Origin of the sequence: Actomonas spartinae (assembly GCF_051209155.1) — a bacterium.
Lineage (GTDB): Bacteria > Verrucomicrobiota > Verrucomicrobiia > Opitutales > Opitutaceae > Actomonas.
The window spans coordinates 1-57671 of sequence record NZ_JBPJGB010000004.1 but is presented as its reverse complement, the minus strand read 5'-3'; the positions used below and the strand labels follow the sequence as shown (position 1 = coordinate 57671).

General features: G+C 65.6%; 42 protein-coding genes (1 of these 42 running past the window's edge). 36 read left to right on the top strand and 6 right to left on the bottom strand.

The features are described from left to right. Both AC0MRV_RS17160 and AC0MRV_RS17155 read left to right on the top strand, forming a co-directional pair. Nucleotides 1–287, top strand: the final stretch of a protein-coding gene (locus AC0MRV_RS17160) for a tetratricopeptide repeat protein (RefSeq protein WP_472765732.1). The gene continues 1477 nt to the left of window position 1, outside the view; only the last 287 of its 1764 coding nucleotides appear in the window; its start codon lies beyond the left edge, outside the window; its stop codon occupies nt 285–287. Between the two features lie 72 nt (nt 288–359). Beyond that, a complete protein-coding gene (locus AC0MRV_RS17155) occupies nt 360–1484 on the top strand; it encodes a collagen-binding domain-containing protein (protein ID WP_472765731.1) in 1125 nt (374 codons plus the stop codon). Nucleotides 1485–1501: 17 nt separating this feature from the next. On the opposite strand, the gene AC0MRV_RS17150 is transcribed toward AC0MRV_RS17155, so the two are convergent. After that, nucleotides 1502–2431, bottom strand: a complete 930-nt coding sequence (locus AC0MRV_RS17150) for a LysR family transcriptional regulator (protein WP_472765730.1) — start codon at nt 2429–2431, stop codon at nt 1502–1504. Between the two features lie 82 nt (nt 2432–2513). Between AC0MRV_RS17150 and AC0MRV_RS17145 the strand changes: the two genes are divergently transcribed. Next, nucleotides 2514–3473 (top strand): ABC transporter substrate-binding protein, encoded by a 960-nt coding sequence (locus AC0MRV_RS17145; protein ID WP_472765729.1) that lies wholly within the window; start codon nt 2514–2516, stop codon nt 3471–3473. Here AC0MRV_RS17145 and AC0MRV_RS17140 read toward each other — a convergent pair. Continuing rightward, entirely contained in the window at nt 3408–4868 is a 1461-nt protein-coding gene (locus AC0MRV_RS17140) for a TolC family protein (protein ID WP_472765728.1), read from the bottom strand. The two genes, AC0MRV_RS17145 and AC0MRV_RS17140, sit on opposite strands and share 66 nt — an antisense overlap. A 237-nt stretch (nt 4869–5105) precedes the next feature. Here AC0MRV_RS17140 and AC0MRV_RS17135 point away from each other — a divergent pair, with 237 nt between their 5' ends. The 29 genes from AC0MRV_RS17135 to AC0MRV_RS16995 all read left to right on the top strand — a co-directional run bounded on the left by AC0MRV_RS17135 (nt 5106) and on the right by AC0MRV_RS16995 (nt 45280). Next, nucleotides 5106–5897, top strand: coding sequence for a DUF3450 family protein (locus AC0MRV_RS17135; RefSeq protein WP_472765727.1), 792 nt, complete (start codon nt 5106–5108; stop codon nt 5895–5897). Between the two features lie 11 nt (nt 5898–5908). Next, nucleotides 5909–7321 carry a MotA/TolQ/ExbB proton channel family protein gene (locus AC0MRV_RS17130; RefSeq protein ID WP_472765726.1) on the top strand — a complete coding sequence of 471 codons (1413 nt, stop codon included), beginning with the start codon at nt 5909–5911 and terminating at the stop codon, nt 7319–7321. Between the two features lie 28 nt (nt 7322–7349). Continuing rightward, a complete protein-coding gene (locus AC0MRV_RS17125) occupies nt 7350–7961 on the top strand; it encodes a MotA/TolQ/ExbB proton channel family protein (protein ID WP_472765725.1) in 612 nt (203 codons plus the stop codon). A gap of 36 nt (nt 7962–7997) precedes the next feature. After that, nucleotides 7998–8402, top strand: a complete 405-nt coding sequence (locus tag AC0MRV_RS17120) for an ExbD/TolR family protein (RefSeq protein WP_472765724.1) — start codon at nt 7998–8000, stop codon at nt 8400–8402. Between the two features lie 30 nt (nt 8403–8432). Beyond that, nucleotides 8433–9125 carry an energy transducer TonB gene (locus tag AC0MRV_RS17115; protein WP_472765723.1) on the top strand — a complete coding sequence of 231 codons (693 nt, stop codon included), beginning with the start codon at nt 8433–8435 and terminating at the stop codon, nt 9123–9125. A 28-nt stretch (nt 9126–9153) separates the two neighbouring features. Continuing rightward, complete coding sequence (locus AC0MRV_RS17110) at nt 9154–10515, top strand: tetratricopeptide repeat protein (protein ID WP_472765722.1); 1362 nt, start codon at nt 9154–9156, stop codon at nt 10513–10515. Nucleotides 10516–10751: 236 nt separating this feature from the next. Continuing rightward, nucleotides 10752–13445 carry a TonB-dependent siderophore receptor gene (locus tag AC0MRV_RS17105; protein WP_472765721.1) on the top strand — a complete coding sequence of 898 codons (2694 nt, stop codon included), beginning with the start codon at nt 10752–10754 and terminating at the stop codon, nt 13443–13445. A gap of 151 nt (nt 13446–13596) precedes the next feature. Next, entirely contained in the window at nt 13597–15162 is a 1566-nt protein-coding gene (locus AC0MRV_RS17100; RefSeq protein WP_472765720.1) for an amidase, read from the top strand. Nucleotides 15163–15216: 54 nt separating this feature from the next. Beyond that, entirely contained in the window at nt 15217–16722 is a 1506-nt protein-coding gene (locus tag AC0MRV_RS17095; RefSeq protein WP_472765719.1) for an amidase, read from the top strand. Nucleotides 16723–16902: 180 nt separating this feature from the next. Then, nucleotides 16903–17970, top strand: a complete 1068-nt coding sequence (locus AC0MRV_RS17090; RefSeq protein WP_472765718.1) for an asparaginase — start codon at nt 16903–16905, stop codon at nt 17968–17970. Between the two features lie 19 nt (nt 17971–17989). Further along, nucleotides 17990–19582, top strand: coding sequence for an amidase (locus tag AC0MRV_RS17085; RefSeq protein WP_472765717.1), 1593 nt, complete (start codon nt 17990–17992; stop codon nt 19580–19582). A 7-nt stretch (nt 19583–19589) separates the two neighbouring features. Then, on the top strand, nt 19590–21320 hold the full coding sequence (locus AC0MRV_RS17080; RefSeq protein ID WP_472765716.1) for an asparaginase domain-containing protein: 1731 nt from the start codon (nt 19590–19592) through the stop codon (nt 21318–21320). Between the two features lie 53 nt (nt 21321–21373). Further along, entirely contained in the window at nt 21374–22885 is a 1512-nt protein-coding gene (locus AC0MRV_RS17075; RefSeq protein WP_472765715.1) for an amidase, read from the top strand. Nucleotides 22886–22921: 36 nt separating this feature from the next. Further along, the gene (locus AC0MRV_RS17070; protein WP_472765714.1) at nt 22922–24442 is read left to right on the top strand and encodes an amidase; all 1521 of its coding nucleotides are present in this window, start codon (nt 22922–22924) and stop codon (nt 24440–24442) included. 51 nt (nt 24443–24493) lie between these two features. Then, nucleotides 24494–25990 carry an amidase gene (locus tag AC0MRV_RS17065; protein WP_472765713.1) on the top strand — a complete coding sequence of 499 codons (1497 nt, stop codon included), beginning with the start codon at nt 24494–24496 and terminating at the stop codon, nt 25988–25990. A 56-nt stretch (nt 25991–26046) separates the two neighbouring features. Then, on the top strand, nt 26047–27552 hold the full coding sequence (locus tag AC0MRV_RS17060) for an amidase (protein WP_472765712.1): 1506 nt from the start codon (nt 26047–26049) through the stop codon (nt 27550–27552). Nucleotides 27553–27608: 56 nt separating this feature from the next. Beyond that, nucleotides 27609–29114, top strand: a complete 1506-nt coding sequence (locus AC0MRV_RS17055; RefSeq protein WP_472765711.1) for an amidase — start codon at nt 27609–27611, stop codon at nt 29112–29114. A gap of 18 nt (nt 29115–29132) precedes the next feature. Further along, nucleotides 29133–30758, top strand: coding sequence for an amidase family protein (locus tag AC0MRV_RS17050; RefSeq protein WP_472765710.1), 1626 nt, complete (start codon nt 29133–29135; stop codon nt 30756–30758). A 39-nt stretch (nt 30759–30797) separates the two neighbouring features. Next, complete coding sequence (locus AC0MRV_RS17045) at nt 30798–32828, top strand: amidase family protein (RefSeq protein ID WP_472765709.1); 2031 nt, start codon at nt 30798–30800, stop codon at nt 32826–32828. Nucleotides 32829–32839: 11 nt separating this feature from the next. Further along, complete coding sequence (locus AC0MRV_RS17040; RefSeq protein ID WP_472765708.1) at nt 32840–33937, top strand: acetamidase/formamidase family protein; 1098 nt, start codon at nt 32840–32842, stop codon at nt 33935–33937. A gap of 15 nt (nt 33938–33952) precedes the next feature. Next, nucleotides 33953–34741 (top strand): TonB family protein, encoded by a 789-nt coding sequence (locus tag AC0MRV_RS17035; RefSeq protein ID WP_472765707.1) that lies wholly within the window; start codon nt 33953–33955, stop codon nt 34739–34741. Between the two features lie 152 nt (nt 34742–34893). Continuing rightward, on the top strand, nt 34894–36003 hold the full coding sequence (locus AC0MRV_RS17030; protein ID WP_472765706.1) for a sensor histidine kinase: 1110 nt from the start codon (nt 34894–34896) through the stop codon (nt 36001–36003). A gap of 11 nt (nt 36004–36014) precedes the next feature. Beyond that, the gene (locus tag AC0MRV_RS17025) at nt 36015–36677 is read left to right on the top strand and encodes a response regulator transcription factor (protein ID WP_472765705.1); all 663 of its coding nucleotides are present in this window, start codon (nt 36015–36017) and stop codon (nt 36675–36677) included. 109 nt (nt 36678–36786) lie between these two features. Continuing rightward, the gene (locus AC0MRV_RS17020; protein ID WP_472765704.1) at nt 36787–37272 is read left to right on the top strand and encodes a hypothetical protein; all 486 of its coding nucleotides are present in this window, start codon (nt 36787–36789) and stop codon (nt 37270–37272) included. 121 nt (nt 37273–37393) lie between these two features. Beyond that, complete coding sequence (locus tag AC0MRV_RS17015; RefSeq protein ID WP_472765703.1) at nt 37394–39361, top strand: amidase; 1968 nt, start codon at nt 37394–37396, stop codon at nt 39359–39361. 39 nt (nt 39362–39400) lie between these two features. Continuing rightward, nucleotides 39401–41188, top strand: a complete 1788-nt coding sequence (locus tag AC0MRV_RS17010; RefSeq protein WP_472765702.1) for an amidase — start codon at nt 39401–39403, stop codon at nt 41186–41188. Nucleotides 41189–41198: 10 nt separating this feature from the next. After that, entirely contained in the window at nt 41199–42836 is a 1638-nt protein-coding gene (locus AC0MRV_RS17005; protein ID WP_472765701.1) for an amidase family protein, read from the top strand. A gap of 168 nt (nt 42837–43004) precedes the next feature. Continuing rightward, nucleotides 43005–44150, top strand: coding sequence for a hypothetical protein (locus AC0MRV_RS17000; protein ID WP_472765700.1), 1146 nt, complete (start codon nt 43005–43007; stop codon nt 44148–44150). After that, the gene (locus AC0MRV_RS16995) at nt 44147–45280 is read left to right on the top strand and encodes a hypothetical protein (protein ID WP_472765699.1); all 1134 of its coding nucleotides are present in this window, start codon (nt 44147–44149) and stop codon (nt 45278–45280) included. The genes AC0MRV_RS17000 and AC0MRV_RS16995 overlap by 4 nt, the downstream gene beginning before the upstream one ends. On the opposite strand, the gene AC0MRV_RS16990 is transcribed toward AC0MRV_RS16995, so the two are convergent. After that, on the bottom strand, nt 45259–45729 hold the full coding sequence (locus AC0MRV_RS16990) for a hypothetical protein (RefSeq protein WP_472765698.1): 471 nt from the start codon (nt 45727–45729) through the stop codon (nt 45259–45261). The two genes, AC0MRV_RS16995 and AC0MRV_RS16990, sit on opposite strands and share 22 nt — an antisense overlap. Beyond that, nucleotides 45726–47375, bottom strand: coding sequence for a cytochrome c3 family protein (locus tag AC0MRV_RS16985; protein ID WP_472765697.1), 1650 nt, complete (start codon nt 47373–47375; stop codon nt 45726–45728). The genes AC0MRV_RS16990 and AC0MRV_RS16985 overlap by 4 nt, the downstream gene beginning before the upstream one ends. A gap of 481 nt (nt 47376–47856) precedes the next feature. On the opposite strand from AC0MRV_RS16985, the gene AC0MRV_RS16980 reads away from it, so the two are divergent. Beyond that, nucleotides 47857–48945, top strand: a complete 1089-nt coding sequence (locus tag AC0MRV_RS16980; protein WP_472765696.1) for an efflux RND transporter periplasmic adaptor subunit — start codon at nt 47857–47859, stop codon at nt 48943–48945. A 10-nt stretch (nt 48946–48955) separates the two neighbouring features. After that, entirely contained in the window at nt 48956–52084 is a 3129-nt protein-coding gene (locus tag AC0MRV_RS16975) for an efflux RND transporter permease subunit (RefSeq protein WP_472765695.1), read from the top strand. A 5-nt stretch (nt 52085–52089) separates the two neighbouring features. Here AC0MRV_RS16975 and AC0MRV_RS16970 read toward each other — a convergent pair whose 3' ends face one another. Both AC0MRV_RS16970 and AC0MRV_RS16965 read right to left on the bottom strand, forming a co-directional pair. Further along, nucleotides 52090–53283, bottom strand: coding sequence for a class I SAM-dependent rRNA methyltransferase (locus tag AC0MRV_RS16970; protein WP_472765694.1), 1194 nt, complete (start codon nt 53281–53283; stop codon nt 52090–52092). 74 nt (nt 53284–53357) lie between these two features. Further along, entirely contained in the window at nt 53358–53525 is a 168-nt protein-coding gene (locus tag AC0MRV_RS16965) for a hypothetical protein (protein ID WP_472765693.1), read from the bottom strand. Between the two features lie 193 nt (nt 53526–53718). On the opposite strand from AC0MRV_RS16965, the gene AC0MRV_RS16960 reads away from it, so the two are divergent. Together AC0MRV_RS16960 and AC0MRV_RS16955 are read left to right on the top strand one after the other, a co-directional pair. Further along, nucleotides 53719–55353 (top strand): peptide chain release factor 3, encoded by a 1635-nt coding sequence (locus AC0MRV_RS16960; protein WP_472765692.1) that lies wholly within the window; start codon nt 53719–53721, stop codon nt 55351–55353. 258 nt (nt 55354–55611) lie between these two features. Next, a partial coding sequence (locus AC0MRV_RS16955; RefSeq protein ID WP_472765691.1) for a hypothetical protein occupies nt 55612–57671 on the top strand: 2060 nt, incomplete at its 3' end.

Below are 57671 nucleotides of genomic sequence, written 5' to 3'. Positions count from 1 at the left end.
CCCGGACCGACGCTGCCCGCGCCGCCTGGGCGTGGGAAACCGGTGACCTCGACACCGCCCGCGAATTTCTCCGGCGCGTGGGGGAATCCGTCGATCACGCGCCCGACGCCGCTTACTGGGCTGCCGTCATCGAACAGCCCGCCGCGCCCAACCAGCGCTTCCCCGCCCTCGCGCGCCTCCAGCTGCTCAGTATCGAGCGCGCCCGCCTCACCGCGGACCCCAACATCGCCGCCGGAATGCCACGCAACGAGGTCCTTCGGGAGATTCCCTCACTTCGAGTGAGGTAAGTCCCCTGCGTAATGATGCTCAGGTTCCACCCATTGACCTCTACCTTCACCTCCCGGACAAATAACCTCGCTGTGAATCCATTTCGGCCACGTCTCCTCGCTCTCCTCCTCGGCCTTGCCACCGGGAGCACCTTGTGCGCGCAGGTGTCGGTCAACAACGCGGTCTACACGATCGACCAAACGATCCGCCAATACGGCCTCATCTCTTTCGGCGACGCCTCCTTTACCAACTACAGCAGCACGTGGGGCCCGCTCGCCGTAGGCGGTGATCTCACCCTGTCCGGTAGCGGCTCCATCGCACAGCAGGGATACATGTTCAACAGCAGTGACCCCACCCTTTATGTCGCCGGAGACCTCAACCTCAGCGGCTGGGATTGGACGCACCTTCAAAACGGATACGCCTCGCTGCCCAACCTGACGGGCTCGTGGACATGGGACCAAAACCAAAAAAGGCTGACCAGCGGCAACGCCTCCTTAAGCACGAGCAACACCCCGGATCCGCTCGGCTCGGTCGATCCGCGCAACAACTCCGGTCCCGCCGACTGGGATTTCGCCACCATTCAGTCCGAGCTCGCCGCCGCGTCGACCGAACTCGCCAACGCGACCGCAACCGGTCTCATCACGCTCAACAGCCAGACCCTCAGTTTCAACGCCAACGGCGCCACCGACGGCGTGGTCGTGTTCAACTTGGACATGAACCTCTTCAACGGCTCGCTCTACGACGCCAACGGCAACGGCTCCTGGAATCAAAATCAGGAACGGGTCAGCCAGGTCGTCATCAACGTGCCCGCCGAGGTGACCTTTGTCATCAACGTGCAAAACGCCGACGGCAGAACCATCTTCGACGGCATCAACTTCAATGCCGGCACCAACAACGACCAGATTCTCTGGAACATCACGCCCGAGCTCAACGGGGGGCTGGGCGCCTCGGTCAGCCTCGGCGGCCAGTCTCGTTTCTACGGCACGGTGCTCGCGCCGATGGTTGACCTAACCAACAGTGGTTGGGTTTCCCCCGAGGGTCAGGTGATCGCCGCGACCTACAGCCACAGCAACGCCAGTCTGAACTACGCGCAGTTTGAGACCTTCGTGTCCTTCACGCCCGTGCCCGAGCCCCGCACCTGGGCCGGCGCCGGTGTAGCCGCCGCTTTGGTCTCCGTTTTTCTGCAACGCCGGCGGCGGCAAAATCGCGCGGTCTGACGCGAACGGGGTCGAGCTCAGCTCAGCACCAGCTCGGCGCGCTGCTGCAAAATCTCAGCGTGCGCCTCACACAGGCGCCGGAAACTGCGGTTGGACAAACTGTCCCCGTGAGAGCGCGGATAATAATAGCTCCACACCCGCGAAAATTCGAAACCATCCACCGGTCGAAGTTCGATCGAGGCATCATCGAGTTGGTGGGCCAACCACGTCGGCAGCAAAGCCACCGCGCCGCCCAGCCGCACCATGGCCAGCACTGCCGTGAGGCTGCCCAATTCCATTGATTCACGAAAACGAACTCCGCGCCGCGACAACGCGTTCTGCAGCCGGTTGGCGGTGTGACTCGACATCTGGGCCATCGCCAAGCTCTGTTCGTTCAACTTCCGGACCGGCACGCGTTCGTATTCACTTAGTGGATGCCGTCGGCTCACGCCCAGGACAAAGCGGTCCTCGAACAGGCGGGTGCTGGCGCACTCGCTGTCGTCCGGCGGCGGATCCACCAGGATAGCTGCATCCACTTCGTGCGTGCGGGCCAGCTCGATCGCCTCCTCCCGGTCCGCCGCCCGCACGTGCAGTGACACCCGGCGGAAACATTCCGAAAACTCCCGCGCCACATCCGGCAGCAGGTAGTTGAGGTAACTGTGCCCCACCGCGATGCGCAGGGTGCTGCGATCACTGATGGACTCATCCGCCAACTGCCGGCGCAGGCTCGTCAGTTGCGCGAGAACGATGCCGCCTTGCTTGGCCAGAAACTCACCGCGCGAAGTCAGCACCAATCCGCGCCCGGAACGATGAAACAATTTCACCCCCAGATCGCTTTCGAGATTGGAGATGGAGTGACTGATTGCGGAGGTGGTGAGAAAAAGCCCCTCTGCCGCCTTCTTCAGACTGCCTTCACTCGCCAAGCGGAGGAATATTTGGAGCTGCCGACTGTCGATTGGATCATTCAAGGCCATCAGCGTTTTGGGTTGGTGCGACGTTTGCTAGCAGCCGCGGTGCCACTCGACTCTCGCTCCAACCTTCCCATTCAAAATGCCTCGATCATTTCGTATTGGACATCTCGGTTCGCTCAGCTCTCTCCCGCTCGTGCATGCCTTCAGCGCGGGCTATTTCTCCGATTCCGGCCTGCAACTGAAACTCGTGCGCGGCATAGGATTAAGAAGCCTCATCGAAGACTGCATGAACGGTCGGCTCGACGCGGCCTGTCTGCCTGCCGTCACCCCCGTCCTCAACTCGCAACAAAGTCATGAGACCGCAGACCCCTGGGGCATCCTCGCCGTGCTCACGCGCGGCGGCTTTGATTTCGTATTAAATCCGCGCATCGCCGAGCGCCTGAAAACGCCACGCTACGCGACCGCGGAAGTGCTGCGCATCGGCGTTCCCCCGACGCCAAGCTCCGCCGCCCGGCTGGTTAAACAATGGCATGCTGCACTCGGATCTTCCAATCAGCCCGAGCCCCGCTGTGTGCCGGTTCCACCCGGTCAGATGAACAGTTTCCTCGCCGAGGATGTGGTGGACGGGCTGTGCGCTCCCGTGCCGTTTGCCGATGAGGCCTTGCGCCAGGGCATCGGAAAACGCGTAGCCACCAGCGCCGAGCTCTCCCCGCACCATATCAACGCGGTTCTTGCGTGCCCCCCCAGCTCCGCGCTGCGTCCCCTCACCGTCCGCCGCGTTCTGCAACGTGCGTTGGCGCGCGCGGTCGAAGACTGTTTGCGCGAGTTGCCCGCCTGGACCCGTGATCCCGCCGCCGCCCACGCCCACCTCGACCCGATTCTAGTGACCAGCTTGGCCGATGCGAAGCGGGCCGAAAGCCTGCGCCAGCTGATCGAACCCGCCGGCACCTCGCCCGATTGTATCACCGCCGAAGATCGACGCTTCATCGAGGAGTCCTGCTTTGCCTGCCCCGACGCGGTGCTGCACCCCCGCCTACTGCGCAAGTTGGTCGAGCGCATCTGCGACTTCGCGGGCATCGACGTCGCCTCCACCAACTGAGTCACCGGCCAGCTTTTCGTCCAGCGCGGGCATGGGTCCACCGATCCCGACGAACTGGTCCACGCGCAACGACATCAGGGTGCGGTTCTCCCGCACCATGCGCTGCTCCAAGGCATGCAACTGCTGCGTGACGGAAAGCACCGGCAGGTAGTCGGTCAGTCCTGACTCATAACGCCGGTTCGCCTGCCGCAAGGTCTCGCGCAATAAATTGCCGCGATCCTCCAGCAGCGCCATCAGCTCGCGTTGCCGCTCCTCAGATTTGACCGCCGACTCCAAATCGGCCACGGCCCGCAGAAAAGCCTGGCTCAACGCCAGGAGGCGTTCCTCGCGCAGCGCCTGCACCCGCGCGACCTCCATCCGTCGCCCACCCCAATCGAGCAGCGGTTGCACCAAGTCGGCCGCCAGCGCCGCCACCGGTGAACCATTGACCGCCCGGCCATTCAACCACGCCACCGAACCGCTGAACGAGAGCCGCGGCCAACGTTCCGCGACCGCGCGCGACAAGTCCGCGTCCACCGCCTGCAGATCGGCCTGCGCCGCCCGCAGATCAGGCCGGGCCTGCAACAAATCAAACGGCTCTCCGGCGGGAAACAACGGCTCCAACGTCGCAAACCCCACCCCGGTGGCGAGGGTGTCAAACGAGCCCGACGGCAGCCCGGCCAAGACCGTGAGCTCCGTCAGCAACAGCTGCAGGGCATCCTCGGCCGCCGGCACGAGCGTCGCGATCTCCGCGACCTGGCCACGCTGCTGCAACACATCCAGTCGCGAAATGAGTCCTTGTTCGTAGCGGCGTTCAATCAACCCCAGGACCTCCCGTGCGGTGGACGCCTGGTCCTGCAGGAGCGCCAGGAGCTGCCGTTGCGCGACCACCCCATAATACAGCTCCACCGTCGTCGCCGCCACCGCGAGCTGGGTGGCGTGCAAGCGTTCGCCCTGGGCCACCCACTCCCAGTCGCGTTGCGCCGCCAACGCGCCCAGCCGGTCAAAAATGTCCACCGCGCTGGTCACACTGAGATCAACCTGCCAGCCGTCCGATCGCTCCGGGGTGCGCTCGAGGTCGTGGTCCCACCCCGCCCCCACGCTCGCCTGCGGCCAGCGCGTCGTGCGCGCACGGGCCCGCACCGCGTCCAACTGCGCGAGACGCGCGCGCGCGGCCGCCAGACTGAGGTTGCCCGCCAGCACCCGCTGCACCGTCGTATCCAACTCTTCGTTACCGAAGCTCCGCCACCACCATCCGGTGACCGGGGTCGCCGGCGCCGACTGATCAAAATTGAACTGCGCGGGCCGCACCGCCAGCGCCACCGGCCCGCGAGCCGGACCCTGCGCGCAGCCAGCCAAACCGCCGAGCAGCAGCATCACCGCCCCGGCACGAAACCGGGCGAAATCAATACCCATGAACGAAAGTTGCACAGCCGATCCGCGCAGCAACCGCCAAGCCCGCCACCCGTCCACCGCCCAAGGTGAATAAACCGCAAACGAATTCCCGCTTGTTTGAATTTTGATCCACCCACGGCGGTTTCGCCCCCCTGGCATGATTGCGGAACATGCTTTGCTAAAAACAGCGCAACCGCGTGCCAACTCCGGCCGCCCCCACTTTGGGGATCATCCTTCACACCAACTGACCACGCCGCCATGCGCCTCCTCGCCCGCCCGCCGTCACCGCCTCGCCTCGTCCTGCTTGCGCTGTCCCTCACCGGAACGCTCGCGGTCGCCCAGGCCGACGAAACCGCCAATCCCGTCGCCGCCGCCCGCGACACTTACAAGGAATACATTGAGATCCGAAAAGTGATCGGCGAGGAATCCGCCGCCTGGAGCACGCAGAAACAAACCTTGGCCGACATGGTCGAGGTGCTGAAGGCGGAGATCGGGGAGCTCGAGGAAAAGATGGTCACCCTGCAGGCCAGCGCCACCTCGGCCGACCAAAAGCGCGCCGAACTCAACGCCGACCTCGAAGCCGGCCGCGCCACCAGCAAGGCCTTCGACGCCACCATCGCCGGACTCGAACAGCGTGTCACCACCCTGACCGCGACGCTCCCGGACCCGCTCGCCATTGAATTGAAGCCGCTGATCGCCCGGCTCCCCGACGATCCCGCCAAGACCCGCCTGAGCTACTCGCAACGCCTGCAGAACGTCATCGGCGTGCTCGCCCAGACCGACAAGTTCAACTCCGACGTGAAATACGTCAGCGAGGTCAAGGACGTCGGCGGCGAAACCCGCGAAGTGCAGACCCTTTACCTCGGACTCGCCGCCGCCCTCTTCACCGACGCGGGCGGCGACTACGCCGGATACGGTTTTCCCACCGCGACCGGCTGGAAATGGGAAACCGTCGCCGGCGAACAAGCGCTCGAAGTCGCGCGTGCCCTCGACGTCTACCTCGCTCGCCAATCCCCCGAGTTCGTCTCCGTTCCTCTCCAAGCTGACTGACCTCTCTCACCATGATCGCTCGCTCTACCTTCAACACTTGCCTCCTGACCTGCGGACTGCTCGGCGCCTCGCTCGCGCTTGGCCAGTCGCCCGGTTTCGAAACCGCCGCTCGCACCAAACTCGACGCTGCTGTCGCCGAGCTCAACACGCTGCGCAGCGAGATCGCCGCCGAACGTCTCCCGCTGGCCACCGAACTCAGGGAACTCGAGTCCAAAGTGCTCGGGCTGCGCCGCGAACACGAACGCATGCAGCGCATCGTCGACAATCAAAGTGTCGACCTCGCCAGCCTCGAAGCGCAGGTCAAAGCCTACGACGATGAGGCCGGCTACGTCGCAAACCTCCTCAACGACTACCTCAATCGGGTCAACGCCTCCCTCGCCGTCGGCGAGACCGCCAAATATGGCCCCGAGGTCGTCGCCGTGCTCAACCAGGCCGATAGCGAAGGTCTCTCCACCCGGGAGAAAATCGCCGCGCAACTCGGCGGCGTGGATCTCGCGCTCTCCCGCATCGAAGCCAACGTCGGCGGCGCGAAGTTCCCCGGCGAAGCTGTGCTCCCCGGTGGCAAGGTCGTCTCCGGCACCGTGCTCGAGCTCGGTCCCATCGGCTACTTCGCCGCCGACAGCACCAACGCCGGCCTGCTCACCCGTGGCTCCAGCGATACGCCGAGCCTGATCGTGTTCGATCCCGCCGCCGCCGAGGCCATCAACGCGTTCGTCAGCAGCGGATCCGGCAGCGTGCCCCTCGATCCCACGCTCGGCCGCGCCCTCGCCATCGCCACCACGAAGGAAACCTTCCTCGAACACTTCCTCAAGGGCGGCATCTGGATGTGGCCGATCGCCTTCTTCGGCCTCGTCGCCGTCGGCATCACCGCCTTCAAGTTGCTCGACATTCTCAGCCTCAAGCTGATGCCCCCGGAGAAGGTCACCGAGATCAATACCCTTGTCCGCGAGGACAAGGTGCCCGAGGCGCTGCGGATCGCCAACCAGCACGAAGGACCCGCCGCCGCGATGATCCAAACCGGGCTTAAAAACGTCCACCTCCCGCGCGAATTGCTGGACGAATTTTTGTTCGAAACCCTGCTGACCGTGAAGCCGAAGCTCGAGCGCGGCATCACCTTCATCACCCTCGCCGCCTCGGTCGCGCCTCTGCTCGGACTGCTCGGCACCGTGACCGGCATGATCGAGACCTTCAAACTGCTCACCCTCTTCGGCACGGGTGACGCCAAGAGTCTTTCCTCCGGTATTTCCCAGGCGCTCATCACCACCGAGTTTGGCCTCATCGCCGCCATCCCGGCCTGCATCCTCGGCGCGATCGTTTCCCGCCTGGTGGCGTCCAAGATGGGCAAGCTCGAGACCCTGATGATCACCTTCGGCAACGGTCTCGCCGAAGCCAAAGAGGCCGGTCTCAAGCAGGTCGCCGCCTGATCGCTTCAACCTCATCCCCTGACGCACCATGCCTGAAGAAGGTCTCATCGCTCAGACCATACAGATCTTCCAGGACGGCGGGCCCCTCATGCTCCCGCTCGCCGTCCTCACGATGATCATCTACTACTCCGTGGTCGGTCTCTACCTGGAACTCTTCGTGCGGCGCTTCAGCCGGACCGATGAGAATGTCTGGCGCCACTGGATCGACGCACCGGACGAAGCCCAGGGCGAACTCGGCGAAGTCATTCGCTTCGCCGCCGCGAACTTCCAGTCCATCGACCGCCTTCGCGCCTGCTTCGACGAGATCCGCACCGACTACATTCCGCGCATCAACAGCCGCGTGCGCTTCGCCATGGTCCTCGTGTCCACCGCGCCGTTGGCCGGCCTGCTCGGCACCGTGACCGGCATGCTCACGACCTTCAACGGCCTGTCCGCGAGCGCGGGCACCAGCACCGCCGGCTTGGTCGCCGGCGGTATCGCCGAGGCGCTCATCACGACCATGACCGGCCTCGTCATCGCCATCCCCGGTTTTGTGCTCATCTCCCGCATCAAGGCCATGCGCGACAGCCTCGAGCTGTTCCTGCTCCGCCTCGAAAACGCCTTCATCCGCAAATCCCTGCCGCGCCGCATCGCCGCCTGATTCCAGCTTCCGCAAACCACCTTCCCACTTCCTCCCATGGCTCGCCGCTCCCTCACTCAAGGTCTGCAACCACCCGAAGAGATCAACATCTCCCCGTTGATCGACATGGTGTTCATCCTCCTCATCTTCTTCATCGTCACCACGACCTTCGTCGAGGAGACCGGCGTCGAGGTCGACAAGCCCGAGGCCTCCGCCTCGCTCTCCCTGGAGAAGCAAAGTATCATGATTGCCATTACGGCGGACAACAAAGTGATCTACGGTGGTCAGGAGATCGGGCTCAGCGGCGTGCGCTCCACCGTGCGCCGCCTGACCAAGGCCGAGGATTCTCCGGTGATCATCCAAGTCGATAAGGCGGTCTCCTCCGACATGCTCGTGCGCGTCATCGACGAGGCCAAACTGGGCGGCGCCCAGAAGGTCAGCCTCTCCACCGACGCCCCCTAATCATTGCCCACCGGTCATCCCCGCGACGCCATGCCCGCTGCCTCCACCACCGCCAAGCCCATCCTGATCGGACAGAAGTCCTACCTGCGCCACCGTCGGGTGCCGCGCGTGGCCCTGTGGCTCGGCACCCTCGCCTGCACCGCCGGCATCTTCCTGCTGCTGCCCTTCACCCAGATGATCGCCGCGTTGGGCAAAAAACCCAACGAGCTGTTCACGGTGGAGGTGGCCGCCCCACCCCCGCCGCCCCCCATGGAAATGGAGCCGCCGGAACCGCCGCCCCCGGAGCCACCACCACCCGATGTCGCACCGCCCCCGCAGCAGCTCTCACTCAGCCAGCTGGATGTCGCCCTCAACCTCGGCGTCGGCGACGCCATGGCCGGTGCCTTTTCCTTCGAAGGTTTCGGCGTCAACGCCGACGACACCGCCGACGATCTGGCTATTTTTGACATCAAGGACCTCGACTCCGCCCCGCGGCGCACGCGCACTCCGGTGCTGCCCTTCCCCCCCGAGCTCAAACGCGCCCGTATCCGCGGTTATGTTACCGTGATGATCATCATCAACGAGCGCGGCGAAGTGAGGGTCGAGAAGGTGGTCGATTCCAGCCACCGCGAATTTGAGGCCGCCGCCATCCGCTTCGCCGAAGCCTGCCTCTACGAGTCGCCCAAGAAAAACGGCCGCGCCGTCCGCGCTCGCTACAACTGGAACATCCGCTTCGAACCCTGATCATTTTTTTCTCCTCTTTTTCCCGCTCATGAAATTCACCCGCTCTCTCCGCTCTCTGCTGCTGGCCTCCACTCCGCTCCTGGGCCTCGCCCAATCCTATCCCTTGTCGGAAAACACTTGGTCCAACCCGGACTTCGTGTCGCGCTTCATGGGCACCTACGGCTTCGACACCGAGCGCACCCCGACCATCACCTCTGAGGAAAAGGTCATCTTCGAGACCATCGCGCCACTCATCAGCTCGGATCCCGCGCAGGCCATCGCCACCCTCGAAGCCTCGCTCACCCCCGAATCCAGTGCCGCGCTCATCTACACGCTGGCCAACCTCCAGTTCCAATCCGGCAAGCTCGAAGCCGCCACCTCCTCCTACACCAAGGCGATCAAAGCCTTCCCCAACTTCCTCCGCGCCTACCGCAACCTCGGCATCGTCTACGTGCAGATGGCCAAGTTTGACCAGGCCGTGCCGATGTTGCTCAAGGCGCTCGAACTCGGCGGCCAGGGCGCCGACCTCTACGGCATGTTGGCCTACTCCTACCTGAGCCTCGGCAACACCGAAGCCGCCCTCCGCTCCTACGAGCAGGCGCTGTTCTTCCAACCGGAAAGCCGCGACTGGCGCATGGGCAAGGTGCAGTGCCTGGTCAATCTCGGCCGCCAAGCCGAAGCCATCGCCATGATCGACGACCTGCTGAAGGTCTATCCCGAGCAGACCGAGCTGCTGCTGCTGCAATCCAACGCCTACATTGCGCAAAATGATCCAGCCAGCGCCGCCGCCACGCTTGAGATTCTCCGCGCCGCCGGCAAGGCCACCACCAATGCCACCGTGCTCCTCGGTGACATTTATCTGAACTTCAATCAGCCCGACCTCGCCCTCGACCTCTACCAGGAAGCCGCCGTGCGCGCCGACCTGCCGGTCGACCGCGGCCTGCGCATCGCCCGCCGCCTCGCCAATCTCAGCGCCTGGACCGAACTCGACCGTTTCCTCGCCGATTGGGAGGGCGCCGCCGCCGCCAAGTTCAGCCCGGCCGCGAAGTTCGACGTGCTGAACCTCAAGGCCCAAAGTGACCTCGCCCAGGATCGTGCCGCCGCCGCCGCGGACAAACTTGCGCAGGTGGTCGAAGCTGACCCGCTCAACGGCAAGGCCCTCCTGCTCCTCGCCGACTTCCATTGGCAGGAAGGCGATGTCGAGCGCGCCGCCCTCTACTTTGAGCGCGCCGGCAAGGTGAAGGAATTCACCCACGATGCGCTTGTGCAACACGCCCGCATGCTGGTCTCGCTGCGCGACTACGACAAAGCGGTGCCCCTGCTCGAACGCGCCCAGTCCCTCGAACCCAAGCCCTACATCGCCCAATACTTGGAGAAGGTCAGCGGCGCCGCCCTTGCCGCCGCCAACTGAGCGACCAACCACGCCTTTCCCCTGCGCCCGCCGGTTCCCCCGGCGGGCTTTTTTGCGGCCGGATTCGGCGTATGAGCATTATCGATACAAGCGATTTGATTGAACCAAACTACGCCCTGTCCCGCGTTGGTTGAATATTCCGCCACCCCCGCCCTTGGCCCGTTTCTTGGCACTTTGCTGGCTCGTTTGGCATGCGCCGCACGTCGGCCACGACACCATTCCAACCAACCTACGTCATGCAGAAAAATGTTCAGCTCCACCGCTCCCGCCCGCTCCTTCATCGGGCCGTGGGAGCCGCTCTGATCGGACTCTCTCTGACCGCATCCGAAATGTTTGCTCAGGCCACCGGCGACGATGTCGCCGGCGAGGTCGAGGAATACGTCGGCTTTGGCGGTGAGGACCCGACCTTCGTGCTTCCGACTCAGCCTTTGGACGGCGCCCTCGGCTTCTCCAAAAGTCTGGTCGAAACACCCCGTTCCGTTTCCGTGGTGAATTCCGACCTTATCGACAAGGTCGGCATTCGCGACGGTGACCAACTCTTCCGTATCGTGCCCGGCACCTACACGGTCAACCGCTGGGGCATCGCCGGCGCGACCAACGTGCGCGGCAACAACGCCGACGTCTACCTGCGCGGCATGAAGCGCATCGATCCGCAGGGCAACATCCGCAACGTCATCACCATGTGGGACAGTGTGGAGGTTTTCCGCGGCCCGCCCTCCCCGATCTTCGGCAACGGTCGTATCGGTGGTTACGTGAACTACGTGCCCAAGTCCGTCCGCGGCACCACCGGCAAATACCTGACCTCGCCGGAAGGTTCCGTGACCTTCATCATGGGTTCCTACGATCGCGCCGAGTTCCAGATCAACTACTCCTCTCCGCTTGAGCTCGGCGACCGCCCCGCCGGTTACCAGGTCTTCATCCAAGGCAACGACTCGGATAGCTTCTACAAACAGAACTTCCAACGCGACCGCGTCATTCAAGCATCCGTCTCAGTCAACCTGACGGATAAGTGGCGTTTCGAAGCCGGCGGAATTTATCAAAAGGCGGTCAATGCCGGTCAGGCTGGCTCCAACCGCGTCACCCAGGCCACCCTTGCCGACGGCACCTACATCCGCGGCTCCGCCTTGGTGAACCTCGATACCGATGGCAATGGGCGCGTGTCCGAGGCCGAGATTCAAGCCAGTCGCTACTACGCCGACGGGAGCTACTACAACGGCGCCCGCCCGCTCACCTCGGTGATCTTCCCGACCCCCGAGACCCCCTTCGCCGGCATTCCCGGCGTGCCGCAGTCCATGAAGGACCTGCTCATGCTGCCGGAATACGCCGCCGCCGCCGCTTCGCCGGCCGGCCAGGCCATCCTGAATTCGCCGTCCGGTGGCCCCATCCCCACCACCGGTCCGCAAGTGCCGATCGGCTTCTTCCTCAACCCGGCCGAAGCCGGCTTCAGCGAGCGCGACTGGAGTCTCGTGGCCATCGAGGAAAAGGCCCAGGGCCACACCTACACCGCCTACGCCGATCTGGTTGATGACGCCGATCCGGACAAGACGCAGAAGCTGCAGTTCCTCTTCGACTACCAATACCAGGACAAGCGCTCCCAGTTGCCTTTCAACCAAATCCAGGAGGTCACGGCGCTCGAAACGAAATACACCGCGATTCGTGACGGACGTGAGATCCCGTTCCTCGCCCAAATGCCGGATTGGGTCGAAATGAAGGGGCTGATGTCCGCCAACGTTCGCTACACCGACGGCGGCCGCATCAACACCACGGGTGACTACGATTCCCGTCGCGACCTGATCACCGGCTACACCCCGACGGATACCTTCGCCTCCTTCTTGGTCAGCGGCGACCGCTCCTTCGAGACCGGCGAACCCATCAGCACCGCCCGCCACAGTGAGTATATCGAATACGGTGTCGGCACGATGGCCGATATCACCTTCGCGAAGAAGCTGAACATCGTGGGTGGCGCGCGCTACGACTACATCGATGCCGACACCACGGAGGGCGAGCGCTACAACCGGACGAACAACCGGGGCGCCACCTTCACCACCGCTCCGGAGCGCTCCGCCACCGGCACGGATGACGCCTTGTCCTGGTCGGTCAGCACCAACTTCAAGACCGGCCTTTTCGGACTCACGCCCTACTACACCATCTCCGAGTCGTCAGCTGTGCTGTCGCAGTCCGACCAGTCCCTCACCTACGGCAACGTCAACAGTGGCAACATTCTCGCCGCCGCCACCCTGAAGGAAGTCGGCCTGAAAGGCTCCGCGCTCAAGGACAAGCTCTACTACTCCGTCAGCGCGTATGAGCAGGTGCGTTCCTCGTCGGTCGAGGAAGAGGGCGTGAGCTTCATCCGCTCGACCAAGAATCGCGGCATTGAAGCCGAGGCCCGCTGGGTGCCGAACAAGAACCTCTCGGTCATCCTCACCGGCACCTTCCAGTCCATCCACTGGCACCGGGCCGGATTCCAGAACGCCCTCGTGACCGCCCGCTACATCGGGTTCGAAGACGTGCTGGACCCCGCCACCGGCGAGGTGCTGTTCCCGGCCGAGGCCTTCCTCTTCGGCGGCAATCCGCAGATTCGCGTCAACACCGACGACCCGAAATACAACAAGTATGGCCAGTATCCCGACACCGTGCTCGGTGCCTTCATCGGCTACAATTGGGATAACGGCTTCGGCATGTCGTGGAATACCACCTACGTGTCCGACGTCTCCGCCTCCTCGGTGATCCCGGACCTGCTGGTGTTGCCTTCGTCGGTCTCGCACTCCGCCGCCTTCTACTGGAACAGCGAAAATTGGCGCGTCGCGCTCAACATCCGCAACGTCACCGACGAGCTGATGTGGACGCCCAACTCCGGCTCCTTCGGTGGCACGCTGCTGCAGACGGGTCTGCCGCGCAACTACGAGCTGGCGCTCACCCGCCGCTTCTAATCCCGGCAGCCCCCTTCCCCGACTCCCGTTCGGCCTAGCAAGCCCCGGAGCGCCACGCCCCTTTAACGCGCTCCGGGGCCCGCCGGGCCCGCCTGTGCCCCAAGCCGCCCCCTCTGAGCTTCTCACCTTTCAGCTCTTCAGCGTTTCCAAAATGCCCGTTCCCGCCGCCTCCCGCCGCGCCTTTCTTGGTCAACTCGGCCGCTCCGGACTCGCCGCCGGCCTGCGCTCGCTGCCGGTGTTCGTCGCCGCCGGCGCCACCGCGTCCCGCGCCCGGGCCGCCGCGGTTTCGACCGATCCCTCCACCGACCTCATCGCGATGTCGGCCACCAAGCTGGCCCAACTCATTCGCGAAAAACAGGTCAGCGCCGTCGAAGCCACCACCACCTGCATCGCTCGTATCCAAAAAGTGAATCCGCACCTCAACGCCGTGGTGCAGACCTGCTTCGACCGGGCCCTGAGCGAGGCCAAGGCCGCCGATGCCGCTCTCGCCCGCGGCGAACTCCTCGGCCCGCTCCACGGCGTGCCCATGACGATCAAAGACTCCATCGACACCGCCGGCGTCATCTCCACGGCCGGCACCGTCGGGCGCATGCACTACGTGCCGGAAAAGGACGCCACCGTCGTGGCCCGCCTGCGCGGCGCCGGCGCCATCCTCCTCGGCAAGACCAATACCCCGGAATGGACCCTCGGCGGTGGCGGCATTCCCGGTGTCTCCACCACCGCCAACATCGTCTACGGCATCACCCGCAATCCCTACGACACCACCCGCTCCACCGCCGGTTCGTCCGGCGGGGCCGGCGCCATCGTCGCCGCGGCCGGGGCGCCCTTTGACATCGGCACCGATTGGGGTGGCTCCATCCGGGGCCCCGCCCACCTCAACGGCATCGCCGGCATCAAGCCCACCTTTGGTCGCGTGCCGCGCACCGGCCACGTCGTCGACTACGGCGGCATCCACGACACCTGGCAGCAACTCGGCCCGATGGCCCGTCGCGTCGAGGACCTCTCGCTCATCATGTCGATCATCGCCGGCCCCGACGGTTTCGACGCCGCCATTCCGCCGATGCCGTGGACCGATCCCGCCACGGTCGACGTCGCCAAGCTGCGCGTCGCCTACTACGTCAAAGCTCCCTCCGGCGAAGTGACCGATGAAACCGCCGCCGCCGTCAAACAATGTGCCACCTACCTGGAGGAACTTGGCTGCACGGTCACCGAGGATTATCCCGGCGAGTTGCTGGAGGAACTCAACGAGGTCCGCAGCGCCATCAGTCGCGAGAGCAAGTGGGGCCTCAAACGCCTCGCCGAAAAGTGGGGCACCAAATCCATCTCCCCCACCATCACCGGCCGCGCCAACCGCGAGAGTGTGTCCACCGCCGAACTCACTGAATTGCTCGAAAAGCAAGACTCCTCCCGCAGCCGCATGCTGCAGTGGGTCAAGAGCTACGACATCGTGCTCAATCCCGTCTTCGGCAAACCCGCCGGATTGATCGACATCGGTCCCCGCACGGGCGACGGCCCCCGCTCCGACCGCGGCGCCAATTTCAACGGCACCCACAACACCACCGGCTGGCCCGCCGCCGTCGTGCGGGGTGCCACCTCGCCCGAGGGACTGCCCATCGGGGTGCAGGTCATCGGCCAACCGTGGCGTGATGACCACGTGCTCGCCACCGCCGCCTATCTCGAAACCAAGACCGGCGGCTGGCAAATGCCCCCGCTCTGACCGGCGTCCCTCTCCCTTTCAGCGTTTCAGATTTCAGCATTCAGCATTTCCAAAATGAGACTCGCTTCCCGCCGCCGCTTTCTCGGCCAACTCGGTGCCGCCAGTGCCGTCACCCTGCTCGCCACCCGCCTTCGGGCCCAGGCCGGCGCCGTGCGCGCCAGCATTCCCGACGACATCCTTTACACCTCCGCCAAACGCCTCGCCGCCATGGTGCAGGCCAAGCAGATATCCTCGCTCGAACTCACCCAGGCCTACCTCGCTCGCATCGAGGCGGTGAACCCGACGCTCAACGCCGTCGTCCTCCTCACGGCTGAGCGCGCCCTGGCCGAAGCTGCCGAAGCCGACGCCATGTTGGCCAAGGGCACCGTGCTCGGACCGCTCCACGGCGTGCCTTTCACGGTGAAGGATTCCTTGGCGACCGCCGGTATCGTCTCCACCGGCGGCACCCTGGGCCGCAAGAACCACATCCCCGGCAAGGACGCGACCGCCATCGCCCGCCTGCGGCAGGCCGGTGCCATCCTCATGGGCAAAACCAACACGCCCGAGCTCACCATGTCGTTCAAGACGACCAACCTGCTCTTTGGCGCGACCCACAACCCCTACCGGCACGGCCATCAGCCGGGCGGATCTTCGGGCGGCGCCGCGGCCATCATCGCGGCCGGCGGGTCCCCTTTCGACATTGGCACCGACTTCGGCGGCTCCGTGCGCCATCCCGCGCACTGTTGTGGCATCGCCGGTCTGAAACCCTCCACTGGCCGTGTGCCGCGCACCGGTCACATCGTGGGCTACGGCGGCTATTTTGATCCCATGCAAACCGTCGGCCCGCTCGCCCGGTGGGTCGAGGATCTCGAGCTGCTCGGCGACCTCATTCGCGGCCCCGATTATCTCGACGCCGCCATCGTGCCGGCGCCCTGGCTGCCTCCCGCCGAGGTCGATCTGAAACAGCTCAAGGTCGCCTACTACACCGACAACGGCAGCAAGGATCCGGTCACCCCCGAAACCGCCGCCGCCGTCCGGAAGGCCGTCGCCATTCTCGAGGCGGCCGGCGTCACCTGTATTGAAGATTGCCCTACAGAGCTGCATCGCGAATCCCAGGAACTCCGCGGCGAGCTGTCCTCCGCCGATGGCCGCGCCTGGGTGCGTCGTCTGCTTGAAGGCTACGGCACCAAACAGGTCTCCCCCGTGGTCGGACTGAGCGAGGAAGGGCAATGCGATGTCGAGCGTTTCACCGAGTTGGCCGAGCTCATGGACGTCAACCGCTCCAAGCTGCTGCAATGGCTGCAAAGCTACGACCTCGTGCTCGCCCCGGTGCTGCCGACCCCCGCCGAACCGTGGCCCGACGACCTCGACGCCAGCTTCGGCGCCACTGGTAACATCAACTACACCGCGACCTACAACAACACCGGCTGGCCGGGCACCGTGGTGCGCGTCGGCACGAGCCCGGAAGGGTTGCCCATCGGCGTGCAGCTGCTCGCCCCACCTTTCCGCGAAGACCTCGCCCTGGCGGCCGCCTACGTCGTGGAAGCCGGCTCCGGCGGCTACCAACGCCCCCCGATTTGAGTGCACCCAAGCGTCTCCGAAGTCCGCCAGCCGAATGCCGCCATGTTTCCACTCGTATCCCTATTCTGCCCAACTCGTTTCGAATTTCCACCGCGGTTTTGCCGGGCTGGAAAGGTAATAGCTAAGTTCGTTTGTAGTTCAGAGATAGCCCCGGGGGTGTCAGATGCCACCCGGGGCACTTTGACCAACCTTGCCTTCCGCTCGTTCGCCGCGCTGAGCCTGTTGCTCACCCTCGCCGCCCCCCTCGCCGCCAAGCCGCGCGTAACCCTCATCTCGATGGGTGGCACCATCGCCAGCAAGGGCGACACCCGCATGAACCTCACCAACTACGGTGGCGACGGCATGCGCGTCGAGCCGCAGGAATGGCTCGACGAAACGCCGGAGTTGCAGGACTTCGCCGATGTCACCGCCGAGGACTTCCGCCAGGAACCGGGCGTGCGCGGCATGACCGTAAGCCAATGGTATAAGGTCGCCCAACGCCTCCAGGAACTCGCCGACGATGACACCGTTGACGGCATCGTCGTGACCCACGGCACCAACACCATGGCCGAGACCGCGTTCTTCATGAACCTCACCGTGGCCATCTCGAAGCCGGTGGTGTTCGTCGGCTCGCAGCGGCCGTGGACCGGCATCAGCGGCGACGGACCGCTCAACCTCATCAACGCCGTGCGCGTCGCCGCCACCCCGGCGGCTTCGGGCCTCGGCGTGCTGCACGTGATGAACGACACCATCAATCCGGCGCGTGACGTCACCAAGACGATCGCCTACCGCGTCCAGACTTTCCAAAGCACCGACCTCGGCCCGCTCGGCTACACCGATTCCGATGCCATCACCTTCTACCGCGCACCCCTGCGGCGGCACACCACGCAGTCGGAGTTCAACATCGCCGCCCTTCCGGCCGAGCTCCCGCCCGTCGAGATCGTCTACGCCTACACCGAAGCGCCCGGTTACCTCATCGACGCCATGGTCGAACAGGGCGTGAAGGGCATCGTGGTCGACGGCACCGGCGCTGGCAGCCCGACCTCCGCCCAAACCGAAGCCATCAAGCGCGCCCAAGAGCTCGGCATCGTTGTCGTCGCCACCGCCCGCACCCACGGCGGCCGGGTGCAGGACACCCCGCGGCGCCGTGAGGCCAACATCGTGCCCGGCGACAACCTTCCGCCCGAGAAGGCCCGCACGCTCCTGCAACTCGCCCTCACCCAGACCACCGAACTCGCCGAGATCTCCCGCATCTTCCGCGAGTATTGATCAACGCATTACACCCGCCATGCGCCGACTCGCCTTCACCTGCCTGCTCCTTACGACGTTCCGCCTCGCGACCGCGGCCGAGATCGATCTGAGCACCGCCACCGTGCTTGATTTGCAGGAGGCCTACGATGACGGCCTCACCGCCGAACGCGTGGTGCAGGTCTGCCTCGATCGCATCGCGGCTTACGACGAAGCCGGACCCAAACTCAACGCCATCCTCACCCTCAACCCGCGCGCCCTTGAGATCGCCCGCGAACTCGATGCCGAACGTCGCGAAAAAGGCCCGCGTTCACCGCTCCACGGCGTGCCCTTCCTGGTGAAGGACAACTATGACACCTTCGACCTGCCCACCACCGGCGGCGCCAAGGCCTTGGAAGGCCTGACCCCGGCCCGCGACGCCTTCACCGTCGCCCGCCTCCGCGCCGCCGGCGCCATCATCCTGGCCAAGACCAACCTCGACGAATTCGCCCGCGGCGCCACCGGCACCTCCTCCCTCGGCGGCCAGACCCTCAATCCCTACAATCTGGCCAAAATCCCCGGCGGTTCGTCCGGCGGTTCCGCGGTCGGCGTCACCGCACTCTTCGCCTGGATCGGCCTCGGCACCGAGACCGGCTCCTCCATCCGCAATCCGTCGACCAAGGCCAACTTGGTCGGTTTCTCGCCCTCGCAGGGTCTGGTCTCCCGCGGCGGCATCATTCCGATTTCCATCACCTACGATCGCGCCGGTCCCATGGCCCGCAGCGTGACCGACGCCGCGGTCGCCATGGCCGTCATGGCCGGCACCGACGCGGCGGACCTGTTCTCCTACGAGGGACTCGGACACACCCCGTCCGACTACTACCTCTCCAGCCTGCAAAAGGACGGTTTGAAGGGAGCGAGGATCGGCGTCGTGCGCGAGCTCTTCGGCTCCGATGAAGAAGATGCCTCCGCCGTCGCCTTGGTCGATGCCGCCATCGCCAAGCTGAAGGAAGCCGGTGCCATCATCATCGATCCACTGCCCGTCAACGCCGACCTCTGGACCATCCTCCGCAACACCAACTACGGGCGCTATGAAAACCGCGCCGCCATGGAGTTTTATTTCGCGCTACGCGAAGACGGCTTTCCCTACCAAAGCCTGCCCGAGCTCGTCGCCTCCGGCGGCATTCTCGGCCGCCTGAAGGATCGCTATCAGGAAGAGCAGAACGCCGGGGAACTGACCAACAACGCCGCCTACCTCGGCCTCTACAAAGGCCGCGCCATGGCGCGCAATTTTGTCCACGAGCTCATGGACCGCTGGCAGCTCGACGCGCTCGTTTATCCGCACGAAACCACGCCCGTCCGCACCATCGCCGAATCCGTCGTCGACGGCGGCAACGCCCCTAATCCGCCCAATCCCGGCGGCAGCACCACCGCTGGCACTGGCAACCGCATCTCCACCGTCACCGGCCTGCCCACCCTCACCGTGCCCGCCGGCATCAACACCGACGGCGTGCCGGTCGGCATCGAATTCCTCGGGCGCCGCTTCAGCGAGGCCACCCTGCTCAAGCTCGCCTACGCCTACGAACAGGCGCACCCGCAACGCCTGCTGCCGCCGACGACTCCCCTGCTCGGCATCGAAGTCCTCAGCTACTAAGACCGCCATGCGCTCCCCGTTCCCGCTCCTCACGCTCCTCAGCCTACCGTTCGCAACGGGTCTCGGAGCCGCCGAGAAGCCGCGGATCGCGGTGTTTTCCGGCCCAACGGCCACAATCCAAAACAGCCGACCGCTCATCACCAGCAACAAGGCCCGCGCCGCGCATGGCTTGCCGCTGCGCACCGGCGCCGACGGTCAGCCTCTCGCCTTCGACCTGCTCTACCCGCAACGCCTCGCCGCCCCCGCCACGGTTTACGTGGAGATGTTCACCGCCCACCCACTGGAGAGCGACGTGGCGGAACTCTACGCCGCGCCCGACGGTTACGTCGCCGCCGACGGCACGTTCTCGCCCACCCGTCGCGCAGCGACCGACAAGCCGGTCTACGCCGTGCAACTTCTGCCCGCGGACGGCCTCTACCCGCTGCCCTACATGGGTCGGCAAAAGGACGGCTCCGCCTGGGACAGCACCGCCGCCTTTCGCGGCGCTCCGTTCAGCCAGTCCCGCCAGACCTTCTATCCCAACGCCTCACGCATCTTTGAGGAAATCGAACGCAACGGCGGCGAGATCTACGCGCTCGCCGACTACGACTTCTATCGCCCCGCCCCCGCCGGCGGTTACACCAAGGGACTGCCTGCCGCCGCCCGCACCGACTTCGGTGAGGGCGACATCCCGCCCGAGACACTCGGTGAGGACTTTTTCACCTACGGCCCCTATGGCGCCTCCGGTTCCCGCCAGCACCTCGCCCGCGCCACCAACGTTGTGCAGGCCGCCCTCGCTGGCGGAGACTACGCTGGCGCGGTCTGGCTCGAGGGCAGCCCCAGCGTCGAAGACACGATCTACTGGCTGGGCTTATTGATCGACACCGACAAGCCGCTCATCGGTAACGCCGCCCAGCGCATGCGCGGACTCGTGAGCGCCGACGGTGACGCCAATATCGTCGACTCCATCAACTACATCGTCTCCGGCGTATGGGCCGACGAGCACGGCCACGACCGTGTAGGGGCGATCATGATACAGGATCAGCAGGTCTTCAACGCCCGCGAGGTCCAGAAGGGCGACGCCCGCCCCGGCGGTTACGTCACCACCGGTGGCCACGGCGGCGTGGTTGGCTCCACCGACTACGGACCGCGGCTCTCCTTCCTGTCCGTCCGCCGCAGCACCCATCGCTCCGATGTCCGCCTCTCACTGCTACCGGCTTCCGTCAGCGTGATTGCACGCTCCGACTCCGGCCTCACCCGCGTGCCCTACGCCACCAAGGACGCGGATGGACGCCTCCTCGGCAGCGCCATGCCCAACGTGACCTTCGTCAAGTCCTCCCGCTGGCAAACGACCCAGGACGCCACGGCCGATCCGTCCGACGAGGTCGCCATTCTCGCCCAGCTCGACGCCTTCCTCGCCGACCGTGGCCTGGCCGGCATCGTCAACGAAGGCCTCGCCCCCTACGGCAGCGCCGTCGCGCCCATTGAGGCCGCGTTGGACCTGGTTGCCCTCTCCGGTTTCCCCGTCGTGCAGGCCGCCCGCGGCGACGCCCATGGCTACATGCAGGGCAACCCGCGCAACCTGCGCATCGAGGCCAACAACATGACCGCCACCAAGGCGCGCATCCTCCTCATGGCCTGCCTGCTCAAATTTGGCGCCCTGCCTCCCGCTCGCGATCCGCGCGCTCCCACCGACACCGAACTCACGGCCATCCGGGCCGCCCTCGCCCCCTACCAAGCCGTCTTCGACACCCACTGATCACGGCTGCCCCGCAATCGAGATTCCCAAATCCAAAATCGAAAATTCCCGCCATGGTCGCATCACGTAGAAACTTCCTCCGCCTCGCCACCTCTGCCCTCACCGCCGCCGCCGCATCCACCCTCCGCGCCACCGACGATCCCGCCACCGCGTTGATTGAGATGTCGGCCACCAAACTGGCCGGCCTCATTCGCGCCAAAAAGGTCAGCGCCACCGAGGCGGTGGAGGCCTACATCGCTCGCCACCTCGAGGTGAACGACCGACTCAACGCCGTCGTCATGAACTGCTACGCCCGGGCCCGCGCCGAAGCCAAAGCCGCCGACGCCATGGCGGCCAAAGGCGAATGGATGGGGCCGCTCCACGGCGTGCCCATGACCCTCAAGGATTCGATCGATACCGCTGGCGTCATCTCCACCGGCGCCACCTTTGGCCGCCAGCAGTATGTCCCCGAAAAGGATGCCACCGTTGCCGCCCGCCTGCGCGCCGCCGGCGCCATCCTGCTCGGCAAGACCAACACCCCTGAATTCACCCTCGGTGGACTCGGCGGCATCAGCACCACCAGCAACCTGCTCTACGGTGCCTCGCACAACCCCTACGATCTGACCCGCTCGACCAGTGGCTCGTCCGGTGGCGCCGGCGCCATCGTCGCCGCCTGCGGCGCCGCCTTCGACATCGGCTCCGACTGGGGCGGCTCCATCCGGGGTCCCGCGAACAACAACGGCATCGCCGGCATCAAACCCACCTCCGTCCGCGTGCCCCGGACCGGTCACATCGTCGACTACGGCGGTATCTTCGACAACTGGCAGCAGCTCGGTCCCATGGCCCGCCGGGTCGCCGACCTCGAACTCATCACGCCCATCATCGCCGGTCCTGACTTCCGCGACGTCGCCTGCGCCCCGGTGCCGTGGAGCGACCCCGCCACCGTCAACATCGGCGGCCTGAAGGTCGCCGTCTTCGGCGACAACGGTTCGCCCAACAACACTCAGGATGTTCGCGACACCGTCAAACAGGCCGCCACCTGGCTCGACGGTGAAGTCACCAGCGTGACCGAGGATACACCGACCGCGCTCCTCAACGAACTCGCCGCCGCCCGTCGCGACATGACCTCGGGCGACGGTTGGGCCTTTTACCTGCGCCTCGTCGAGAAGTGGAACACCAAGAACTACTCGCCTTCCCGCAAGGAACGCATCGGCACGCAACCGCCCCTCTCCAGCGCCGCCCTCGTCGAAGCCTGGGAGCGTCAGGATGCCGCCAAGTCCAAACTGCTGCACTGGTTCAAGTCTTCCGGCTACGACGCCATCCTCTGCGCGGTCTCCGGCGCCCCGCCCAACGAGATCGACCGTGAGGGCGGCGGCGGTTGGGGCGGCGGCACCTCGTGGAGTTACAACGGTTCCTTCAACTGCACCGGCTGGCCCTCCGTGGTCGTGCGCTGCGGCACCTCCGCCGACGGCACCCTGCCCATCGGCGTGCAGGTGATCGGCCAACCCTGGCGCGAGGACATCTGCCTCGCCCTCGCCAAGGTCCTCGAAGCCAAGTCCGGCGGCTGGCAACGCCCGCCGGTCTAACCCCTTACATCTGACATCAAACATCACACATCCGACATGAATTCGACTTCCCGCCGCACCTTCCTCCGCCACGCCGGCGCCGGCGCCGCCGCGCTCGCCCTCGCCTCCGCCCTGCCTTCCCGCCTGCGCGCCGCCAACATGGCGAAGTATCCAAAATCCTCGGACAAAGAAACCGACCCGCTCTACATGTCGGCCACCAAACTGGCCGCGATGATCCGCGACAAGCAGCTCTCCGCCACCGAGGCCGTGAAGCTCAACCTCGCCCGCATCGAGGCGGTCAATCCGCAGATCAACGCCGTCGTCGCCCTCTGCGCCGAACGCGCGCTCTTTGAAGCCGCCGAGGCCGACCGCGCCCTCGCCCGCGGCAAGGTGCTCGGCCCGTTGCACGGCGTGCCCATGACCATCAAAGACTCCTTTGACACCGCCGGGGTCGTTTCCACCGGCGGCACGCTCGGACGCAAGGACTTCGTGCCCGGCACTGACGCCACGGTGGTCAAACGCCTGCGCGACGCCGGTGCCATTCTCCTCGGCAAGTCCAACACGCCCGAGTTCACGCTCGGTGGCGGCGGCAAGGGCACCGTCAACCTCGTCTACGGCCTCACCTCCAACCCTTACAACACCGCCTACCAACCTTCCGGTTCCTCGGGCGGCGCCGGTGCCATCGTCGCCGCCGGCGGCGCCCCCTTCGACATTGGCTCGGACTACGGCGGCTCCATCCGCGGCCCCGCCTACGCCAACGGCATCGCCGGCATCAAACCGACCTACGGCACCGTGCCGCGCACCGGTCACATCGTCGGCTATGGCGGCCCCTTCGACAACTGGCAGGAGATCGGCCCGCTGGCCCGCCGGGCCGAAGACCTCGCCCTCATCATGCCCATTATCACCGGGCCCGATGACTGGGATTGCGCCATGGCCCCGGTGCCGCTCGGCGATCCGGCCAAGGTCGACCTGAAAAAGCTCCGCGTTTGCTACTACCTCACGAATGGCCAGGTCGATCCGACCAGCGAGGTGCAGGCCGTCGTGCAGCAGTCGGTCGACATGTTCAAGGCCCTCGGCTGCACCGTAACCGCCGATGCCCCGCCCAAGATGAAGGAACTCGGCGAGGTCCGCTCCGCATTCTCGAACGCCAACGGCCGCGAACACATGCGTCGCCTGCTCGCCAAACACGGCACGAAGCAAGCCTCGCCCGGTCTCCGCCTCAGCGGCGACGAACTGCCCAGCGCCGACTTCACCCGCCTCTGCGAAGAGATGGACGCGATCAAGTCTGAGCAACTCGCCTGGTTCGAACAATACGACCTCATCATCTGCCCGGCTTCGCAAAGCGGCCCAATCCGCCACGACGCCGAGCGCCCCCGCAACCGCTCGGGTTACTCCTACACCAGCCAATACAACACGACCGGCTGGCCGGCGGGCGTGGTGCGCGTCGGCACCACCGCGGTCGATGCCATGCCCATCGGCGTGCAGGTCGTCGCCCAACCGTGGCGCGACGACGTCGTCATGGCCGCCCTCACCCACATCGAGTCCCAATCCGGCGGTTACATCCGCCCCCCGCTCTGAGCGGGGATCTTTCTCTTCATTCTTTATCTTTCTCTTTCTCCCCGAATTCCGATGGTCGCCTCTCGCCGCCAGTTCCTCAGCCTCGCCACCGCCGCGTTCTCCGCGGCCGCCGCCCGCGCCGCCTCCACCGATCCGGAGAACCAGTTGATCTTCATGTCGGCGACCAAACTCGCCGGCCTCATCCGCGCCAAAAAAATCAGCGCGGCCGAAGCGGTCGAAGCCTACATCGCCCGTCACCTCGCGGTGAACGACCGGCTCAATGCGGTCGTCATGAACTGCTACGCCCGGGCCCGGGCCGAGGCCAAGACGGCCGACGCGCTCGCTGCCAAGGGCGAATGGTTGGGGCCGCTCCATGGCGTGCCCATCACCCTCAAGGACTCGATCGACACCGCTGGCGTCATCTCCACCGGCGGCACCTTCGGCCGCCAACAATACGTCCCGGAAAAGGACGCCACGGTGGCGGCCCGTCTGCGCGCCGCCGGCGCCATCCTGCTCGGCAAAACCAACACCCCCGAGTTCACCCTCGGCGGTCTCGGCGGGATCAACTCCACCAGCAACATCCTCTACGGCACCTCGCACAATCCCTACGACCTGACCCGCTCCACCAGCGGTTCGTCGGGCGGCGCCGGCGCCATCGTCGCCGCCGGCGGCGCCGCCTTTGACATCGGCTCCGATTGGGGCGGCTCCATTCGCGGCCCATCCCACAACAACGGCATCGCGGGCATCAAACCGACCTCCGTGCGCGTGCCTCGCACCGGTCACATTGTCGGCTACGGCGGCACCCTCGACCTGTGGCAGCAACTCGGGCCCATGGCGCGTCGGGTCGAAGACCTTGAACTGGTCACGCCCATCATCAGCGGCCCCGATTTCCGCGACGCGGCCTGCGCCCCCGTGCCTTGGCGCGATCCGTCCGCCGTCGACGTATCGTCGCTCAAACTCGCCTGGTTTGCCAGCAACGGTATCGCTGATCCGGATACCGATACTCAGGCGACCGTCACCGCCGCCGTCGACGGTCTCGCCGCGCAGGTCGCCTCCGTCACCCAGGACGCCCCCACCGCCATCTTCCGCCAACTCGACGACGCCCGTTCCCGCCTCACCAACGGTGACGCGTGGTCCTTCTACACCCGTTTGGCCGCCAAGTGGGACACGAAGAACTTTTCCCCGCGCGTGACCGAACGGGTCAAAGGCATGCAGCCGGTTTCCAGCGCCGACTACGTCCAGGCGTGGGAGGATCAGGACCTCGCGAAGTCGCAGCTGCTGCACTGGTTCGCCGACTACGACGTGTTGATCTGCCCGGTGGCGATCAACCCTGCCGACCCCATCGACCGCTCCGGCCAGATCTTTGTGCCCGGTTCCTGGTTCTACATGGGCGCCTTCAACTGCACCGGCTGGCCCGGCGTCGTCGTGCGCGCCGGCACCTCGACCGACGGCAAGGCCCTGCCCATCGGCGTGCAGATCATCGCCAAACCTTGGCGCGAAGACATCGCCCTCGCCGTCGCGAAACGCATCGAAGCGCACTCCGGCGGCTGGCAACGCCCGCCGATATAAGCCGAAGGCCATCTTTCTCTTTCCTCTTTATCTTTCTCTTTCTCCCCGCCGTCACCATGCGCCACCTCCGTCTCACCTTCGCCACCGTCCTGCTTTTTGCGCTCACGAGCGCGACCCACGCCGCCGATCTCGCCAAACTCACCCTCGCCGAAGCCGCCGCCAAGGTCCGTTCCGGCGAGGTGACCTCGACCCAACTCACCGAGGCCGTGCTCGCTCGGATCGAGACCTTCAACGACCAACTCGACGCCTACATCACGGTGATGAAGGACCAGGCGCTCGCCCAGGCCGCCGAGCTCGATGCCGAAGCCAAGGCCGGCACCTTCCGCGGTCCACTCCACGGCGTGCCGATCGCGCTGAAGGACAACGTCGACACCACCGATGCCCGGACGACCGGCGGCTCGTTGCTCTTTGCCGACCGCTTCCCCGCGGAAGACGCGACCATCGTCACGATGATGAAGGACGCCGGCGCGGTCATCATCGGCAAAACCAACCTGCAGGAGTTCGCCATGGGCGGCGGTGAATCGTCCTACTACGGCCCGTCCCGCAATCCTTGGAACCTCGCCCACAACACCGGCGGTTCTTCCTCCGGTTCCGGCGCCGCCATCTCCGCCTTCCTCGCTTACGGGGCCATTGGCACCGATACCGGCGGCTCCATCCGCATGCCCGCCTCCTTCTCCGGCATCGTCGGCTTCAAGGCGACCTACGGTCTCGTGCCGATCCGTGGCATCATCCCGCTGCGTGTTTCCATGGATCACGCCGGCCCCATGACCCGCACGGTCGAGGACGCCGCCATCATGCTCAACGTGCTCGCGGGCTACGACAAACTCGACATCACCAGCGTGGAGCGCCCCAAGGAGGACTACGTCGCCGGCATGAAGCAGGTTGACGTGAAGGGCCTGAAGATCGGCCTGCCCGCCGGCTACTACGATTTCCTCGAACCCGAGGTCGCCCGCAATTTCTGGGCCGCCGTTGAAGTCATCAAGGGCCTCACCGCCGGCACCAAGAAAATGGCTCTGCCGCCCGCCGTGCGCCCGCTGGCCGGCAGCGCCGAGACCCTCGCGTGGCACGAGGACTATTTTAAAGTCTCCCCCAACAGCTACCAGTTGCCGCAACGCCGCCGCCTGCAGGGTCTCGCCGAGAACCAGGGCGGCACCGCCGTCGACTATGTGAAGGGCATGTGGGAAAACCAACTCGTGCGCCGCACCGTCGACGACGCCTTCACCGCCGCCGGCGTCGATCTGGTCATTGTCCCCACTCACCGGATACTGCCGCCCAAGCTGGATGACCTCATCACCAGCCGCTACGAGACCAAACCGCGCGACCCGCGCGTCACTTCGAACTGCAGCCCGTTCAACATCTTCGGCCTGCCCGCCATCTCCATCCCCTGCGGTTTCAGCGAGGACGGCCTCCCGGTCGGTCTCATGATCGCGGGTCCGCACTGGTCCGAGTCCACCGTGCTCGCCCTCGCCGCCGCCTACGAGGCCGCGACCGAATGGCACAAGATGGAGCCGCCGCTCACCCCCGATACGCCCAAACCGCCGGTCGTCACTCCCGGCCGTTAAGGCCGAAGGCCATCTTTCTCTATCCGCTCTATCTTTTCCTTTCTCCCCGCACCGCCATGCGCCGCCTCCTTTCGCTCGCCCTCCTCCTCTCCACGCTCACCCTTGGTGCTCGCGCCGCCGATGCCGACCTCCCGTTTCTCACTCTCGCCGACGCCGCCGCCAAGGTTCGCGCCGGTGAAGTGACTTCGACGCAACTCACCGAGGCCGTCCTCGCCCGCATCGAGACTTACAACGACAAGCTCGATGCCTACATCACCGTGATGAAGGACCAGGCCCTCGCGCAGGCCGCCCAACTCGACGCCGAGGCCAAGGCCGGCCAGTTCCGCGGTCCGCTGCACGGCGTGCCCGTGGCGCTGAAAGACAACGTCGACACCGCCAACGCCCGCACCACGGGTGGCTCGTTGCTGTTCGCCGGCCGCTTCCCGGAAGAAGACGCCACCATCGTCACCATGCTGGTCGACGCCGGTGCCGTCATCATCGGCAAAACCAACCTGGAGGAATTTGCCATGGGCGGCGGCGACACCTCCTACTACGGCCCCGCCCGCAACCCGTGGAACCTCGCCCACAATACCGGCGGTTCTTCCTCCGGTTCCGGCGCCGCCATCTCCGCCTTCCTCGCCTACGGCGCCATCGGCACCGACACCGGCGGTTCCATCCGCATGCCGGCTTCCTTCTCCGGCATCGTTGGCCTCAAGGCCACCTACGGCCTCGTGCCGATTCGCGGCATCATCCCTCTCGTCGCCTCGCGCGATCATGCCGGCCCCATGACCCGCACCGTGATGGACGCCGCCATCATGCTCAACGTCCTCGCCGGTTACGACAAACTCGACATCTTCAGCGTCGAGCGCCCTGAGGAGGACTACGTCGCAACCATGCAGGCGGTGGACGTCAAAAGTCTCAAAATCGGGCTGCCAGCCGGCTTCACCGATCACCTCGATCCGGAAGTCGCCCGCAATTTCTGGGCCGCCGTCGAAGTGATCAAGGGCCTCACCTCTTCGGTGAAGGACATGCATCTGCCGCCCGCCGAACGTCCGCTCGCGTCCCTGTCGGAAGCGCTCGCTTGGCACGAGGACACCATCAAGGCCTCTCCCGGCTCCTACATGCTGCCGCACCGTCGTTCCCTGCAAAACGCCGAGAAAAACGGTGGCGGCACGGCCGTCGATTACGTGAAGGGCATGTGGGCCAACCGACTCCTGCGTCGCACCATCGACGACGCCTTCGATGAACAGGGTGTCGACCTCGTGATTGTCCCCACCCATCGCATCCTGCCGTGGAAATTGGATGACCTCCTGACCCGGCGCTACGACACCGATCCCAAGGATCCGTGGGTCACCTCCAACTGCTCGCCCTTCAACCTCTACGGCACGCCGGCCATCTCCATTCCCTGCGGCTTCAGCGAGGACGGTCTGCCCGTGGGCCTCATGATCGCCGGCAAACACTGGCGCGAAGACCAGGTGCTCGCCCTCGCCGCCGCCTATGAGGCCGCGACCAAGTGGCACAAGAAGCAGCCGCCGCTCACACCCGACACACCCAAACCCGACGTCATCCGTCCCGGCCGCTAACCCTGCGAAACTCTTCCCATGCGTTCTCCTCGCTTCTCCTGTCTCGCCGCCGCCGCGCTGCTGTTGCTGTCCACGCTCCGCGCGGAGCTGGACCTCACCACCGCCACCATCGCCGATCTTCAGGCGGCCTACGCCGACGGATCCCTCACGGCCGAAAAGGTCACCGCGGCCTACCTCGCCCGCGTCACCGCCTACGACAAGCAGGGGCCGAACATCAACGCGGTGATCCTCCTCAACCCGGACGCGCTCGCCGACGCCAAGGCGTTGGATGCTGAGCGCGCCGCCGGTCACGTGCGGGGTCCGCTGCACGGCATCCCCATGCTGTTGAAGGACAACATCGACGTGCTCGGTCTTCCCACCACCGCGGGTTCCCAACTCCTCGATGGCAACCTGCCACCCGACACGGCCTTCGTGGCCAAGAAGCTGCTCGACGCCGGCGCGATCCTCATCGCCAAGGTCAATCTCTCCGAGTGGGCCGGCGGCGGTGGTTCCACCAGCGGCGCGCCGCCTGAAATCGCCGCCAAGGGCCGCGTGCCCAACGGCTTTTCCAGTGCCGGTGGCCAGACCCGCAACCCGCACGTTCTCACCCGGGGTCCGGCCGGCTCTTCCGGCGGCACCGGCGCGGGCATCGCCGCCGTCTTCGGTCAGTTTGGCCTCGGGACTGACACCGCCGCGTCCGTCCGCGGTCCGGCCAACGCCGCCGGGGTCTTCGGCCTCAAGACCACCCACGGTCTCGTCTCCCGTGACGGCGTCGTGCCGCTCGCGCTCAGCTTCGATACCGTTGGACCACTCGCCCGCAGCACCTACGACATCGCCGCCGCGCTCACGGTCATGGCCGGGATCGATCCGGACGATGCCTCCACCTTGAAAGGCACCGGTCGGGCCGCCCCAGACTACACGACCTATCTCAAACCGGGGGGACTGCAGGGAGCCCGCATCGGCATCGCCCGCGAGTTCTTCGGCAAGGACGAGCAGGTCGACGCCGCCGTCAACGCCGCCATCGCCAAACTGCAGGAACTCGGCGCCATCATCATCGACGACATCCAGATCCCGCCGCCCGTCCAGGCGCTGCGCCAGCCGCTCTACAACCTGGTGCGTTCCGCCGAGTTCAAGGGCCAGGTCGCCGACTATCTCGCCACCACCGGCCCGGCGTATCCGAAAACCATCTACGACCTCGCCCGCCTCGCCAACGACCCCGCCACCGGCTACCGCTCACCGCAGAAAGCGGTCGGCCTCAACTACCAGTCCGAGACCGCCCTGCTCCTGACCGATCCGGTCTACGTCGCCACCCGCGACAACGGCATGGCCATGGTCCGCACCGCGATGGAAGGCGTCTTCGCGAACCACAACCTGCACGCACTGCTCTACCCGACCTCGCCCACGCCGGTGTCCTTGATCGAGCCTGATCCGGATCAACCGCGCGGTGGCGGTGGCGGTCCGCTCAACATCGCCAACATCACCGGCTTCCCCGATCTGGTCGTGCCTTGCGGCATGAGCGAACGCGGCCTGCCCGTGACCTTCTCCCTAATGGGCCGCGCGTTCACCGAAGGCCGCCTGCTGGCGATGGCCTACGACTACGAACTGGCCACGAAGCCGGTCACCTTGCCGGTCAACACCCCGAAGCTGTCCACCGACCGCCTGTAGCCTCCCACCTTGCCCGAGAAACACCCGCAGGAGCCCGTCATGAATCCATCCTCCCAGACGTTGCTGGCCATCCGGACCCTTGCGGGTGTTTCGCGGGCTTTTGTTGCCCTCGGTCTGTGCCTAGGCAGTCTCGCCGCCAGCACCTATCCGGTTGAGGAGGCCACCGTCGAATCGCTGCACGCCGCCTACCGCGCCGGCACCACCACCGCGGTCGAGGTCGTGCAGGCCCACCTCGATCGCATCGCCGCCTTCGACAAGACCGGTCCCTACCTCAACGCCGTCGTCAATGTCGCGCCCGACGCGCTCGCGGTCGCCCAATCCCAGGACGAACACTTCGCTCAAACCGGAGAATTTGTCGGCCCCCTGCACGGCATCCCGATCCTCTTGAAGGACAACCTCGACGTCGTCGGTGTCCCGATGACTTCGGGCTTCCAAGGCTGGAAAAACTACGTGCCGCCCACCGACGCCCCGCTCGTCGCCGGCATCAAGGCGGCCGGGGGCATCGTCATCGCTAAGACCTCCCTGTCCGAATTCGCCAAGGGCGGCGCCGACAACATCAACTCGGTCCTGCCCGGCTTCGCCCGCAACCCCTACCACCTCGCCTACAACACCGGTGGTTCCTCAGGCGGCACGGGCGCCGGCCTCGCCGCCAGCTACGGCGTGATCGGGGTCGGCACCGATACCGGCGGCTCCGTGCGCATGCCTGCTGCCCACAACGCGCTCGCCGGGCTGCGACCGACCGTCGGCCTCGTTTCCCGCACCGGCGTGGTGCCCCTCGACGGTGTCCGCGACACCGCCGGCCCCATGGCGCGGACCGTGCACGACATGGCGCTGTTGCTCGACGCCATGGTCACGGGCAACGATCCAGTCGACACCGCCACCGCCCGCAACGCCGGTCATATCCCGACCACCTACCTCGCCGCACTGGATCGCGACGCGCTCAAAGGCGTCAAACTCGGGGTCCTGCGCCAGGTCTTCCGGCCCGAGGTCACCGACCTGCAGGTGCTGGCCAACTTCGAAAAAACCCTCGCCGAATTGCGCGCCGCCGGCGCCGAGCTCGTCGATCCCTTCATCGTCCCGGAACTCGACACCCTGCCACGACCACCGCAGACCGGCGCTCAGTTCAAGGCCGACCTGACCCGCTGGATCTCGCTGCATCCGGGTGTGCCGTATCCATCGATCAAGGACATAGCCGAATCCGGCCTGCTGCATCCGTTGCACCAGGTCAGCGTCGAGAACGCCGTGGACGAACTGCCGCCCGACCAAACCCCGGCCACGGTGCAGGGGCGTCAGCACGAGGAACAGTTCCGCGCCGCCTTTCGTCGGGAAATGGACGCCGCCGGCGTCGGCGCCCTCGTCTTCCCCACTTGGGCGCAGCTCCCGTCGCTGACCGGCGACCGCAACACCCAGATCGGCGCGGAGCCCGTGCCCGCCCCCGGCCGCGGCGTCACCCGATCACGCGCCAGCCTCACGTTTGTGGGCAGCATGCTGCAATGGCCCGCCCTCTCCGTGCCCTGCGGCCTCAGCGCCGAAGGCCTGCCGCTCGGACTGCAGATCCTTGGCCGTGCTTGGGACGAGTCCCGCATCATCGGTTACGCCTACGCTTACGAGCAGGCGAACCCCTACCGGATCCCGCCGCCCCACACGCCACCCCTGCCCGACAGCCTGCGGGCCAAGCTCACGGGCACCTGGAAACTCGTCGGCATCGCCACCCGCGACGTCGCCACCGGTGTTGAAACGCCGTCCCCTCGCGTCCCCGAATCCGGCCAATTGGTCTACGCCCCCAATGGTCGGCTCTCTGTGCAGATCGTCCGTTCCGGCCGCGATGCGACCGCCGGCTCCAGCGCCGAAGGCTTCTCCAGCTACTTCGGCTGGTGGAAACTCGTGCCGGCCTCCGGCCACATCCTGCACATCAAGGACGGCGACCTCAACCAAGCCCGCGTCGGCGAGGCCGCGCCCCGCGCCTATTCCTTCGATCCCGCCGGACGCCTTTCCCTCGCCACGCCGCCGCGCTCCGGCCCGGACGGCCGCGAAATCAGCTCCGTCTTCATCTGGGAAAAGATCCCGTGACTCTCCTCATCATGCACCGCACTACCCGACTTCTCACTTCGTCTCTCGTCCTGCTTACCTGTGGCGGCGCCATCAGCGCCGCCGCCGCCGAATACCACGTGCCGTTCACACCGGAGAACGCCATCATTGGCCACTTTTCCAAAGAGAAGGCACCCGTCCTGCGCATCCAGTCCGGCGACATCGTGACCATCGACGGCGGTGGCGGCCAGCGCTGGCGTGATGACGATCCGGATACGTGGCTCGCCGCCAACGACATCAAGGGCCGCATCGCCGACATGCCGGCGCTGAGTGAGACGATCAAAGTCCTGGCCGAGACGCCCCGAGCCGAAGGCATCCCCAGCGGCCACCTGATCAACGGTCCCATCTACATCGAGGGCGCCGAACCGGGCGACTCGCTCGAGGTGCGGATTCTCAACGTGACGCCGCGCATCACCTACGGGACCGTCGGGGGCAGCCCGGGTCGCGGCGGGTTGCCGGACCTCGTGCCGATTCCCTTCGGCTTCGTCGTGCACCTCGATCTCTACCGCAACGCCGGCGTGTTCACCGACAACGTTGAGGTGCCGCTCATGCCCTTCAATGGCGTGATGGGCACCTGCCCGCCTGACGAAGATCTCACCCCCTACCGTCGGTCCGGTCCGCCCGGGCTCTTCGGCGGCAACCTTGATTGCCGCGAACTCACGAACGGCGCGACGCTCTACCTGCCCGTGTTCCAGGAAGGCGCCCTGTTCTACACCGGCGACTGCCACGCCGCGCAAGGCGACGGCGAGGTGACGATCAACGCCATCGAGACCGCCAATACCGCCACCTTTCAGTTCATCCTCCACAAGGGCAAGACCCTCACCGGTCCGCGCGCCGAGACGCCTGACCATTACCTGACCTTCGGCCTCGACGAGGACCTCGACCTGGCCATGCGCAAGGCGACGATTGAGACGATCGAGTTCCTCAAGGAGCGCGAGGGCTACGACTTTCTCCGCGCCTACGCGCTGACCTCGATTGGCATCAATTTCCGCGTCACCCAAGTGGTCGACGGCACCAAAGGCGTGCATGCGATGATCCCGAAGAAGCTCTTCAAAGACGCCCCCAACACCTACTGGTATCGGCCGCGTTGATACCCCGCTTTCACCATGTCGGCTGCGTCTCTTTCCCGCGGGTCTTGTTGGCGCGCGCTGCCTTGCTGGGTGGCGGTCGCGGCGGCGGCGGGTCAATCGGACCAGCTCGAGGACGCGTCGCCGAGCCGCCCGCGAATCCTGGCTCCCGCCGTGGAGGGCAAGGTCGAGTTTCAGTCCGGTTGGGCCCACTACGTGGCACCGGAGTTTCCCTTCGCCTTGCGACCCACGGCCCTGCAGGGCGGCTACGCCATCGTGGCCTACACCTTCGACGATGCGGGCATCATCACCGACCGCATCGTGCTCGCCGCCAGTCATCCGGCTTTTGGCGAAGCCGTGCTCGCGGTGATGCCGCAGTGGCGCCTCAACGCCGCGGAATTTGGCGCCCGCGAACGCCGGGACACGCGCACTTTCGAGTTTGAACGTCGCGGGGTGATCATGTCCGGCACCCAACGCGACGCCGCCCGCACCGCCTTTGATCGGTCCGGCGACGCCTTCGCCGCCGGCCTCAGCACGCACCCGGAGGAGGATTTGGATGCGCCTCTGATAATGATCGCCGGCCGTTTCCCGGGGTATCCGGACGAACTGCGGGGCCACGTCGACGCCGGCGAGGCGGTGATCGAGTTCGTCGTGGACTCGGACGGCTGGGTCCGCGTGCCCGCCGTCGTTTACGCCAGCAATCCCGCCTTCGGGTCCGCCGTCATGAGTGAGATCCATGCTTGGCGCTTCAGCACGCCCCTTCGCGAGAAGAAACCGACCCAGGCCACGGTGACTCGCACGGTGCAGTTCGAACGCCGACGCCCCTGAACCCGCCGCCATCTGCCTTCCACCCAGCTCGAAATGAACCCAACACAAACCACCCACCCAACGGTTGAATTATATTCATGTCGCTCGCGACTGAGGCGGTTTGCAAAGCAAAGGCATGTGGCCTGCTCCGGTGCCAATTACCCCTGACCCCGATGCGCACGCAGCTTTTTTCCCTCCTCATTCGACCGCCCACTCATAGCCGGGCGAGATCCATCACCATCGTTCTGGGCCTTTGTCTGGTCTTCGCCGCCAGCTACGTCGCGGCTCGAGGATCGTTCGGCAACCTGGCTTTTAACCTCGTGCCCCTGGTCCTGGCCGTCAGCTGGTTGGGTCTGGGTTGGGGCATTTCAGTCTCGGTGGTCATCACTGCGCTGCGCGTTTTCAGTGACGTGGCCAACCTATGGCTGAATCCCGACTATTACCTCGCCGACGCGAACCTAATGCGCCTCGCCTCCAATCGCGTGAGCACCCTGGTGATGTTCTGGTGCATCGCCGTCCTGATTCACGAACTCATCGTGATGAGTCGGCAGCTGGAGGAACGTGTCAAGGCCCGCACCGAGGCACTGAACCAAGCGACCGCCGCCCGGGAAAAATTGCAGCATCGTCTCCTCGAAGCCGGCGTGCGCGAACGCGCCGCCATCGGTCGCGACCTGCACGATGGCTTGGGTCAACACCTCGCCGCCACCGCCATGGCGGCGAGCATTCTGAGCACCCAACTAAAAACCCGTGACGACGCCCTCGCCGGTTCGGCCGATCAGGTGGAGTCGCTCATCCGCGACGGCATCACGCAAACCCGCCGCATCGCCCGTGGCCTGCTGCTCGACAGCGTGTCCGCCGGACAATTGGAACTCGAACTCGAGGAACTCCTGTCCACCGCCACCGAAAACTTTCACATCCCCTGCCGACTGCATACTTCCGGTCCAGTCGACACCCTGGACGCGACCACCAGCTCGCACCTCTTCTACATCGCGCGAGAAGCGCTGCGAAACTCCCTCCGTCATGCCGAGGCGACGCACATCGATGTGCAACTGACCGTGCAATCCACCCATGCGGAACTGCAGGTCATCGACGACGGCGTGGGACTCGGGCTGCCCGCCTCAGTTGAAGCCTCCGAGGCCTCCGACGTGGAGGGTGTTGGTCTGCAAATCATGAACCAACGGGCCCAATTCATGGGCGGCACGCTCCGCTTCCTTTCTCCTTCCCCGTCCGGTGCCGGCACCCAACTCGAATGCCGGGTGCCGCTGGTCTCTCAAGCCGCCTGATCTTTCGCCGCATGACCGCCACCGACACCCTCCGCATCTTTCTGGTCGACGACCATCCGATGGTTCGCGAGTGGCTTTCGAACCTGTTGAATCAAACCGCCCAGTTTGACGTCATCGGCTCCTCCGCCACCGCCCGGGAGGGCTTGGCGTCGATGCGCACGGATCCGCCGGACGTCGCCATCGTGGACCTCGCCCTGCAGCGCAGCTCCGGCCTCGATCTGATCAAGGACCTTGGCGAACAACTGCCGCAGGTGCGCGTCGTGGTGTTTTCAATGCACGAGGAGATGTTCTACGTCGAACGCGCCGTGCGCGCCGGTGCCCGGGGTTACGTTTCCAAACGTGAGCCGACCGACTGCATCATCGACGCCGTGCGCGAAGTCGCCGCCGGTGAATTTTTCGCCAGCCGTCCGATTCTCACCCGCCTCACCGAACGCATGCTCGGCGGCAACTCCGACCAAGCCGCCATCGACAGTCTGAGCGATCGCGAGCTGGAAGTCTTCCGCATGCTCGGCAGCGGTGTGAGCACCCGCCGCATCGCCGACGAACTTTCCATCAGCATCAAGACCGTGCAGGCCTACTGCGCGCGCATTAAGGAAAAACTCGGGCTGGAGGACGCGGTGGAACTGGTGCGCCATGCCGTGCGATGGGTGGATCGGCGCGATCTGGTGCAGTGAGCGTAACCGGTTCGTAACCTGAGCCTTCCGTGTAGGGCAAAACCCTACATGAATTTTCGGCATGGTCCGACAGACAAAGTGGACCCACATCGGTTATGGTTCATCCTGCATGAATACCGGAACCGCCGCCCAGGTCCTGCACTGCGAACGAGCTGTCGATCTTGCCGGCGAAACGGCGGTGACCTTTTTGACCGTCGTCCAGCGCGACTCCAGCGGTCAGACGCTCCGGTGCGAAAGCCACTTGTTCTGGGAATCGAGCGAAACCCATTCGCACAATCTCGCGTTCCACTTCAGTCACCACGAAACGGATACGTTGGTGTTGCGTGAGGCGGTGCGGCAAACCCACCAGTTGTTCGCCGCGGAACGTCGCCGTCGGCAACCGACCTGCGCCGCCAACCTCGCATACCGCACGGTCGTTCTGCCCACCCTTCCCATCCGTGCCTGGCGCGACGCCGGCAAGTTCCGCACCGCGTTGGCTTGCCTGCCCGATCTGACGGTGGCCACCGAGCTGCAGGAGAGTTTGTTTGTGCCCGCCGTCGCCAGCCCGGAACGACCGATCATCGATAGCCGGTCATCGCTGGGCGATCGCCGCTGAGCCGAACTGGACGCCGTCGCGCGGCGTTTGAATTCCCTTCACCTCGCTCAAGCCGCGCCCTCGCGGGCCGACCGGGGCATGTCGGCTGCTCGCCCCGGTGGCGATGACTGCTCCGCGATCCGTGCCATTTGCACGCCTCCGTTTTCTCGCCGGCCTTGCTCTTGCCGCCGGCCTACCCTTCACGGCTTCGGCCGCGTTCGAACTGGAAGAGGCCACGATCGAATCGATCCAAGGTGCCTACTTCTCCGGTGAGCTCACCGCCACCGATCTGGTCAAAGCCTACCTCACGCGCATCAAGGCCTACAACGGCCCCGGTGTCGCGGAACCCGAGGGCAAGCTCGGCCGCATCGAGACGATCCCGCACAGCGGCAAGATCAACTCCATCGCCACGCTCAACCTGCGCCCGGCGACCCTGGCCGCCTGGGGCTTTCCGGCCGAGATGGCGCGTTCGCTCACCGATGCGGTCGACGATGACCCGGCCATGCCCGACGCCCTCGAAACCGCCGCGCAGCTCGACGCCTATTTCGCCGCCACCGGGCGCTTCAAAGGCCCGCTGCACGGCGTCGTTTTTGCCATCAAGGACCAGTTCGACACCTTCGATCTGCGCACCACCTCCGCCGCCACCGTGCCCTACGCGAACGACCGGCCGCCGGAGGATTCCGTCTTCGTGCAACGCTTGCGCGACGCCGGCGCCATCATCCTGGCCAAGTCCACCATGGGCGAATACGCCAGCGGCATTCCGCGCAGCTCCTTCAACGGCACGCTCAACAACCCCTACGACACCGAGCGCAGTCCCATGGGTTCATCCTCCGGTTCCGGCAGCGCCGTCGCCGCCAACCTCGTTACCGTCGCCATCGGCGAAGAAACCGGCACCTCGATCCGCGGCCCCGCTTCCTACAACAGCGCGGTCGGCATCTCCCCCACGCAGGAACTCGTGCCGCGCCACGGCATGTTCGGTTACGGCATCAACACCCGCACCGGGCCCATCGCCCGCACCGTCGGCGACGCAGCCCGGGTGCTGGAGGTCATCGCCGGTTATTCCCCCAAGGATGGCATGAGCGCCGGCGGCGCCGGCCGCATGCCCGAGGCCTACGCGCCCTACGCCAACAACCGCCGGCTCGACGGCGTGCGCATCGGCGTGCTCCGCGAATACATGCACCCGGAGCTCTTCACCGCCGAGGACCACGCTTCGATCGAACTCATCGAACAGGCCATCGCCGACCTGCGCGCGCTCGGCGCCATCATTGTTGATCCCGGCGAGGGCGACCTTCTCACCCCCTACATTCGTCAAAACTTCGACCTCCTCTACACGCCCGATTTCGCCAAGGACTATCCCGAGCTTTTTCCCGTCGGCGAGGACGGCAAAGCCACCACCGACCGCATCGCCACCCTCGTTGAGCTTGCGCTCGATCCGACCCGCGTCCCGGCAAAACTCACCATTCGGGATCTCGGGAACAACCGCACCAAAGGCGCCACCCGCCTCATCCAGGACCTCGAGCTCGCTCGCCGCGGCGACGCGCGCATCAAGACCACCACCGATCTCATCGAGACGGGCACCTTCTTCGACGATGATCGCTTCGGCGACCGCAAGCGTTCCCTCGAACGCAACAACAAGGACACCGACCTCGACACCCGTGATCGCCTCCACCGGCGCTACGCCGTGCGCCACATCGTGCAGCACGCCATGGCCGACCTGCAGCTCGACGCCATCCTCTATCCGACCAACAACATCCCGCCCCCCAAGCTCGGGTCGCCCAATGTGCCGCGCAAAAATGGTCGGCCGCTGGTCTGGTCCTTCCTCGGCGCCCAGGGTTTTCCCACCCTCACCGTCCCCGCCGGCTACACCACCGAAGTGTGGGACCGCGTGTTGGATCCGGATTCGCCGCCCGTCCCCGCCACCGGCTACTACGCCGAACCCGGTGAGACCGAACCCGCGTCCAAACTGATCGGACCCGTCGCCGCCAAACTTCCGGTCGGCCTCGATCTCATGGGGCGCCCCTTCAGCGAGCCCATCCTGATCGCCATCGCTGCCGCCTACGAATCGGCAACGAGACACCGCATCCCCCCCCCCGACTTCGGCCCCCTCTGACTCGGACATCTTACATCCCCCCGACGCTCCGCAGGTAACATGTCCCCGACCCCCTCCGCCCCAACTTGTAACGTATTACGTTACAAGTCCCCGGCCTCGTCCGCGGCGACGCGCCGCCGCTTCCTCACCACCCTCACCGGCTGTGGACTGGGTTCAACGCTCCTGCCCGGCATCCTCTGGGCCAAGGCCGCGGAAGCGCAGGACTACACCATCACCGCCGAACTCGTGGCCGACGCCGCAGCCCTCGCCGGGCTCGACTTCTCAACCGAACAGTGCGCCGCCGTCGTTTCGGCCCTGCAGGACAACCTGCCGCGCTATGCGGCGCTCCACGCGCTCTCGATTCCCAACGACGTCGCGCCGCCGTTCTACTTCAGCCCCATCACCTCCGGCATGACGGTTGACCGCAGTCCGGCACCGTTGCGGTTCAGTGATCGCCAGCCGCGCCCAGTGCCCACCGACCTGGAGGAACTGGCCTTCTGGCCCGTGCTCGACCTGGCCGTGCTGCTGCGCGAACGGCTTATCACCTCGGAAGCGCTGACGCGGATGTATCTGGCGCGTCTCCGCCGCCTGAATACGAAGCTCAACTGCGTGGTCACTTTCCTCGACGACCATGCGCTCGCCCAGGCCCGGGCCGCCGATGCCGAGATCGCCGCCGGCCACTACCGCGGACCGCTGCACGGCATGCCGTGGGGGTGCAAGGACATCATCGCCGTCGCCGGTTACCCCACCACCTGGGGGTCGCCCGCCTACCGGGACCAAACCTTTTCCGAGGACGCCACCGTCGTAAAACTCCTCAATGCCGCCGGCGCCGTGCTGCTCGCCAAACTTAGCACCGGCGAACTGGCGGGCGGCGACGTTTGGTTTGGCGGTCGCACCAACAACCCGTGGAACCTCGACGAGGGTTCCAGCGGATCCTCCGCCGGCTCCGCCTCCGCCACCGCCGCCGGTTGCGTGCCCTTCGCCCTCGGCACCGAAACCAGCGGCTCGATCTTTAGTCCATCCTCCCGCTGCGGCGCCACCGGCCTGCGTCCGACCTTCGGACGCGTGAGTCGCGCCGGGGTGATGGCGCTTTCCTGGACTCAGGACCGCATTGGTCCGATCTGCCGACATGTCGAAGACTGCGCCGCCGTCATGGCCGCGCTGTGCCAGCGCGACGACCGCGACCTCGCCATGCCCGACATTCCGTTCAAGTGGGATGCCGGACTCAACTGGCGCGGCCTGCGCCTCGGCTACCTGGCCGACGCCTTCGCCGACACCGATCGCCACCCGGACTGGATCGCCAACGACGCCGCGACCCTCGCCACCATGAAATCGCTCGGGGCCGAGCTGGTGCCTGTCTCGGTGCCGGACGTGCCCGCCCTCGACTCCCTGCGTCTCAGTGTGGAGTCGGCGGTCTTCTTTGATGAACTCACCCGCTCCGGGCGCGACGCACTGCTTACCCGCAAATCCCGCGGCGAGCGCATGCGCTCCGCTCGTTTCATCCCGGCCGTCGAATACCTGCAGTCGCAACGCGTGCGCGCCATGATGATGGCGGCCCTCGCCGCGGCGACCGCGCACGTCGACGTCTATCTCGCGCCTTATGGCACCGGCCTGCCGCGACCGGAGCCCGGCACGCCCCAGCCACCGCCCAACGCCACGGCGAGGCACACCACCATGGCCAACCTCGCCACCTACCCGGGCATCGCCCTGCCCAACGGTTTCACCGCCGCGGGCACGCCGACCTCCATCACCTTCATGGCCCGTCCCTACGGCGAAGCCGCCGCACTGGCCGTCGCCAAAGCCTACCAGGACGCCACCCCCTTCAACCTTCGCCAACCCTCGCTCTAGCCCAACCGACATGAAACGCACCCTGCTCGCCTCCCTCGCCCTAAGCGTGCTGCTGACATGCGCTCCGCGTGCCGCAGAACTTGACATCAAAACCGCCACGGTGGCCGACCTCCAGGCCGCCTACGCCGACGGCCTGACCGCCGAAAAGGTCGTGGCCGCCTACTTGGCCCGCATCGACGCCTATGACCAGCAAGGCCCGACCATCGACAGTATCATCACCTTGAATACCAAGGCGCTGGCCGAGGCCAAAGCCCTCGACGCCGAACGCAAAGCGAAAGGCCCGCGCGGGCCGCTGCACGGCGTGCCGGTGCTGCTCAAGGACAACGTCGATACCTTCGATCTGCCGACCACCGGCGGCTCGCAGCTGCTCGAGGGCAACCTGCCGCCCGACGACGCCTTCATCGCGAAAAAACTCCGCGAGGCGGGCGCCATCATTCTCGCCAAGGTCAACCTCTCCGAATGGGCCGGGTCCGGCGGCTCGGTGAGCGGCGCTCCGCCCGACATCGCCAAGCAGGGCCGCGTGCCCAACGGTTTCAGCTCCGCCGGCGGCCAAACCCGCAATCCGCACGACCTGACCAAGGGGCCCTCCGGTTCCTCTGGCGGCACCGGCGCCGCTCTCGCCGCGGCCTTCGGCCACCTGGGCATCGGCACCGACACCGGCGGTTCGGTGCGCGGTCCGTCCTCCGCCAACGGCATCGCCGGGCTCAAGCCCACCCGCGGCCTGCTCAGCCGCGATGGCATCATCCCGCTCGGCCTGTCCTATGACACCGCCGGTCCGATGGCGCGCAGTGTCTACGACGTGGCCGCCATGCTCGGCCCGATGACCGGCATCGATTCGGCCGACGCCGCGACGTATCCAAGCGGTGGGCACAGTTTCACCGACTACACCACCTTCCTCCAGCCCGGCGCGCTCAAAGGCGCCCGCATCGGAGTCGCCCGGGCCTTTCTCGGTCACGACCCCGAGGTGGACCGCATCGTCGGCGAGGCCATCGAGACCCTCAAGTCGCTCGGCGCGACCATCGTCGATCCGGTGATCTACCCCGACTATCTCCTCGAGGGCCGCCAATCGATCTACAACACGATCGTTCGCACCGAGTTCAAAGCCGACCTCTCCACCTACCTGCAGACGACCCAGCCCGGTTACCCGAAGAGTTTCGATGACATCGTGCGCCTCTCCAACGATCCGGCCACCGGCTACCGTTCGCCCGGCAAGGCTTTCGGTCTGATGTGGGGCTCCGATCCGGCGGTCTCACCCGCCCCCGATGATCCCGTCTACCTCGCCACCCGCGACATGCTGCTACCGGCCATTCGGGCGATTTTCGAAGCCCTCTTCGCCCGCGACCAGCTCGACGCCATCATTTACCCGACCTCGACCACGCCCGCGCGCCCGATCGATCCCGAGCAGAGCGCGGCCAGCGGCCCCCGCCCGCCGTCCGCCACCAGCTACGCCAACTTCACCGGCTGGCCCGACGTCATCGTGCCCGCCGGCCAAACCGCCGACGGCCTGCCGGTGACCCTGTCGTTCTTCGGCCGGGCTTGGACGGAACCCACCCTGCTCGCCTTCGCCTACGACTTTGAACAGGCCACCCAAGCCCGCGTGTTGCCCGTCACCACCCCCGCCCTGCCCAGCGACGTGTTGAGCTACTGATCCTCCTGTCAGGTATTCCAAACCCCAATGCGGCGTCGCCGCACACTTGGCTCGGTTTTCGCTCTAGGGCGGACCGAGCCAAACTTTATGTCCCCGTCGGTCCCGCCGGCATCCGGTCATTTTTCAATCGTTCCCGATCCGCTCCGGCGGTGCCGCAGGCTCGTGACCATGCTGAGCGTCGCGTTGCTGCCGCTTTCGCTCGGCGCCCAAAACCACTCCGGCAGTTTCGGCCCGGCAACGCCACGTGGACAACTGCTGTCCCAACGGCTCGAGCTCACCGCGCCGGACGACGCCTGCCTGGCCTACCTCGCGACCTTCACCGAACGCCGGTGGAGCATTCGCGCCGCCAGCCGGCAGGCATTCCTCGACGAGCTGAGGTCCATGGGCTTCTCGGCCGCGACCCGCCAGACGCTCGACCAACCGACGCTTTGGCAAACAACGGCGGAGCCCGACCATTTCACGCTCACACCGCCCATCGACCTGCTGCTGAAACTCCCGCCACCAGAGCGTTTCGTGCTCTACCGCATCCTGGCACAGTGGCAGGCCAACAAGGTCGAACGCTGGCCGCTGGTGTTTCGTGATCGCGCCGCCATCGAACAGCTGGCGGAGCCCGACGGCGCGGCTTTGCCCTCGGCAGCGATCAAGCTGGTGCAGGACCTGAGCGTGCGATTTGCCGGGGGCTTCGCCTTCAGCGATTTTTCGGTGCTGGCCGCACGCTTTCCTGATCGCGAGCTCCAGCTGCGTTTCCTGCGCGCCGCCTCGACCGTCGACACCGTGCTGCCGCGCCTCTCAGTGCGCAATGCGTCCTCGGTGACCGAGACGCTCGCCTACTGGACCTCGGACCACCGAAATCCGTTCTCCGAGCCGATGCTGATGGCGCTGCTCGAGTCGCGCACTGAGCGAGGCGTCGAACTCGCCTCGCTCCTGCCCGGCTCGGCTCGGGCGCTGAGCTACGACCTCGACCCGGCGGAGGTGAGTCACGACACCGCGATCAACAGCTTGGTCATCTCGGCCAGTATCGCCGCACCAGCGCACACTGCCGACGACCTCCTCAGCTTCCTCACCTGGTTCAATGATCACTTTCAGCCGGCGACCGATGAGGCGCGATTCGGCGACCTGATGGTGTTGAACCATCCTGACCGACCCGTGCTCGATTATGCCTGCGCGTTCATCGCCGATGACCTCGTATTCGCCAAAGATCCGGTCGGGCTCGGGCTGTGGCGTTTCATGCGCGTGCCGGAACTGCTTGCGCGCAATCCTCACTTCGCGGGCGGGCAATTCATCCGCGTGCGTTTCCGCGATCCGTCCCCATGAAACCTCGCGCACTGCTGCTCACCCTGCTGCTCGCCGCGGGCAGTCGCGCACCGGCCGATGACGTGCGCGAGGGGCCTTGGGGCATGCTCCGGGTCAGCGTCTACAACCTCGAAATGCCGCCGACGCTTGCCGCGCAGGCGGAGTTGGTTGACGCCGGTCAGTGGACCTTGTCGCTGCCGAGCTGGGCGCCCTTCGACGCGCTGTTGCAGCGGCTGGAGTTACCCCCCTTGCCCGATCGCGCGGTGGACCCGGACGGGCACACCCGGCAGGTGCGGGTGCCGGCGGCGTGGCGCCGAGCTCTGGAGCCGGAGGTGCGCGCCCAGCTCTACCGCTGGCTGGGCGCGTTTCCCGGCAACCGGCTGCACATGTTGCCCTACGTGCTGCCGGAAGCCGCGGTGATCGAGCGGGCCGGACTGAACCCGCGTATGCAGGCGGCTTTGCGCGACCTCGCCTTTCGTCGCGGTCAGCGCACCTGTCTGGTCGATGCCGATCTGGTCGCCGCCCTGGCCAACTCGCCCGCCGAGCGCACCCGCCTCATGCAGCTGCTGCACCGGACCACTGCGTTGTCGGTCGAATTACTCCGAGAGAGTCTAGCGAATCGCGACAGCGTGCGCGACTACTGGAAAAAGCGAAACGACCGCCGCGTGCAAGAGGTGCTGCGGCGCTTCGAGCGTTCGCCCGAAGTCGAAGCTGTCGATGTGCTGCAATTGCTGCCCCGCGGACCGCGCCAGATCCTCAACAGCTACCCCGACGACCGCAGCAGCCCGCTCGCGGCCAACTGCATGTGGCTGTCGCTTAATTTCTTCGAACCCGACCTGTCGGCGCGCTTCCTGCCCGACGCCGTGCGCGGCGACACCACCGAACGTGACGCCCGCGCGGAGCTGAACGCGCACTACGACGAAGTGACCGGCCCGCGCCAGTTCGGCGACGTCATCGCCATGTGGGCCGAGACGCCGCGGGCCTCCGTCCTGTTGCACCTGGTGGTGCACATCGCCGATGATATTGTGCTGACCAAAAACGGTCTGGGCTACTCCACCCCCTTCGTGCTCGCGCCCTTGGCCGACGTGTCGCGCCGCTATGCCTGGATCGGCGAGCTCACCGTCCGCACTTACCGGATACACGCGCCTTGAGCCGCACGACCCATGCCGATCACACCGGCCAGCAGCAACAGACCACCAAGTGGAACGAGCAGGATGCCGGGCCCCGGGTCACCCCCGCGAACCCCCACGGCACCCGCCCAGAATCCCAGCGGTAACAGGACGTTGGCGGCTTTCAGACAGCGCGCCGTGCCCGCGCTGGGCGGAATCGGTCGGGCCAATCGCGCGCCCAGGCCGGCCGCCAGCGTGACCAGTGCCAACAAGGTGCCGTGGGCGTGGCCGAGCGTGAGCATCAGGCGCCGCGTTTCTGCGCCGACGTCGAGATACCAACCGACCTTGAGTCCGTGCAAAGCTTCGAGGCCAAGGCCCGCGCTCAGGTAGACCAACAGGCTCCACCATCCGAAGGTGACGAGCCCCCGGTCGGGTGCTGCCGGTGCGGGGCCGTTGTCGGATGCGGAGGAGGCGGGTGCGGGTGTTTTCATTCCACAAGGTAAACTCGGCGTTGGTCGCGCGCGTTGAGCAGCCGGTCGTAGGCCGCCGGTTCGAAACTGCCATCCGGTCGCACCAGCGTCTGAGGTGGCGGCGGGGAGTCGGCTTTGCCGACCAGAAGACGCGCGCGCGCAAAGGCTTCCACCGCCGCTTCGTAAGTCGTGTCGCCGTCGGCAGTGTAGTCGTAATCCAAGTCGCCAAACTGTGGTAGCGCCCGCAACGCGTTCGCCACGATCGCTCGCACCGCCGCATAGGGGTCGTCCAGGGCGATCGCGAGGTGCGGCGCCATCCAGTCCGAACCCGCGGCGGCGTGGGCCTTGGGCTGGCCCATGGCCCAGCCGACCAGCGCGCGCTGGGCCGCATCGCCGCGCAACATCCACAGGGCGCCGGCCGCCACGTGGCGTTCGTCGGCGTCCAATTCACCGGACGCCGGCTCCGCTAGGTCATACCAGCGATGAAGGTAATCCGCCGTCCAGCCGAGCGACTGATCCAGGTGGCAGAGGTTGCAGGCGTTGGGTCGGCCACTCTCCAGGCTTTCGCGGACGGTCGGCGACGTGATGCGATGGTTGCGCACCGCGCCAAGCAAACCGTAGGTCGCATGGGGCATGTGACAGTCGTAGCAACGGCTGCCCGGCGAATCCGGCGCATGAAAGGTGTGCGCGCTCACGTCGGCGGCGATTTCACCGTGGCATTGCAGGCAGCCCTGGTCACCGGCGGCGCCGTGCCGCAACTGGTCGCTGCGCCACGCGAGCAGGTTGGCCGTCGCCGTATCGTCCGGGTGCATCTCATGGCAGGACAAACAGGAGAGCTCCTGCCCTTCGAAGCACGGCGAGGTGATGAGTCCATTGTATTCCCGTCCCGTCACGCGCAGCATGCCGTCGGGCCAGAAGGTGTCCGGCAGGAAATCGGGATTGGCGGCGTGCAAGCGCGCGAGCTTGTCCGCGTCCGCCGCGCGCCCCGGCTGCACCAGGAATCGCCCGGAAAAACCCGTGTCGCCGGAGCGGAAGCCCAGGCCGTTCACGTTGGTCGCCAGCATGCCCTCCGCCCCGTCGAACGCCCACACGCTGTGGCACTGCCCGCAGGCCAACGCGGACTTCGGCGCGGTGAGCCGCGCCGGGTTGATGATCGTGTCATCCGGCACGTCGTCGCGGCGCGCGAGGTAGCGCTCGAGTGGGTTCCGGTGGCGGGCCACATGGGCCTCGGCCTCGCCGTGGCAGGATTCGCAGGCGATGCCGAACTCGGTCACACGCGAATCAAACAACAGGCCTTCGCCCTCGTAGCGCATCTGTCCCGCCGTCGTGTGACAGTGAATACAGGAGGTGTTCCAGGAGGCCACCGCCCGGCCGACATGGACTTCGGGCGGGCATACAAAGGTATCGGTCAGCGGCGCCCACCGCTGCGCTCCGATCAACCACCCAAACGGGAAGGGTTCCACCGCCCGCCCGGACTCGGTTTCGATCCAAAAATTCTGCTGGTGATGCGAACCGGTGAGCAGCACCACTTCGCGGTCGGTCCCCGCCCCCTCGCGCACCAAATAGCGCTCACCGTCGCGCCGAAACGAGAAGCTCCGGCCATCGAGCTCAAGCGCAACGCCATCCAAGTCCACCGCCACCGTGGCCGGCGACGCGACTTGCGTCATGGTCCGGTGAAACGAAGCGTGCCAGGAACCGTGCTCCGACGGATGGCACGATCGGCACGTGGCCGACGTCGCAAAACCCTCGCCCGCCGTCGCGAGTGGACGATTTTGCACTGCCGGAAGATCCGGCGGCGGTCGCAAGGTGAGCGCGAGGCCCGCCACCGCCCACAGGGTTGCGACCGTGCCCACACCACGCCGCCACCACGATCCGCGAGCGGCAGGCGAAGAGCGGGGGGCGGAAGGACGGCGAGACATCGCCGCCCATCTAGCAAGTCGCGTGCACGCCAGCCCCGAGGCGAAGGGTTGAGCGAAATCCACGCCCGGACACGGGAGCCTTGAATGAAAAGAAACCCTCCCGGGAGGTCCGAAAGAGGGCATGTGGCGTGCTCCCGCCCACCTGCGCCCTTCGCTGTCATGCCGTCCCTTTCCCTGTCCTCCGCTTTTGTCCCCTTTGGGTTGAACCCTTCATTCACCGCTTTTCGCCGTGCCCAATCGTAAACTGCTCATCGGTCTCGCGGTTCTGGTGGTGGCCGGCGGAGTCGCCTACGCGTTGATGAAACGTCCCGGCGATGCCGGCGCGGACACCGCCGCCGCCAAACCCGCCGCATCCTCGCGCGGCGGAGGGGCCCTCGCCCTGCAAGGCATCCGCCTCGAACCGCGCGCTTTCTCCGAGACCATCGTGGCCAACGGCACCCTGCGCGCCGACGAAAGCATCGAGCTGCAGACCGAGGTGAACGGAAAGATCGTCTCGCTCAACTTCGACGAGGGCCAGCGGGTTTCCGCCGGCGACGTCCTGGTCAAAATCCAGGATGCGCCGCTGCAGGCGAGCCTGCGACGCGCCCACGCCCGCCGTGAGCTGGCGGAGTTTCGGCGCGCCCGGCTGGCCAATCTCGTCAAGGACGGCGGCGTCAGCCAGCAGGACTACGATGAGGCTGCCGGCGAAGTTGACGTGCTCGATGCCGAGGTGGCGCTCATTGAGGCCGAAATTGCCAAGACCGTGATCAAAGCGCCCTTCGACGGCGTGGTGGGACTGCGCTTCGTGTCGGTCGGCGCCTACGTCAACCCCGCCACCCGCATCGCCACCCTGCAGCGGGTGAGCGATCTGAAAATCGATTTCTCCGTGCCCGAGCGTTACGCCCGCTACCTGCGACCCGGCTCGCCACTCACTTTCACCGTCGCCGGCAGTTCCGATGCCTTTCACGCCGAAGTCTACGCCATCGATCCCCGCATCGATGTGAACACCCGCACCGTCCTGCTGCGCGCTCGCGCCACCAACGCAGGCAAGGGCGACGCCCTCCTCCCCGGCCTCTTCGCCCGCGTCGAGTTCACCGTCAACCAAGACCTCGACGCGCTGCTGGTTCCGGCCATCGCCGTGACCTACGGCCTCGACGAACGCTTCGTCTTCGTGGCCCGCGAGGGCAAGGCCGAGCGCGTCAGCGTCCAACTCGGCGCGCGCACCGACACGCATGTGCAAATCGCCAGCGGTCTCACCCCCGGTGACGTCGTGCTCGTCACCGGCATCCAACAACTGCGGCCCGGCCTGCCGGTGAAAGTCGAACTCCTGCCGCTCTGATTTTTCCGCGATGTCCCTCGCCTCCCTCAGCATTCGCCGCCCGGTGTTCACGTTGGTGATCGCCATCACCATCGTCCTGCTCGGCTCCATCAGCGGGCTCACTCTCGGCGTGCGCGAATACCCCGCGATCGATCCGCCCACCGTCACCATCACCACCTCCTTCCCCGGCGCCGACGCCTCGATCGTCGAGTCGCAGATCACCGAACCGATCGAGGCGGCGGTCAACGCGGTGGCCGGTGTGCGCGAGATCAATTCCAGCAGTCGAGAGGGCAACAGCCAGGTGCGCGTTGAGTTCGACCTCGGGGTGGATCTCGAAGCCGCCGTCAACGACGTGCGCGACCAGCTCGGTCGCGCTACCCGCCAGCTCCCGCCCAACGCCGATCCGCCCGTCGTGCAAAAGGCCGATGCCGACGCTTCACCGTTCTTCGGTATCGCTGTTTCCAGCAACACCCTCGATCCGCTCGAGACCTCGGCCTTTGCCGACACCGTCAAAGACCGTCTGCAAACCGTGCCCGGCGTCAGCCTTGTGCGTCTTATCGGCGAGAAACGTTACGCCATGCGGCTTTGGCTCGATCCCGCCCGCATGGCCGCCTACGAACTCACGCCGCTGGAGATTCGCACCGCCCTCGCCCGCGAAAACGTCGAACTGCCATCCGGTCGCATCGAAGGCGGTCAGGTCGAGTTGTCCGTGCGCACCCTGAGCCGTCTCGCCTCCCCCGAGGAGTTCAACCGTCTGGTGGTCAAACGCAGCGGTGAGCAGATCGTGCGTCTGGCCGACATCGGCTATGCCGAACTTGGTCCCCAGAACCCCCGCTCCAGCCTCGTCGTCGACGGCCGCAGCATGGTCGGAGTCTACGTGAGTCCGCAACCCGGCGCCAACCAGATTGAGATCGCCGACGAGCTGCACAAGCGCCTGGCCCAGATCAAACGTGATCTGCCCGCCGGCATCGAACTCGACCTGTCCTATGACAACACGAGCTACGTGCGCACCGCCATCCACGAGGTGGTCGAGACCATCTTCATCGCCTTCGTGCTGGTGGTGATCGTCATCTTCCTCTTCCTCCGCGACTGGCGCAGCACGCTCATCCCGATGCTGGCCATTCCGGTGTCGATCATCGGCGTGTTTCTGATCATGCGTCTGGCCGATTTCTCGATCAACGTGCTCACGCTGCTTGCCATGGTCTTGGCCATCGGTCTGGTCGTGGACGACGCGATCGTCGTGCTCGAAAACATCTACGCCAAGATCGAGCAAGGTGTGCCGCCGCGACAGGCGGGCATCGAGGGCACGCAGGAAATCTTCCTGGCTGTGATCGCCACCACCCTCGCCCTGTGCGCGGTGTTTCTGCCTGTCATTTTTCTCGGTGGCATGACCGGTCGCCTCTTCCGCGAGTTCGGCGTCGTCATCGCCGCCAGCGTGATGATCTCGGCCTTCGTGGCGCTCACGCTCACGCCCATGCTCAGCGTGCGCCTGCTCCGCGCCCACGGCGGCCAAGGACGTTTCTACCACGCCACTGAACCCTTCTTTCAGGCGCTGGGACGCGGCTACGAATGGTCCCTGAAAAGTTTTCTGCATCGCCCGTGGCTTGCCCTGCCGGTGCTGCTCGCCGCCGGCGTCGTCATCGTGCTGAGTCACCGCGCCCTGCCGCAGGAACTGACGCCGTTGGAGGATCGCGGTCGTTTGTGGGTGCGCTCGACCGGACCGGAGGGCGCCTCCTTCGATTACATGGTCAACACCCTCGACGACCTCACCATGGTCGTGCGCGACGAGATCGACGACTCGATCCGTCTGACGATGACCCAGACGCCGTCATCGAGCATCGCCGGCGTGGCCAATTCCGGCTTTGTGCGGGTCTTCCTCAAGGATCGCGATCAACGCACCGAGTCCCAGCAGGAACTCGCGGCACGGTTGCAGCGCGTGGTGCGTCGCGAGACCGGTGTCCGCACCGTGGTCGCGCAGGAACCCTCGGTGGGCGAACGCCGCGGCGCCGGTCTCTCCGCCCAGATCGTCGTTCAAGCCAACTCCCTCGCGCTGCTGGAGGAGAAGTTGCAGGACTTCGTCGATGCGGCCACGGCCAGCCCGATGTTTTCCTTCGTGAACTCGGAGCTGAAGTTCACCCGGCCGGAAGTGCGCGTCGTGATCGAACGCGACAAGGCCCAGACCCTCGGTATCTCCGCGGCCGACATCGCCGCGACGCTCCAGGCGGCACTCAGTGGGCAACGCTTCGGCTACTTTCTGCGCAACGGCAAACAATACGACGTCATCGGCCAGCTGGTGCGCGAAGACCGCTCCAAGACCACCGACCTCGGCGCCATCAACGTAAAGACCGCGTCCGGCGGCGTCGTGCCACTCGACAACCTCATCAGCACCCGCGAAACCAGCGGTCCGCCGCAACTTTTCCGCTACAACCGCTTCATCTCCGCAACGGTGTCGGCCACCATGAACCCGGGCTTCACCCTGGGTCAGGGCGTGGTCGAATTGCAGCGCGTGGCCGACGAGGTGCTCGACGATCGTTTCACCACTAGCCTCACCGGCGCGTCGCGCGACTTTGTGGAAAGTTCCGACAGTCTCAGCTATGTGTTCCTGCTCGCGCTCGTGCTCATCTACCTCGTGCTGGCCGCGCAGTTTGAGAGCTTCCGTAATCCGCTCACCATCATGCTCACGGTGCCGTTGGCGCTGGCGGGCGCACTCGGCTCGCTGTGGGCCTTTGATCAGTCGCTGAACATTTTTTCGCAGATCGGACTCATCATGCTCATCGGCTTGGTGACCAAGAACGGCATTCTGCTGGTCGAATTTGCCGGCCAACGCCGGGAAGCAGGTTTGAGTCCACGCGAAGCCATGGCCGAAGCCGCCGCGTCACGGTTTCGGCCGATCCTCATGACCTCGATGTGCACCATCCTCGGCGTGCTTCCGATCGCCCTCGCGCTCGGCGCCGGCGCCGAGAGTCGCGTGTCGATGGGTATCGGCGTGATCGGCGGACTGGTCGTTGGCACCGTGCTCACGCTCTACGTCGTGCCATCGGTGTATTTGCTCCTTAATCGAGCTCCGGCGCCCCAGCCCGCCACATCGGCCGCCGATGACGACCACGACGCCCAACGCCCGATGATCCTGCCGCCCAAGTCGGCCGAAATGTATCCCTGAAATCCTTACTCGGCGCGCAGGATGTAGCCCCGCAGGTATTCGCTTTCGGGCATGGTCACCAACACCGGGTGATCCGCCGGCTGGTGGCAGAACTCGACCACCTGCACATGGCGACGCGCGTCGGTTGCCGCGGCCGCCACCACCTGGCGCAGTTCCGCGTCCTGCATGTGATGGGAACAGGTGTAGGTCGCGAGCAGGCCACCGGGCGCGAGCCGTTGCAGTGCGCGCAGATTGAGCTCCTTGTAACCGCGCATGGCCCCCTCCATGGCCTTCTTCGACTTCGCGAAGGGCGGCGGGTCGAGCACGATGACATCCCACGTCTGGTCACGATTGGCACTGAACCAATCAAACACGTTGGCTTCCGCAAAGCGGCATGTATCCGCCACCTTGTTACGCTCGGCATTGCGTTGGGCCTGATCGATTGCGTCGGCCGCGCTGTCCAGCCCGAGCACCGCACCCGCCCCGGCACGGGCCGCGTGCAGGCCGAAGGCGCCTTGGTTGCAGAAGGCATCCAGCACGCGCGGCTTGCGGCCGGCTTTCACCAGGTCGCCTACCCACGCCGCGACGCGGGCGTGCTGCTCCCGCTGGTCGAGGTAAAATCCGGTCTTTTGCCCGGACATGAGATCGAGCCAATAGTCGAAGCCATCGATCGTCGCCCACCGCGGCTCCCAGTCGCGACCGGAGCGCGTGCTGATCTCCGCCGCCAAACCTTCAAAACGCCGGATCGATGCGTCGTCGCGATGAATCACTTCGGTCGCGCCGGTGAGCTCGACCAGGATGTCCGCCAAGGCAGGCTTCCACTGCTCCATCGCCAAGGTCTGCACCTGCATCACCAGGGTGTCGCCAAATTGGTCGACCACAACCCCCGGCAGTCCATCGGACTCCGACCAGACGAGGCGGCGGTAAGGTCCGCCGCCCAAAGCATCACGACGCTGCACCGCCGCGGTCAGCGCCGCGCGCAGGTAGGCCTCGTCCAAGGTTTCCGCGGCCGCATCCAAGCGCCGCCAGACAATCTGTGAACGACTGTTATAAATGCCGAGACCCAGCCGTTTACCCCGCCGGTCGCGACATTCCAGCACCGTTCCGTCGTGGGAGGCATCGGGCAGCTCCTGCACTTCATTGCCAAAGACCCAGGGGTGGCCAAGCAAGACCCGCCCTTTGGCGTTGGGTTTGAGCTGAAGAAAGGGCGTGGCAGACATGGCGCCGCATCATCGGCGCCGCGCTTCGCAACGAAAGTAAATTCGTGCCCGGCGGTCGGACCGCGTGCGCTGGCTTAGAATTTGGCCGAGAGCGAGTGATCCGTCGCGGTCGCCTCGAAGGGCTTTTCGCCGCGATGGAAACCGGACTCGTCCTCATAACCGACCGGCGCCCGCCGCACCATGAAGGCGATCAGCATCGCGACCGAAACGTAGGCAAGGAGTATGACAGCAAGGATGTTCACGAAGGGTTTGGGTTACGCCTCTTAACATCGTCACGTCCGCGCCGCGCTCAACGGGGAGAACTACGATTTTTGGGCCTATAAATACGTAGTTGCGCATATTCAGTAAGGACTTCACCCCGGTTTTTTCCGGCGTTCCCCCCACCCGTCCACACTTGACGCGAGGAAGCCCGCTCCGGACGCTGGCCGGCTCGTCATGACGCCCGCTCAAGAAATCGCCCGCCGTCGCACCTTTGCGATCATTTCGCACCCCGACGCCGGTAAGACTACGCTCACGGAAAAGTTCCTGCTCTACGGCAACGCCGTGCACCTCGCAGGCTCCGTAACCGCGCGCAAGAATCAGCGGGCCACCACCTCCGACTGGATGGCGCTCGAAAAGCAACGTGGTATCTCGGTGTCGTCGACGGTGCTGCAGTTCGACTACGAGGGTCACGCCGTCAACCTGCTCGACACCCCGGGCCACAAGGACTTTTCGGAAGATACCTACCGCGTGCTGACCGCCGTCGACGCCGCGCTCATGGTCATCGACTCGGCCAAGGGCATCGAGCCGCAGACCCGCAAGCTCTTTGAAGTCTGCCGTCGCCGCGGCGTGCCGATTTTCACGTTCATGAACAAATGCGACCGCCCCACCATGGACCCGCTCGCTTTGCTCGATGAACTGGAGTCGGTGCTCGGTCTCGAACCGGTCGCCGTCACCTGGCCGCTCGGGAATGGACCGTCCTTCAAAGGCGTATATGACATTCGTCGCAAACACGTGCACCTCTTCGAGCGCACGCCTGGCGGCGCCTTTCGCGCGCCGGAAAAGGTGTCGGATTTCAACGACGCCGCACTCGAGGAACAGCTCGATCCCGACGCCTACGCCGCCGCCGTGGAGCAGCTCGAGATGCTCGAGGGAGCCGGCCACCAGTTCGACCTCGCAGCCGTGCATGCCGGCAAGCAAACCCCGGTCTACTTCGGCTCGGCCGTGAACAACTTCGGCGTGGAGTTGCTGCTCCAAGGTTTTCTCCACGACTCCATTCCGCCGACCACGCGCAGCTCGGTCGCGATGCACTCGCCCGGTCTGCCCGCCCCCACCGAGGCGCGCACCGTGCCGGTCACCCACGAGAAGTTTTCCGGTTTCGTTTTTAAGATTCAGGCCAACATGGATCCGAAACACCGCGACCGCATCGCCTTCCTGCGGGTGTGTTCAGGCAAGTTCCAGCGCGACATGGTCGTGACCCACCAGCGCACCGGCAAGAACGTGCGCCTTTCCTCTTCGCACAAGCTCTTCGGCCAGGAACGCGAAACCGTCGATGAAGCCTGGCCCGGCGACGTGATCGGTCTCGTGGGTCACGACGCCTTCGGCATTGGCGACACCCTCACCGAGGACCGCACCATCGCCTACGACGAGATTCCGCGTTTCCCGCCGGAGGTCTTTGCCTGGCTCACCAACCCAACTCCCGCCGACGCCAAAAAGTATCGCGCCGGCCTCGAACAGCTCCTGCTCGAAGGCGTCATGCAATCCTTCGAAGTGCGCCACGCCCCGCCCGGGGCCACGCTGCTGGCTGCGGTGGGACCGCTGCAGTTCGAGGTCGTGCAGGCGCGCTTGGAGAATGAATACAACGCGAAGTCCCGCCTCACCCCGGCGCCCTTCGAACACCTGCGCTGGATCGAACCGAGTCCGCTGCTCGACGACCCGTCGGCCTTGCTGATGCCCGGTGGCGTCCACCTCGGCACCGACAAATTTGATCACCCGGTCGTGCTCTTCCCCAACGATTGGACGATGGATTACTTCACCGAAAAGAACCCCGACCTGAAGCTCCACGCCCAGCCGATCGAGTTGACCACCTAACCGGTATGGCTCCTCGGTTTAACGGGTGAAAATTCATCCACCCCCGTAATGCGCGCCTCTGATCTATCTCGAGAGTGCCGGTCTTAATTCCGAAACGGGTTTACCGTTGCATGTGGTCAACGCGCGCCACTTTGCTGGGCGGCACGCTTTGCTCGAATTATCCCTCAAGCCGCCTCGCTACCATCCGATGGCATAGCAGCCTTTGAATCCTAATCACTCGCCGGAAACCTGATCTGCTCCGGCTAACTCCCGCCCCTCATGCAAAAAGCCTCTTTGGGTGCCGCCTTGCGCGCACTCGTGTTCCTTTCCGTCGCCCCTTCCCTGGCCCTGGCCGCCACCGGCGACAAAATCGGCAGCAACATCATTCCGGGTGATGACACTGGGAACGACACCAGTTTCACCGACTACCCGGGGCAATTCGCGGAATTGAGCAACGGCAATATCGCGACCGTGTGGACGGCCCGCGATCCAACCGGTTCTTTGGATACCGACGAATATGGCACCTACGTGGAAATCTACAACCCTGCCACCGCGGCCGTTGTGGTCAGCGAATTTGTGCCTTACTCCGATCAGTCCGGCACCGGACGTCAGCGCAGTCCCGATATCGCCGCGCTTCCCGATGGTGGTTTTGTGGTCGTGTGGACGGTGAACCTCGCCGGATCCGGCGGCAGCTTCAGCACCGACGCCTTTTACGACGTCTACCTGCGCATATTCAGCAACGATGGCACGCCCCAAACCAGCTCCATTCGCGTCAACGATTCCGCCGGCACGACCGTCCGGGAGTATCAGTCTGGCAGCATCTTCATGCTCTCCACTGGCCGCTTTGTCGTCTCCTTGGATCGCAATGACGAAGCCGGCAACCCGACTGGCGCGGAAGACGATCAACTGCTGCAGTTCTTCGAGGCGAACGGCACCAAGATTGGCAGCAACATCATCCCCGGCGACGACACGGGCAACGACACCACCTTCACCCGCGCCTTCGGCGTCTTTGCCGAGCTGAGCAACGGCAATGTCGCCGTTACCTGGAGCAGCGACGACCCCACTGGCTCGCTCGATACTGATGAATACGGCAGCTACATTGAAATCTACAATCCCGCGACCGCGGCCGTGGTGGTGAGTGAATTTGTGCCCTACTCCGACCAATCCGGCACCGGGCGCCAACGCAGTCCCGATATCGCCGCCCTGCCTGGCGGCGGCTTTGTTGCTTTATGGACGGTGAACCTCGCCGGATCCGGCGGCAGCTTCACCACCGACGCCTTTTATGACGTCTACCTGCGTATCTTCAGCAACGACGGCACGCCCCAAACCAGCTCCATTCGCGTCAACGACTCCGCCGGAACCACGGTTCGGGAATATCAGACCGGCAGCATCTTCATGCTTTCCGATGGTCGCTTTGTCGTCTCCATGGACCGCAATGACGAAGCCGGCAACCCGACCGGCGCGGATGACGATCAACTGCTGCAGTTCTTCGAGGCGAACGGCACCAAGATTGGCAGCAACATCATCCCGGGCGACGACTCCGGCAACGACACCACCTTCACCCGCGCAATGGGCATCCTGACCGAGTTGAGCAACGGCAACGTCGCCGTCACTTGGAGCAGCGACGACCCCACTGGCTCGCTCGATACCAATGAATACGGCAGCTACATTGAGATCTACGATCCTTCCGATGCCTCCGTTGCCGTCAGTGAGTTTATTCCCTATTCCGATCAATCGGGCACCGGCCGTCAGCGTAGCCCCGACATCGCCGCGCTCCACGGTGGTGGTTTTGTTGCCGTTTGGACCGTGAACCTGGCCGGATCCGGCGGGAGCTTCACCACCGACGCTTTCTACGACGTCTACGCGCGAATCTTCGACAACAACGGCACGGCCCAGACTTCCTCCGTGCGGGTCAATACCGTCGCAGGCACGACCGTGCGTGAATACCAGACCGGCGTCATCCACCGTTTTGCCGGCGCGAACTTTGTCATCTATCTCGATCGCAACGACGAAGCCGGCAACTCCACCGGAAGCGACGACGATATCCTGCTCCAGTTCTTCGAATCGCCCGCACCGGTCACCAACGCGGCCCCGACGGACATTGCCTTGAGTGCGTCGAGCGTGAACCAGTCCGGTGGCGCGAACGCGACCGTGGGCACGCTGACGACGACCGACGCGGACAGCGGTGACAGCCACACCTACACCTTGGTCGCCGGCACGGGCGACACGAACAACGCCTCCTTCAACATCTCGGGCAGCTCGCTGCGCGCCAACGACGCCTCCGCCCTCGCCGCCGGTTCCTACTCGGTGCGCGTGCAGACCAGCGACGGCACCGACAC

Excerpts from the sequence above, each read along its gene's own strand:
- AC0MRV_RS17080 (WP_472765716.1), top strand. The coding sequence starts at position 19,590 with ATGCGCTCCCCGTTCCCGCTCCTCACGCTCCTCAGCCTACCGTTCGCA.
- AC0MRV_RS17025 (WP_472765705.1), top strand. The coding sequence starts at position 36,015 with ATGACCGCCACCGACACCCTCCGCATCTTTCTGGTCGACGACCATCCG.
- AC0MRV_RS17005 (WP_472765701.1), top strand. The coding sequence starts at position 41,199 with ATGAAACGCACCCTGCTCGCCTCCCTCGCCCTAAGCGTGCTGCTGACA.
- AC0MRV_RS17130 (WP_472765726.1), top strand. The coding sequence starts at position 5,909 with ATGATCGCTCGCTCTACCTTCAACACTTGCCTCCTGACCTGCGGACTG.
- AC0MRV_RS16960 (WP_472765692.1), top strand. The coding sequence starts at position 53,719 with ATGACGCCCGCTCAAGAAATCGCCCGCCGTCGCACCTTTGCGATCATT.
- AC0MRV_RS17040 (WP_472765708.1), top strand. The coding sequence starts at position 32,840 with ATGCACCGCACTACCCGACTTCTCACTTCGTCTCTCGTCCTGCTTACC.
- AC0MRV_RS17050 (WP_472765710.1), top strand. The coding sequence starts at position 29,133 with ATGCGTTCTCCTCGCTTCTCCTGTCTCGCCGCCGCCGCGCTGCTGTTG.
- AC0MRV_RS16975 (WP_472765695.1), top strand. The coding sequence starts at position 48,956 with ATGTCCCTCGCCTCCCTCAGCATTCGCCGCCCGGTGTTCACGTTGGTG.
- AC0MRV_RS17125 (WP_472765725.1), top strand. The coding sequence starts at position 7,350 with ATGCCTGAAGAAGGTCTCATCGCTCAGACCATACAGATCTTCCAGGAC.
- AC0MRV_RS16990 (WP_472765698.1), bottom strand. The coding sequence starts at position 45,729 with ATGAAAACACCCGCACCCGCCTCCTCCGCATCCGACAACGGCCCCGCA.
- AC0MRV_RS17100 (WP_472765720.1), top strand. The coding sequence starts at position 13,597 with ATGCCCGTTCCCGCCGCCTCCCGCCGCGCCTTTCTTGGTCAACTCGGC.
- AC0MRV_RS17000 (WP_472765700.1), top strand. The coding sequence starts at position 43,005 with ATGCTGAGCGTCGCGTTGCTGCCGCTTTCGCTCGGCGCCCAAAACCAC.
- AC0MRV_RS17135 (WP_472765727.1), top strand. The coding sequence starts at position 5,106 with ATGCGCCTCCTCGCCCGCCCGCCGTCACCGCCTCGCCTCGTCCTGCTT.
- AC0MRV_RS17010 (WP_472765702.1), top strand. The coding sequence starts at position 39,401 with ATGTCCCCGACCCCCTCCGCCCCAACTTGTAACGTATTACGTTACAAG.
- AC0MRV_RS16995 (WP_472765699.1), top strand. The coding sequence starts at position 44,147 with ATGAAACCTCGCGCACTGCTGCTCACCCTGCTGCTCGCCGCGGGCAGT.
- AC0MRV_RS17105 (WP_472765721.1), top strand. The coding sequence starts at position 10,752 with ATGCAGAAAAATGTTCAGCTCCACCGCTCCCGCCCGCTCCTTCATCGG.
- AC0MRV_RS17045 (WP_472765709.1), top strand. The coding sequence starts at position 30,798 with ATGAATCCATCCTCCCAGACGTTGCTGGCCATCCGGACCCTTGCGGGT.
- AC0MRV_RS17035 (WP_472765707.1), top strand. The coding sequence starts at position 33,953 with ATGTCGGCTGCGTCTCTTTCCCGCGGGTCTTGTTGGCGCGCGCTGCCT.
- AC0MRV_RS17115 (WP_472765723.1), top strand. The coding sequence starts at position 8,433 with ATGCCCGCTGCCTCCACCACCGCCAAGCCCATCCTGATCGGACAGAAG.
- AC0MRV_RS17120 (WP_472765724.1), top strand. The coding sequence starts at position 7,998 with ATGGCTCGCCGCTCCCTCACTCAAGGTCTGCAACCACCCGAAGAGATC.
- AC0MRV_RS17030 (WP_472765706.1), top strand. The coding sequence starts at position 34,894 with ATGCGCACGCAGCTTTTTTCCCTCCTCATTCGACCGCCCACTCATAGC.
- AC0MRV_RS17020 (WP_472765704.1), top strand. The coding sequence starts at position 36,787 with ATGAATACCGGAACCGCCGCCCAGGTCCTGCACTGCGAACGAGCTGTC.
- AC0MRV_RS17145 (WP_472765729.1), top strand. The coding sequence starts at position 2,514 with ATGCCTCGATCATTTCGTATTGGACATCTCGGTTCGCTCAGCTCTCTC.
- AC0MRV_RS17085 (WP_472765717.1), top strand. The coding sequence starts at position 17,990 with ATGCGCCGACTCGCCTTCACCTGCCTGCTCCTTACGACGTTCCGCCTC.
- AC0MRV_RS17065 (WP_472765713.1), top strand. The coding sequence starts at position 24,494 with ATGGTCGCCTCTCGCCGCCAGTTCCTCAGCCTCGCCACCGCCGCGTTC.
- AC0MRV_RS17095 (WP_472765719.1), top strand. The coding sequence starts at position 15,217 with ATGAGACTCGCTTCCCGCCGCCGCTTTCTCGGCCAACTCGGTGCCGCC.
- AC0MRV_RS17060 (WP_472765712.1), top strand. The coding sequence starts at position 26,047 with ATGCGCCACCTCCGTCTCACCTTCGCCACCGTCCTGCTTTTTGCGCTC.
- AC0MRV_RS16985 (WP_472765697.1), bottom strand. The coding sequence starts at position 47,375 with ATGACGCAAGTCGCGTCGCCGGCCACGGTGGCGGTGGACTTGGATGGC.
- AC0MRV_RS17140 (WP_472765728.1), bottom strand. The coding sequence starts at position 4,868 with ATGGGTATTGATTTCGCCCGGTTTCGTGCCGGGGCGGTGATGCTGCTG.
- AC0MRV_RS17110 (WP_472765722.1), top strand. The coding sequence starts at position 9,154 with ATGAAATTCACCCGCTCTCTCCGCTCTCTGCTGCTGGCCTCCACTCCG.
- AC0MRV_RS17055 (WP_472765711.1), top strand. The coding sequence starts at position 27,609 with ATGCGCCGCCTCCTTTCGCTCGCCCTCCTCCTCTCCACGCTCACCCTT.
- AC0MRV_RS17070 (WP_472765714.1), top strand. The coding sequence starts at position 22,922 with ATGAATTCGACTTCCCGCCGCACCTTCCTCCGCCACGCCGGCGCCGGC.
- AC0MRV_RS16970 (WP_472765694.1), bottom strand. The coding sequence starts at position 53,283 with ATGTCTGCCACGCCCTTTCTTCAGCTCAAACCCAACGCCAAAGGGCGG.
- AC0MRV_RS17075 (WP_472765715.1), top strand. The coding sequence starts at position 21,374 with ATGGTCGCATCACGTAGAAACTTCCTCCGCCTCGCCACCTCTGCCCTC.